We start from the raw sequence: 57,671 nt of genomic DNA on the forward strand, positions 1-57,671 counted from the left end.
TCATAGCTGAGCGTGCTGGTGTCTGCGGCAACAGAGGCGGCAACAGTCGAGGGCAGGGAGGAGGGTTGTGATGTCGATTGCATGGTGCGGATTATCGGCGAACTGCCACCCTCAAGGCCGATGTGACGTGGTGAACAGGCTTGGGAAGGCACGTTGTTCTTGTTATTGATCTGTCAAAAAGGTTTTTATATCGTTATTAAAAAAACCAAGGATCCACAAGGCAAGAAAGCCAATCAAATAAACGATGATCCATAAAGACTCCAAAATCATTCCATTCTTACCCCATGCGCCAATCAAAATAGCAACATATACAATTAACATAAATATCGGCGACAGCGTAACAAACAAAACTTCTCTCAAAACCCATCTGAGCATGGACATTGACTTCCATCCAGCGTCCATCGGAATCGGTTTGTATGCAATGACTTCATGAATGGCTCGTCGATGGGTCATCCATGTCAGAATGAATCCGGCTCCGCCAAAAATGTACATGATTTTGATATTCTCAAAGATATCACTCCAGGTGGCCGGAGTTTTAGGCATGAAGGCGTGGATCAATGGCGTTGGATGAGCGATGAAATCTTTATAGGTGATGGCATCGGCGTCAATATGTCTGGATTTTGAAAATAGCTCCATCGATTCGGCTGAAATCACCAAGTCGGTGTCTTGACTCAACGCGGCGAGCATTTCTCCACGAGTTTTGGCCTTCAATGCCATGCTGATGTTGCGTGAAACGCCAAAATCAGTGATCAATCCGGCATGAAAAACAGCAATCCCCATGTCTGCCGCCATGGCGTCTAGCGCCTGCAAATCGACCGGCCCCACCACGACCAGCGTTTTATCTTTGAAAATATCCAGACCATGGCCCTCAAGCATGGATTTTTCTAAATTTGTTGCGATATCGAGATTTGGGCCCGCTGCTTGAGCAATCGCACGCTGCAATCCCGTGTCCGTCGATGGATACATCGACACCACGCGTATATTTTCAGAGATCACTGGCGTATCAAGAGCCTTGATCATATCTTCAGTGATGACACCCGCTAAAGGCGTGACCATGCCGGGGCGTAACTCGCGGTAATAAACCTTTTGAGTGCCTTCCGTTCGAACGATCAAACGCATCGGTCCGGCAGCTTTATCAAGGATATAAACGGGACCCGATTGAGCCAAATGAGCTATTTTGTCGCCCAAGGCAAGAGCATGTTCTTGGCTGATGGTGTAGGGCGTCGATGTTTTAGCGGCCAACGGACCCAACCGAGCCACATCATCTGAGGCCGCCATCAAGGTTTCTGAGCTGCCGTGCAACATGCTCAGCATCACTTTGTTGCCATCGGCTTCCACGAACATCACACCCGCTGCCCCGACACCCGCACTCAAAGCGATGGCCTCTTGGCGGGTTATCTGCCGGAAACCAGCTCTGGCCGCAGCCGATGTCGATGTTTGTACGCTTTTGCCCAGCAAGCCCATCAGACCGCCCGCCTGGGCCACGGTGTGCAGACACAACAAGCACACGCCAAGAAGTCCGAGTCGTACCCACGCTAGAAAGTTTCTTGGGTCGCTCATGCGCTCCACCATAAAGAACCTCCTGTTCGGTTTGACGTTATCCAGAACCACGAATGTAGCGCGATGGCAGGGGGTTGATCCCTTAGGATGCCCCCCCATGAGTCACCACCGCCTGACCCCTCGGATGCGCACTTTGCTGGCCAGCGTGGCCCGCAGTCGCCAGCCGGCCATCCACACGTTGACGCCCGCGGAGGCCCGCTCGCGTTACGGTGCGATGGCGGAAGTGTTGGATCTGCCACGGGTACCGCTGGCGCGGGTCGAAACACTGGAGATTCCGACCCACCACCGCTGTGCGGCGCGCCTCTACGCCAGCCGTCCGGCTGAGATCAGCAAGCCGTTGCCGGTGCTGCTTTATCTGCACGGGGGGGGATTTGTGCTTGGCGGGCTCGAAACACACGACAGTTTGTGTCGGCAAATCGCCTTGCGCAGCGGGGTTGCGGTGCTGGCCTTGGATTACCGCCTCGCGCCGGAGCATCGCTTCCCGGCAGCCGTCGAAGATGTGTGGGCGGCGCTGCAATGGCTGATCAACGGCGGGGCAACGTCTTTGGGCTTGGACAGCACACGCGTGGCCCTCGGAGGTGACAGCGCCGGCGCGACCTTGGCGGCGGTGGCTGCGTTGATGGCGCGTGACGCTGATCTGCCCTTGGCCTTGCAACTGCTGATCACCCCCGGCACGGCGGCGGACTTGGACAGCGCCTCACACCAACGCTTTGGCGAAGGTTTTTTGATCGACCGGGCGTTGCTCGACTGGTTCTTTGACCACTACATCGATCCCGAGCAACGCCGTGACTGGCGCTACGCCCCACTGCACGCGGAGGATCTGGAGGGTGTTGCCCCCGCTTATCTGGTGCTGGCCGAATGCGATCCGCTGGTCGATGAAGGTTTGGCTTACGCCGACCGGCTGCGCATGGCCGCCGTGGCGGTGGAACTCGATTTGGTCAAAGGCGTGACGCACGATTTCATCAAGATGGGACGGGTGATCGAAGAAGCCATCCCCGCCTTGGACCGTTTGGCAGCCGCCTTGCAGCAAGCGCTGCGCACGTAAATCCAAACTCACACCACCGTCACGAATCGCTCGGTCACCCTTGGCCCCAAACGTTGCGCCGGCAGCGCAGCCATGGTGCTCAAGATCAGCGCGATCATGGCTTCGCTCAAACCCTGCGGATGGCTGAAGATTTCCATCCAAGTGATTTTGGACAGCACATCACCCGGTGCCCGTTGTAGCAAGCGCGTTTGCAAACCAGGCAGCAGGGCGCGCAGCTGCGCATGGGCAGCGCTGATGGCCCATATCACGTCGTGGGTTGAGCGCTTATCCGCGTGATCAGTGTGGTAATAGCCATACAACTCGGTGCTGGATCGTGGTGAATCGGGAACATCAACCACGGTGTTTGAGGCTTGACAAGACATGGATGTGAAATGCGTCACGAAGAGGTGTAAGGGGGACTTGCAAGCAAGGGTTGAGCGAAGTGCGACTTCTTGCCGACTTTGAAAATCTCGGCGCCGATCTGGTTACGTCCAGCGGATTCCTGCACAGTTTTTACCTCTTGTGGGCTCGCGCTTTGGCGGGATGGTGTCTACAGTCAACCCATCGGATCAAGAAACCTGACCCATTCAGTTCAAGGAGCACACCATGGAAGTTCAAGCAGTAAACCCGTTTGCGATGATGATCGACCCGCAGTCTGTGCTGCAAGCGGTTGAACGTTCAGAACGTTTGCAGCGCTTGCAGCGCCGGGTTTGCCGTCCGCTGGACGAGCCAGTGGATTACATGGATGGTCTTCTTGATATGAAAGATTTTGACCGCTTGGTGCACACCAAGCCCGTCACCGCCGGTCTGATGCCCTTGGGAGGCATTCACATCGACTGAAAGAACTCCTCTCCGGGGGACTCAGTTTTGCGTGGCAGTGCGCAAGATGTGAAGAGTCACCGGTTCCAACGGCTGACCATGGCAACATCGTCAGCCGTTTTTTTATGTCCCAAGGAATCTTGCTGCCATGGCCATTCGACCAATCTTGAAAATGGGCGATCCCCGCTTATTGCGTATTGCCCAGAAAGTCACCGTCTTTGACACCGCAGAGCTGTACGCGCTGATCGACGACATGGAAGAAACCATGCACGCCGCTGGGGGCGTGGGCTTGGCAGCGCCGCAGATCGGTGTGGATTTGGCGGTGGTGATCTTCGGTTTCGAGCAAAGCGAGCGCTACCCCGAGGCGCCTGCCGTGCCACGCACCCTCTTGATCAATCCGGTGATCACCCCCTTGACCGAAGACGGGCAGGCGCTGGGCTGGGAGGGGTGCTTGTCGGTGCCCGGTCTACGCGGTGAGGTGCCGCGCTGGAGCCACATCCGCTCAGCGGTTTTGACCCTCAAGGCCAGCCGCTGGAGCGTGAAGCAAGTGACTTTCATGCCCGGGTGGTGCAACACGAATGCGACCATTTGATCGGCCGGTTGTATCCCATGCGTATGACCGATCTGAGTCGCTTGGGTTTTACCGACCCCCGCCCGGCTTAGGGAGCCATCAAGGCGCTGACTTGGTTCAAGTCGGCAGGCGTGAGAGAGCCCGCCACTTGGCGCAACTTCAGATTGGCCACCAGCACATCGTTGCGGGCCTTGCTCAGGTCCCGTTGGGTGCTGTAGAGCTGGGTTTGAGCGTTGAGCACATCCAAGTTGACACGCACACCTACTTTGTAACCGAGCTGGGTCGCTTCCAAGGCCAACTTGCTGGAGGATTCAGCAGCTTCCAGCGCCTTGACTTGGGCCAATCCGGACTGCACGCCAAAGTAGGCTTGGCTGATGCCTTGGGTGATGGCACGGCGCGCCACCTCCAAGTCGTTGCGGGCCTTTTCTTCCAAGCCCACGGCCTCGCGAGCTTGGTTGGAGATGGCATTGCCGGCATAAAGCGGCACGTTGAGTGTCAAACCAATCTTGGCGCTGGTGCTGGTGCCATCACCGCCCGCAAACAGTGATCCGCCGTTGCTGCTGGTGTTGTGGGCTGAGGACGCTGAGGCATCCAGACTGAGTGTTGGTAGGTGACCAGCTTCAGTGCGGCGGGTTTCAAATTGAGCCACCTCATAGCCAGCCCGAGCCTTGCGTACCGTGGCCACTTCTTCCACGCGAGCCACCCAAGGCTCAACGGTGTCACCGGCCCATGCAGGCAAGACGACCGGCTGCGCCAAGGGCTTGGGTTGAACATTCTTTTTACCCACCAGTTGATCGAGCGCGAGCTTCTTGGTGCGCAGATCATTGTCGGCGGCAAGAACTTGGGCAGAAGCTAGATCGAAGCGTGCTTGGGCTTCACGGGTATCGGTGATGGTGGCACTACCGACTTCAAAATTACGCTTGGCCGAGGCCAGTTGCTCCGAAATGCCTTTCTGGCTGGCCTGAGCGGTGGTGAGCACATCTTGGGCCGTCAGCACATCGAAATAGGCTTGGGACAAACGCACGATCAGGTCCTGCTCTGCGCTTTCCAGATCGGCTTTGGCGATATCAAGCAGCTTGTAGGCCTTGTCCGAGGTCAGCGAATTGGCTCGGTTGAACAGCGGCTGTGATGCGTTGATCCCCACCGACTGCGTATTCAAACTGGTAACCCCGCGAGAGGGGATATCGCTTTGGGTGCGCGAAACACCAGCACTCAACCCCACACTGGGCCGTGATAGTGAGTCACTCTGAGCCACTTTGTACGATACCGAGTCGGCCTGCGCCTGTGCGCCCAAGTAGCTGGCGTCGTAAGTACGAGCAACCTCATACAGCTCTTTCAGACTTTGGGCCCCAGCTTGTGCGGAGCATGCCAAGACCAAACTAGCCGCCAAAAGATGCAAAGGCCTTGGGCCGACTTTGGCGATGGAACTGAAATGCATGGGAACTTCCTTTTTGCTCATCTGATACCTAGTGGGGTATTTTCACACAACCCATCAAATCCATCTTCCGTGCATGCCGACCCCAGGTCTTACGGGCTCAGAACTTGAAGCTTGATGGGCTCGGGGCACCTTCCAGCGGGGCGATCACCGTGTCAAACAACGCTTCAGTGCGCCACTCAGCTTGATTCACGCGGGTGATCCGGACGGCTTGCATGACGGGCTCAGAGCCCACCACCGCCACCAAACGGCCACCCACCTTGAGTTGCGCCAACAGGGCGGGCGGCACTTCGGGCACCGAGCCGGACAGAATCAACGCGTCCCACGGTGCCTCCGCTTGGGCTGGATCATTCAAGCCGTCACCGGTACGGACTTCAACATTCGACAGGCCTGCGCGATACAGGTTGTCGCGGGCGATCGATGCCAATTCGGGACGGATTTCGACGCTCACCACCTTTTGCGCACGGTGGCCCAGCAAGGCGGCCATGAATCCAGAGCCTGTGCCGATTTCGAGCACCTGCTCGTGCCGCTTCGGTGCCAGCTCTTGCAAAAGACGCGCTTCAACACGCGGGGCCAGCATGGTGCTGTCACCCGGCAAGGGGATCTCCACGTCCATGAAAGCCAGCTCTTTGCAAGCGCTGGGGACAAAGTCTTCACGCTTGATGGCCAACAGCAAGGACAGGACCGAGGGCTCCAGCACGTTCCAGGGGCGAATTTGCTGTTCGATCATGTTGAAGCGGGCTTGTTCGACATTCATGGCGGATTCGAGTCAGTTTGGTGGAAGGAAGACGCCATTTTAGTGACGCGCCGAACGACGACGCCGCGCCCACATCACCAGATCGTCGAGGTAGCAGTAGATCACCGGCACCACCACCAGGGTAAGGACCGAGGACGTGATGACCCCGCCGATCACCGCTTGGCCCATCGGCGCACGCTGCTCAGACCCTTCGGTGAGCGCAAAGGCCAGCGGCACCATGCCAAACACCATGGCCAGCGTCGTCATCAAGATCGGGCGCAGCCGCACTTTGGCCGCCAACAGCAGGGCTTGCTCACGCGGCAAAGGCTCGCCGGGTGTGAGGCTGTGGTCGTCCTCCAGGTGCACCTCACCCTTGCGCGCCCGAATGGCGAAGTCGAGCAAAAGAATGGCGTTTTTGGTCACCAACCCCATCAGCATGACGATGCCGATGATGGAGAACATGTTGAGCGTCGAGCGAAACATCAGCAACGCGCTGACCACACCGATCAAGGTCAGGGGCAGGGCACTCATCAAGGCGATGGGTTGCAAGAAGCTGCGGAACTGTGAGGCCAAGATCATGTAAATGAAGATGATGGCCATGACCAGCGAGGAGATGGCGTAGCCAAAGCTTTCCGCCATGTCCTTGGTGGAGCCGCCAAAGCGCCAGCGCACCCCGGGCGGGAAGCCGTGCTGTTCCAGCACCTTGCGGATATCGGCCGAAACTTCACCCATCGAACGGCCATAGACATTGGCGTTGATTTCAACTTCGCGCGTCATGTCACGCCGGTTGATCTGCGGTGGGGTGCCGTCTTCACGCAACTCAGCCACTTGGTCAAGCCGCACGATGCGGGCGCTGCCATCGGCATTTTGGCCTGCCACCAGGCCCAAGCGGCGCAGATCGGCGGCGTCATCGCGCGATTCAGGGGCCAAGAGCACCTTCACATCGACGTTCAGATCGTCACTGGCACGCCAGTTACCGATGGTCTTGCCAGCGATCATGGCGCCCAACGTGTTGGTGATGCTGCCCACCGACAAGCCCAGATCCGCCGCTGCGTCACGCTTCACATCGATGGCAAGGGTGGGTTGATTGGGTTTGGCACTGGTATCGAGATCGACCAGACCCGGGATGAGGCGCAACTTGGCACTCAAGGCTTCGGACTGGCGCTTTAGATCAGCCAAGTCGCTGCCTTGGATCGACAAGATGATCGGCTTTTGCCCGCCCATCGAATCCATCGCACCGACGTGTGTCACGGTGATGCCGGGAATGTGCGACAAGCGCTCGCGCAAAGGGCCGGTGAGCTGATCTTGGTTGAGCTTGCGGTCCTTGCGATCCACCAGACGGATGTAGATCTGGGCGTAGATCTTGCCCTGCGCCTGGCCGGTGTTGATGGTGCTCAGGGTGTAACGCACCTCGGGCATCTCGCGGATGATGGCTTCGACTTGCTTGGCCCGGGCCTCGGTCACCTCAATCGATGAACCCACGGGGGTATTGAAGCTGACGTAGGTTTCTGAAAAATCAGCCTTGGGCACAAATTCGCTGCCCAACACCGGGATCAGGACAAAACTGCCGATCAAGGTCGCTGAAGCTATGCCCAAGGTGGCCAGTTTGTGGTTCAGCGACCAACCAAGAGCGCGTTGATAAAACCGGCCGGTGGCGTGCGAGAGCTGATCGACGGCATGGGTGACGCGGCCGATGGTGCGGTCATACCAGCTTGCCGGTTTGAACTCGGCACCATCAGCATGGATGCTTGGGTCGTGCCACACCGAGCTCAGCATCGGGTCCAGCGTGAAGCTGACAAACATCGAGATCGATACCGCCGCCACGATGGTCACGCCAAATTCGTGGAAGAACTTGCCGATGATGCCGCCCATGAAGCCGATCGGCAGGAACACCGCCACGATGGAGAGGGTGGTCGCGAGCACGGCCAAGCCGATTTCGGCCGTACCGTCCAGCGCAGCGCGATGCGCATCCTTGCCCATCTGCACATGGCGCACGATGTTTTCACGCACCACGATGGCGTCGTCGATCAACAAGCCCACGCACAAGCTCAAAGCCATGAGCGTGATCATGTTGATCGAGAAACCGAACCAGTACATGAACAAGAACGTGCCGATCAAAGCAATCGGCAAGGTCAGGCCGGTGATGACGGTCGAGCGCCATGAGTTGAGGAACAAGAAGACGATGCCGATGGTCAGCAGCGCGCCTTCAATCAGGGTGCGACGCACGTTGTTGACCGAAACCCGGATCGGGCGCGAGTTATCCCGCACCACATCGACGCTGATACCGGCCGGAATTTCTCCGGTCTTTTTGAGCTCCGCCACCGCGTTGTTCAGGCCATCCACCACCTCGATGGTGTTTTCACCTTGGGACTTGAGCGCGTCCATCACCAGCGAGCGCTGACCGTTGTAGAGCGCGAGCGATTCAATTTCTGCGGGACCGTCAACGATGCGCGCAACGTCACCCAGTCGCACCAAGGTTTGACCTTGGTGGGCCACCACGATCTTGGCGAAATCTTCGGGTCGCTCGATCCGACCCTTGATTTGCACCACGCGTTCGCGTTCCTTGGCACGCAAGGCACCCGCAGGCAAGTCTTGATTTTCCGTACGGACAGCGGCCGCGATTTGCTCCACGCTGACACCGGCGGCTTCCATCGCATCGGGCCGCAGATAGAGATTCACCTCTCGTTTGACACCGCCCACCAAGGCCACCGAGCCCACGCCGCGCACGTTTTCCAAGCGCTCACGCAGGGTCAGATCGGCCCACGTCGAAAGCTGCATGGTGTTGTGGCTTTGATCGGGCGAGCTGATGGCCAGGGTCCAAATCGGGCGGCTGGCTGGATCAAAACGCATCACCTTGGGCTCTTTGACCTCCTCGCGCAGCAGCGGCTTGAGGATGGCGAGCTTCTCACGCACATCGTCAGCGGCGCGGCGGCTTTCCATCGACAGATTGAACTGAATGATGACCACCGAGGTGCCCGCGTAGCTGCGTGAGTTGAGCTGGTTGATGCCAGCGATCGAATTGACGGCCTCCTCGACCTTGCGCGTCACTTCGGTTTCAACCACCTCGGCGGACGCGCCAGGGTAATCGACCGCAACCACCACCGTGGGGAAGTCCACGTCCGGGAATTGATCAACCTTGAGCCGCTGGAGCGAAAACAGACCCAGCACCACCAAGGCCAACATGACCATGGTGGCCATCACCGGATTACCGATGGAAATACGCGTAAACCACATCGAAGAGCCCCTGTTCAGTTCGACGAAACAGCGGCAGAGGACGCGGCTGTCGCGGCGCCCGTGATGCGTGCCGGTGTGGCATCTCGCACCGTGCCCAACGTGCCCTTCAGAACCGATTCACCGGCCTTCAAGCCCGTCAGAATTTCGACCGACTCTTCACTGCCAACCCAACCACGGCCCCCGATCGTCACATCGCGATGCATCAGCCGGGTGCGGCCTTCCGTGCTTTGATCAAGCACGATCACATACGGCTTGGGATCATCCAATCGCACCGCCGAACGCGGCACGGTCAAGGCTTGAGCGCGTGAAAGTTCAATCGTGCCTTTGGCAAACAGCCCAGCACGCAAGCCCACGGTATGCGGCAAGGACAAGTAAACCAACACGGAGCGGGTGCCGACTTGGGTGGCTGGATTGATGCGCACCACCTTGGCCGTCACGGGCGTACTCAACCCCTCGACTTGCAACTGCGCCGGGGTGTTGACCTTGACGGAGCCGGCGTCTTCTGGACTGAGCGCAGCCTCAAGTTCAAGGCTCGACAAATCGACGATTTCGAGCAACTTGGCATCGGTGGCCACCCGCTCGCCCGGCTGAGCCAAACGCTGCGACACCTGACCGCCGATGGGGGCGCGCAACACGGCGTCGCTTTGGGCTTTGCGGGCTAAATCGACGTTGGTTTGGGCGGCCTGCAAGTTGGCTTGAGCCGCCTGATCGTTGGCAAGGGACGTATCCAAAGCGGTGGACGAGATGAACCCTTGCGCCACCATCGCTCGGTTGTTTTCCAGCTGCCGCCGCGCAATATCGGCCTGCGCACGGGAAGCCAACGCCGTTTGTTCAGCTTGGCGTAGACGCAAATCCAGTTCAGCCGAATCAAGCCGACCCACGATTTGACCGGCGTTCACGCTATCGCCTTCACGCGGACCCAAGGTCAGCAATTCACCGGCTGAGCGGGCCTTCACCACGGCGGAACGGACCGCACGCAGGCTGCCGGAAACCGCCACGGTCCGTGCCAACTCGTGCTGATCCACCAAAAGCATGTCCGTGGTCACCAGTTCAAGCGCAGCCGGTGCTGTGCTTGCTGGCACCGCTGCCGCAGCAGCTCCAGAAGCGGCAGCGCCACCTTTGACCATCATCAGACGACCACCCACACCGGCCACCACCAAAACAGCGGCGACGATCAAACCGAGACGCAACGAGCGATTCATCAGGAGTTTTCCAGACTTGAAGGAAGGGGCAGGGCAGTGGCTGTGCTGCAACCTGCAAGAAGATGGAAGGACAAGCCGGCAAGCACCAAATCAATGTGGGCTTGGACGAACCGATCCGGATCAAAAGGCAGCTGATGCTGGGTGCCACAGCATCCCAGCGAATGTTTATGGATGCAAAGCATCGCTAACGGCAACGTGATGGAGCGCACCGTCATGCTGACATCCACCGGGCGGAATTCGCCTTGATCGATACCGCGTTGCAACAAGTCAGCGACGATTTTTTCACCCGGACCAACAATCTCTTGCTGATAAAAGTCGGCCAGCTCCGGGATGTGATGCACCTCGGTCATGATCAGCTTGAAGACCCCAGAAGCCGCGCTGTTGAGGAGTCGCAACCAGCTTGGCGGCAAAAGGGTCCGCATGGCCTCGGTACAAGAGCCGTGGAACTGCTCGACCTCCAGGCCACCCGCCGTGATCTCGGTGCCAATAAATTGTCGGATCACCGCCTTGAGCAGCTCTTCTTTGCTGGGGTAATACAGGTACAAGGTGCCCTTGGAAACACCCGCCCGATGGGCAACTTCCTCGGCCCGCGTGGCGGCATAGCCTTTTTCGACAAACAGCGACAGCGCCGCTTCCAACAGCTCTTGCGGGCGCTCGGCCTTGCGCCGCTGATGCGGCGCCACCGTGGTGACAGGAGAAGAGGGGACGACTTGGGGTGTGATCACCGCATGATTCTAAATGACTAATAAGTCAGTAATCTTTCAAAGATGTTGCGGCATGATGCAAACTTTCTTCTTGGATCCAAGATCATGAGCCTCTCAAAATCATCTTCTGGCCCCACCCGGCGCGACGTGTTACGTCTTTTTGGTGCAGGCGGTGGCATGGCCGTAGCGGGGGTTTTTACCTTCAGTGTGACCGGTTGTGCAGGCGGACTTGATCGTCTCAAGGGCTACGAAATGAGCGTAGACAGCTTGCGTGAATCGATGTCCGGTTTTTTCCCGCTCAATCGACGGATGTTGGAGTTCTTTGACGTGGGTCTGGGGTTGCCCAAGCTTGCGTTGCAACCCACCAACAACCGGATCGGTACCGAATTGGATATGTCGGTCGGCACCGATGTTTTGTTTGCTCGAAAGACGCTCACGGGGAATTTTGGCATCAGCAGCGGCTTGCGCTATGAGCCTACCGACCACAGCCTGCGCTTGGCTTCTGTGCGATCCGACAAGCTCAGCCTAAGTGCTGTGCCGCAGGCTATCGCCCCGCAAGTGCAACGTCTGGGCGGCTTGCTGGTCGAACAGGTTTTGGAGGGGTTCACCGTCCACAAATTGCCCGACAAGCTGGTTCAAGGGCTCGATACTTTGGGAGTTCAACTCGGTGCCATGAAGGTTTCGAACACCGGGGTCGGCTTCAATTTTGTGCCGAAAGCCTGACGCCTCAACGGCACCCCCGACCCATCCTCAAGAGGACATCCGGCCCAAGACCTCTGGATTCAGGATGTGCGTGGGTGTGCCATGGATGAAGTTCAGCACGTTCTCAAAGGCTGCGTCGAAGTAATGCTCGAAGTTATCGAGTTCGACGTAGCCGATGTGAGGTGTGCAGACGGCATTTTCGAGGCGTAACAGCGGATGCCCTTGAAGGATCGGCTCGCTCTCAAACACATCCACAGCAGCCATACCGGGGTGGCCGCGATTGAGTGCCGCGACCAAGGCGCTGTCCTGAACCAACTCGGCGTGCGACGTGTTCACGAACAAGGCAGTGGGCTTCATCCGGGCGAAATCTTCCGAGGTGATCAAGCCTTGCGTGCTGGGTGTCAAACGCAGGTGCACGCTCAGCACGTCGCTGCTTTCGAAAAGCGATTCGCGACTGTCGGCCACTGAAAAGCCATCATCAACCGCTTCTTGGCGCGAAGCTTCGCTGCCCCAGATTTGCACATCCATCCCAAAAGCACGGCCATAGCCCGCCACAAGTCGGCCAATCCGACCGTAGCCCCAAATGCCCAAAGTTTTGCCTTTGAGCGTGGTCCCCAAACAGAAATTGGGGGGCATGGAGCCTGCTTTGAGGCCGGATTGTTGCCAAGCACCATGCTTCAGATTGCCGATGTATTGCGGCAGGCGACGCATGGACGCCATGATCAAGGACCACGTCAATTCAGCAGGCGCAACCGGTCCCCCCAAGCTTTCTGCCACAGCGATGCCAAGACGGGTGCACGACTCAAGATCAATGTGCGATCCCACGCGGCCTGTTTGGGCAATCAGCCGTAACTTCGGCAGCTTTTCAAGCAAAAGACGTGGAAAAGAGGTTCGATCCCGCACGGCGACAATCACTTCAGCCTCTTTGAGGCGTACAGAAAGCTGCCCAATGCCTTTGACGGTGTTGGTGTAAACCTTGGGGTTGAAGGCTTCCAGACGCTTGGCACAGTGCAGTTTGCGCACCGCGTCTTGGTAATCGTCCAAGATGATGATATTCATGGCACTCTGAAGTAAGCCTCGATTGTGCCTGTGATTTCCGCATCCTTAAGCAAGACCAAGGCCCATAGATCGGGGTGTTGATCACCGATGTTAATGCATGACGATGTATATTATGTCAAATTTATGCTGCATTTCGGCGTAATTTACGCACTTTGAAGCGCGCCGAACCGGCCCTTTCGATGCTTGATGAGCCTTGGGCGCGCTGGCTGGCTTGAGCCTCGTGCAGTTGGCTCAGCAGTTGATGCAACTTGGCTTGGGCTGCGTGCTCACGCTCTTCAAAACGCTGCTGTATCGCGACGGCTTCTTTTTGCTGGGCCATGCGCTCTTGATTCACACGCTCCACCTGCTGCTGAGCTTGATGTATCTGTTGTTTGTGCGCCTCACGGGTGCGCTCCAACTCAAGTTGCCAATGGCGTTCTTGCGCCAAGCTGCGCTGCGCCAGTTGTTGGCGTTCTTCGATCAAGGCGGCGCGCTCTTTCTCGCGCTGCTGCTGAAGCAAGTTCAGTTGCACATCTAGAGAAGCCGCGCGCTGAGCCGCTTCAGCCCTTTGTTGCTCAGCACCATGCAGCGCGCGCTCCAAGCCTTCTTGGCGCGCCGCCATGTGCTGAGCTTTCAGCTCCAACTTGTCCTGTGCTTGCTTTAAATCCTCAGCTTGTTGAGCCAAAGCCGCGCGGATCTCGCTCAAGCTGGCTTCCACGGCGTGGCGTGCCGACGTCAACGCCAACTGCCAAAACGTCGATGAGGCCAGCGTAAAGGCCTCGTCCGGGTTGGTCGTGCCCACCGCATCACAACTCTCAGCCAAGCGCCCTACCCCTGACTTGCTTTGCCCGGTGCTGCCCGCTGGTTCAAGTCGCGCGCCCAAGCTGGCAAACCAGCCGTCCAGATGTGGGCTCACGGTGTTGGGCGATCCCCGGCCCATTTTGAGGCGTACCCGCTCAATGGTCGGCCGTTCGCCAGCTTGGAGCAGTTCGTCGGCAGCTTGCCAGACATCGTTGGCGGTGATTCCTCGGCTCATGGCGATTCCTTGTTGGGCAAAACTAACTTTACTCACGATAATGAATGCTTATCGTGATCTAGATTCCATCGTGCAATTGTACACATAATAAATCATACGTAATACATATGAAATCAAACAAAACATCGGTATTGATCCCTTCACCAACCCTGGTCACCTTGGATCTGAGCTTGTTGATGACAGGTTCTGAGCAGGCTTTGCGTGCCTTGATGCGTGAAGGCGAATCACCGCACACCCGGCGCAGCTACCAATCGGCCTTGCGCTACTGGATGGCGTGGCATGCGCTGCGTTACGGCCAACCCTTGGCGGTGCCGGTCGATGCGACGGTGGTGGTGCAGTTCGTGCTCGATCACGCCGGGCACCGCAGCAGCGATGGCAGCGTGCGGCGGGAGTTGCCGCCTGAACTGGGTGAAACGCTCAAAAGCCAAGGTTTTGTCGGGGCGACAGCCATGCCCACGCTCAACACGGTCATGCACCGCGTGCGGGTGTTGTCGGCCTTGCACCGCGTGCAGGCTCTGCCCAACCCATGCGCTCATGAAAGCGTCAAAGCGCTGTTGTTGCGCACGCGCCGTGCTTTTGCCCGGCGTGGGGATACCGCTGAGCGCAAACCGGCACTGACCCGCGAACCGCTCGAAGCGCTGCTGGCCACCTGTGATGACTCACTGCGTGGCTTGCGTGATCGCGCCTTGCTGCTGTTTGCTTGGTCAAGCGGCGGGCGACGTCGCTCAGAGGTTTGCTCGGCCTGCGTCGAAGATCTGCAATGGCTCAGCCCGGAGGAATGTCTCTACGTGCTGCGCCACTCCAAAACCAACCCCGACGGCGCGCAGCGGCCAGAAAACCTCAAGCCCATTGCTGGCCGCGCTGCACAAGCGCTCAGCGCTTGGCTAGCGGCCAGCGGTATCCAACAAGGCGCCCTCTTTCGGCGCATTCGACGCGGTGATGTGATTGCTGAGCCTTTGGCTGACGCCGCTGTGCGCGACATCGTCAAGGCCCGCAGCCTGCAAGCCGGTTTGAGCGGCGAAGGCTATTCAGCGCACTCGCTGCGCAGCGGCTTCGTCACCGAGGCGGCTCGTCAGCAGATTCCCTTGGCTGAAACCATGGCCCTCACCGGCCACCGTTCGGTGGCTTCAGTGGTGGGTTACTTCCGGGCTGGCGAAGCGTTCAGCCGTGCCAGCCGCTTGCTGGATAAGGATGACGACGATCAAGAAAGTCCTCAGGCTTGAACGCGCATCGAGAGGTCGAGCGCACGGACATGCTTGGTGAGGGAGCCGACCGAAATGCGATCCACGCCACAAGCGGCGATCGGCCCAATGGTGTCGAGGCTGGCACCACCGGAATATTCGAGCACGGTGCGCCCACCGCCCGCACGGTGCGCCCGTGTCAAGGCCACAGCGGTGCGGATCTGTTCGATGGAAAAATCGTCGATCAAGAGCAGATCGACGTCTTCTTCAAGCGCGATGCGGGCCTCATTCAAATCTTCAGCTTCTGTCATCAAAGGCACATGGGCTTGGAGCGCTCGGGCCGCTTGAATCGCTTGGCGGATGCCCCCCGCAGCAGCGATGTGGTTTTCTTTGATCAAGATGCCGTCGTACAAGCCGATACGGTGATTCACGCCGCCGCCGCACAGCACGGCGTATTTTTGGGCGTTGCGCAGACCGGGGATGGTCTTGCGGGTGTCAGCAATGCGGCAACCCGTGCTGGCCACCACTTCGACATAACGCCTCACCACCGTGGCGGTGCCCGAAAGGGTTTGCAGGAAGTTCATCGCTGTGCGCTCACCCGTCAAGATGGCCCGAGCCGGTCCTTCGAGCGTACACAACGTTTGATTGGCTTGAATAGCGGCCCCTTCACGCACCTGCCAATGGATACGCACGTGCGGGTCGAGCGTCTTGAACACCGCGTCAAACCACGGCTGACCACAAAGCACGGCCGGTTCCCGGCTGATCAGTCGAGCTTGGGCCTGCTTATCGGCCGGCACCAGCCGGGCGGTCACATCGCCAGCACCGATGTCTTCGGCCAAAGCCAGATCGACGTTGTTTTGCAAGTCATGCGGAAGGGAGAAGGAAACCATGCTTTGAAGACGCGTTGAAACGAGAGGTGGGCCTTATCATCCGAGCCCATTCAGAGGCCCATCGAGGCTCATTGTCGCCACAGTAGCATGACCCACAAGCTTTTCATTCACCGTCACGTCACACCTGCAAACTGCCTCCATAGGCTGCTGTTTGCCGTGCTGATGGGATCAGGTTCGGCCCAAGCGTTCAGTAACGCCGATCTGCTACGACTCAAGCCACCGCTCGAACCGGGAGCGGCGTGGTCCCCCACCGAAGTGACGGTCAACCGTGAGACCTTGCAACCTTCGGCACAGCCGCCAACCACCACCCCTGAAACCACAACAGCAGCAAGTGGAAAAACAATCCACGTTGCAGGTTTTCGGGTGCACGGCAACGTGCGTTTTACGGAAAACGACCTGGTTGCTTTGCTTGATGACAGTGTTGGGCGTGACCTCAACTTCCACCAACTCCAAGCCTTGGCCGCTCGACTCAGTGAGTTTTATCACCGTCAAGGGTATGACGCCGCTCAAGCCTATCTACCCATCCAACAGGTTCGCGGCGGCATCATCGAATTTGCCGTCAGCGAAGGCCAGGTTGGCAACATCAGTGTGGTCACACCCCAACCGGAGGATGTCGCCACCCTGCGCTCATACCTTCATATGCAAACGGGTGATCCGCTGCGGCTTGACGTCCTAGAACAGCACCGACTCACCTTGTCCGAATTACCCGGGGTACGCAGTCAAATCGTTTTGGCCCCTAGCCAAGAACCCGGCAGAACCGATCTGAGCCTGCATGCGCAGCGCGAACCCAGCCTTGCGGGTCGCGTGGAGCTCAACAATGTGCCCCTGTTACCCGGCACATCCGGCCAAGCCGATGCCACGCTGAATTGGCGTCACGTCGGAGCACTCGGGACCGGCTTGACCACCAGACTCACGGCCTTAGGACAGGGTCATTTCCGGAGTCAAGCCACCTTGACGCATCAGACGCAAGGGTGGCAAGCGGGCTTGGATCTGGCGTATCTCGAATACAGCCTAAGCCCGCATTCCTCCATGCTCAACGTTGACTTCCCGAACTCGGTTGAGCATGGACATGCAGCGATGGGTGCTGCGGAGATCGCCACCACGCTGATTCGACAACCGGGGCGATTTGGCAAGATCTCCGCTCGGCTGGAACATCGCAACTATCACAATCAACTCGAATTCATCGTGGATGATCGAGAGATAAATAGCCTCACCCTGGGTTGGAGTGAGCGGCGCCAAAGTCTGGGGCAGCAGCAAAATTTCGAAGGCGAGGCCACGGCCGGTCGGGTCAGCGATATGGGGCCATTCATGCTTGTGTCAACTCGCTGGGCCTTGGCTGCTCGCATGGATGCTCATTGGCAGGTCAGCAGCCGAGCAAATGCGCAATGGTCGGATAAAGCGCTACCACCTTCGGAACAATTGCAGCTCGGCGGTCCACAAGCTGTGCGCGCCTATGACAGCACCGATGTCCGGGTGGATACCGGCTTGGTGGCCGGTGCTGAACTACGACGCACGGGACCCCTCCTCGACGGGTTTATCGTTGGGGACATCGGTTGGGGTGTGCTGAATCAAGCCCCTGGTTACACCGACCACTGGTTTAACCGAGAAAGCCTGGGCTTGGGTTTTGAGTTGCACCCGCTGCCAAACACAAAACTGACCGCCCAAGTGTCTTGGCAAACCATCGACACCCGACCGCGCCTCTGGCTGAACCTGAAGCAAGCGTTCTGACAACGCCCCCTACCAAGCAAGCCCCCGCTGCATGATGCATTCCTCGTTTCACCTCCGCGCCTTGTTGCTTGGCGTCTGGTTTGGTTTGGCAACAACGGCCAGCCAAGCCCAGCATGACGCCCAGAATCTCCCATGGGGCATCGATGGCCCGTCTCTAAGTCATGCACAGACACTGCGGCAGGCCGTGAGCCCGCCAAGCGTTCCCGCTGCGCAGGGACTTGATGATCTTCAGGTCGTTGAGGCCAAGGAACTTCCCGCCGCTTCGGCACCCACCGTCACGCCGCCACCTGTGATCCCAGCCAGCGCACCCCTTGACGCAACGCCGCCAGGGGGGGGCGCGCGATTGGCAGCTGAAGCGGTCAAGCAACAACCGCCCCTTCCCAAGATTCAAGTGCGGACACCCGTACCCGCCGAGGTGCAGCAACCTCAACCAGCTTCGGCTCCAGTGATGGAGGCACCCGCTTCCACGGCATCCACGCCAGCCGCACCCCCCTCCGTTGCACCAGCAGCATCGGAACCCTCCGGGCTGATGGACAGCATCAAAAACATCACGCCAACCACTGCGGCGACCGCTGCTGCTGTGGTGACCGTCGCCGTGGTGGGTGTGGGGATGGTGATGGCGGGCGTCACCACCGTCGGGAGCGTAGCGATTGCTGCCACAGGCACAGCGGCTGCGACAGCGGGCGCGGTGGGCGGCACCGCCGGATCTTTCCTGCAAGTCGTCTTATCGATGATTCAAAAGTTCATCGCCAAGATCATTGCCAACCCGCTTCAGTGGTTGATCAAAGAAATCGCCAAACGCAAACTGATCAAGTACTTCAAGTTAGAACACATTTTGACCCCAGCGGGCCTATGGCGAAACCTGCGCGCACGTTGGGCGGCGCGCAAGGCCCAAAAGGCTGAAGCAGCCCCCTCCCCGGTGGAACCACCCGCCCCTTAAGCGAGCGCTTCGTTGGACTTGGCGCGCTCGCGCAGCTGGAACTTTTGAATCTTGCCGGTCGAAGTTTTCGGGATCGACTCGAAGCGAATCTCGCGCGGCACCTTGTAGCCGGCAAGGAGCGACTTGCAGTGCGCGATCAGCTCTTGGGCGCTGACGCTGGCTCCAAGAGCCAATTCGACATACGCCAACGGTGTCTCGCCCCACTTCGGATCGGGCTTGGCCACCACAGCGCAGGCAGTCACAGCGGGGTGACGATAAAGCGCATCTTCCACCTCAATGGACGAGATGTTCTCGCCCCCTGAAATGATGATGTCCTTGCTGCGATCCTTGATCTTGACGTAGCGATCCGGCTCGATGACCGCCAAATCGCCGGTATGAAACCATCCACCTTGAAAAGAAACCGCCGTCGCCCCCGGGTTCTTCAGGTAACCCTTCATGACGATGTTGCCCCGGAACATGATTTCACCCATGTTGAGGCCATCCGCCCGAACCTCCGCCATCGATTCGGGATCCATCACCGTCATGCCTTCTTGAAGGGCATAACGCACCCCTTGACGACCATTGAGACGCGTCTGCTCTGAAAGAGTTTCACGCGCCCAACTGGGCCGCTGTACTGCCACCGCAGCCGGGCCGTAGACCTCGGTCAACCCGTAGACGTGGGTCAGATCAAAGCCAATGCGCGCCATGCCCTCGATCATCGCGGCCGGTGGTGCAGCACCGGCCACCAAACCACGGACCTTGCCAAGACCGACTCGCCAATCAGCTGGCGCGTTGATCAACAAACTGTGAACGATGGGTGCCGCGCAGTAGTGATCCACCTTGTGGTCAGCCATCGCCTCCAAAATGAGCTTGGCATCGACCTTGCGCAAGCACACATGGGTGCCGCCAAGCATGGCGATGGTCCACGGGAAGCACCAGCCATTGCAGTGAAACATCGGCAGCGTCCACAGATAGACCGGGAAATGGGGCATGGTCCACGTGGCAGCGTTGCTCACCGCGTTCAAGTACGCCCCCCGGTGGTGGGTGACGACACCTTTAGGATCGCCGGTGGTGCCGCTGGTGTAACTCACGGCAATGGCATCCCACTCGTCAGCTGGGCCTTCGAGTCGGACCAACGGCGCGTATTCGGCCAACAGCTCTTCGTATTCATGCTCGCCCAAGCAGGCATGCTCACCCGCCAATTCGCTGTCGCAGACGTCGATGACGATCACGTCACGGCCATGCACGCTCTTGAGCAAGGCCAAGGTCTTGTCCATCAGCGGGGCGAATTCGCTGTCGGTGATCAGCACTTGAGCTTCGCAGTGGTTCAACTGCCAAGCCAGCAAGGCCGCATCCAGCCGTGTATTAAGGGTATTGAGCACCGCGCCAAGAGCGGGCACGGCGTAGTGCGCCTCGATCATCTCGGGCGTGTTGGGCAGCATGACGCTGACGGTGCTGCCACGTGTGACACCCATGGCGCGCAGGGCCGCTGCCAGCCGCGCGCTGCGGTCCCGGGTTTGTGCCCATGTATAGCGACGAGAGCCATGGACCACTGCGGGTAGGTCACCAAAAACTTCGGCGCTGCGCTCGACAAAGCTCACTGGCGACAAAGCCACAAAATTGGCCGCAGTCTTGGGCAAACCGCTGTCGTAAATGGTGCTCATGAAAACTCACTCCTTTTGTACCCGGCCGCTGACCCCATCGACGCCACAAGCCCATAAGGCTCCCAAATCAGCCGGATCGGTTGCGCCTTCGGCAATCACTTGCAACTTCAAACCGTGCAACAACGTGCAAGCACTGCGTACCAACACAGCCTGCTCGGCGTCTGTCGCAACGCCAGCTGTGAAATCGGCTGACAACTTGACGTAATCCAAGCCGCACTCTTGCAGCACCCCGATCGCTTGCAGCCGTTCGCCAGCATGTTCTAAGCCAACACGCACTTTGTAAGCCCGCAAGACGCGGCACAACTCTGCCGTGACCATCGGATAGCTTGCCAAAGCGTCTTCATCCACTTCGACCCAAAGACTGGCTGCTGCTTTGGGTGCAAGCTTGATGCCTTGCACCAAGCGCAAAACAAATTCCGGGCTGCGCAGAGATAGCAAAGCAATGCTGATCGCCCGCGGTTGTCCATCGCGACTGATGTCTTGCAGGGCCAAGGTCAACGCCATCTCATCAAGGCGAGCCGTCAGACGTGTCCGCATCGCCATGGGCAACCAGATATTGGCGGTTGTGAATGGCCCTCCATCGACGAGTTGCAAACGCAAGCGCGCTTCCGCATGTAACGTCTGACCGGTTCGATCAATCACCGGAAATTCTTCAAGCCGGGCATGACTAGGATGCGTGAGCGCCCCAATCAACTGACGTCGCCAAGCGGCTTCCCCACCAGCTTGAGACGTGGCTGATTGCCCCGACTCAATTTCAGCAGCTTTGCTGCCCCGTGCTTCCGCTTGGGCAAGGGCCAAATCAGCAGCAAGCATCAATTGCATCAACCCCATCCCAGGCTGCATGGCAGCCCCTGAGACAGTCACTGTTGCGGCTGGAAAGGCCGCAACCAATTGTCGAACGCGCTCCAGCCAAGCATTTGCGAGGCCGCGCAAATCATCTGACGCTGCCACCAATAAACCAAAATCCGTCCCATTCAACCGCCCCACATGGAGCACTGAGTCCGGATATCCGGCCAAGGGATGACTGAGTGCGATGGCAATATCCCTGAGCAAGGCATCGGTGCGTGCACGCCCGACGAGCACATTCAAATCTGAAAGCTTGTTGAGTCGAATCAGAAGCAACCCGCCAACAGGGTTACCGTCTTGCTGATCCAGCGTGGCACCGGCCTCAGCCAGAAAATGTTGCCGATGTGCGACGCCCGTCAATGGATCGCAAGTGGTTGCCCGTCGAAGCGCCTCAATCTGGGTGCTCTGCTCCGCAAATAACGCCCGAATTTGCATCACCATCTGATTGACGGCTTCAACCACACGCTTTAATTCTGGCGTTTTAGGCATTGGAATGGGTTTTGGAAGCGCGGCAAAACGGTTTTCAACCAGTTTGTCGGCTTGCTTTGCCAGCAGATCCAAAGGTTGGCGAAGTCGTTGAACCGCACGATGACCAATCGTCACGCCGCCGATGGCGATCACAAACATCCAACCCACGAGACGCAACGTGCCTGTCCAAAGATCAGCATAGGCAAATCCTGTGTGACTGATGACCTCGATCGTTCCCAGTTGCTTCCAGCCCGACATCACTTGGGCATGCCCTGCTGGAGAGTCGATCGTGATCAACTCAGAAAACCATACCGGTGCACCAAAGTCTTTCAAATCCATCGATCTTTCAATGATCACCAAACCACCAGAGGATCGAAGCAGTATTGATTTGTAATGCCCCGTGTCAAATTGTGTGGATATGCCTCTCTCAAGCATCGTGCGGTTGCTGTCGCGCTGTGAAAGCGTCAACGCAAGGGATGCTGCTGTATCGTGATTTTTGATCGCCAGTTGATTCTCAAGATAATTTCTGGCCGAAAGAACCGAAAAAACAACGCATCCCAAACAGGCAAAAATTAGGATTCCTATAACCAATGACCAAACTTGTTTAATCAAGGACATATAAAACTCTCCTTTGAGGGTCATTCACACACATGGGTGAATATCAGTTCATAAAACCTTGATTTTTTGCTTTGGAGACGACTCTTCGCCAAGGAGATAAGCTCGCCAAAGGATTGCCTGCCTCATTGCCTAGGGTGCCCCACCATAAGCCGTCACCATTGAAGCTAAATATAGGCTCCAAATCGGGCCGATACGATGCCAAACGAACATCATCAATCAGATTATCCAGAATGTATGGTTCCACATCCGGAAACTGATAGTAAGCAAGAACCATGTGAGCTTGCTGAAGTTCATTGGGCGCTGCACTGAACATCACATAAATAAGTCTGAGTCGCTCTTGAGGGACTCCTAGAGCCAGCAAGGTATAGTATTTTGCAATGGCAAAATCTTCACAATCGCCACGCTCCTTTGAAAAAAACTCCATCGGACTGGCCCAATAATCTTCTATGCCCCAAACATTTCTATCTAAATCTTGGGTCAGTCGAGCATTGATAAAAATATTAGTATTCCCAACTTGGTCTGCTTCGCTAAGCCCAGCGTTGGATGCCAACAGGGTCTGAATATCCACAGTGACTCGCGTCGCAGTTGGGCCGTAGAGTGCGGCACTGCGACGCATCAAATCTGGATTCCAGGCACGAACAACACCAGCCATCACCGTCAAGATCAGGAAAGCTGCGCCCAATTGCTTGAAGTCAAAGGACCAGCCATTGGTGATGCTTGACACTTTTTCTTGCAAGCCTGTCGTCACCTTTCGAAACTTCGTGACGGGCCCGACATTGTTCGTAGGTAGCGTATTCATGGAGCGAAGTATCAACCAAGTCTTCCTACTTTTGATCATTCATGGTGACTTGGTGGAATGAGGCGGTCGATCATGCGGGTGAAGGCTCGAAGTTGTGGAATACTCTCTTCAGGGAAAATCAGCCTGACGCCCCAGTCGAATGTCACCGAGTTCACACCCTGAGTGCAAAGTTGACTCCATTGCAGAGTCCGGGGGTGTGGCCGTCATGAGGATGCAATGCCGATGAATAAAATCTCTACTCTTTTGCTCAGCGCGACAGCGCTGGCTTGCCAGTTGGTCTGCGTTCAGCAGGCCTTGGCTCAGGGGGCTCCATCGCAGTCGCCATCAGCCGTGCCTGCGACCGCTGGCTGTGGCGGCGGTACGGCCCAAGATTCTCCCGCAAGAAGCGGTGGTCCCTTGAAGCTTGCGGCGAGCTGCGCCATCGATACTAACCCTGATGTTGCGGCTAAATATCAGGCCTTCCAAGCCTCTCGTGAGGAGGTGGATGTTGCTCGCGGTGGCTTGATGCCTCGTGTTGATCTGAACTCTGAGGCCGCCCGCAAGTGGGACAAAGTCACCACACGCCAACCTGAGGCGCAATCCGTCGTTGTCACGGGCTTGTCCGTGACTGCCACACAGTTGCTGTGGGATGGGATGGCGACGCAATCCCAAGTTGATCGGCTCAATCACACCAGCAAAACACGCTATTACGAGTTCCTTGATGTCACCGAGCAAGTGGCGCTTGAGGCCGTTCGTGCACATGCCGATGTCGCGCGTGCCTTGGCGTTGGTCCGACTGGCTGAAGAAAACCTCCAGCAGCATCAAACCTTGAATGAGCGCCAAGCTGCGGGAACGCTCGGAGGCGTGGACAGTCAGGGTAGTGCCAAGCAGACCGAAGCACGAAAGATTCTGGCCCAATCGAACTTGTTCACAGAGCGGTCCAATCTTCACGATGTGATGGAGCGTTATCGCCGCATTGTTGGCATGGTGCCAACAACATCGCTCTCTTTGCAGGACTCAGAGTCTGCCCGCGCGCTTCAAGACAGTACGAGGGCGGTGAATGCGGGAGCGCTGATTGATCAAGCGATCCACAAAAGTGCTCAAGTTCGTGCAGCCATCGCCAATCTCCAATCTGCTCGCGCTCAAGCCCAAGAGGGTGAATCCGCGTATCAGCCCAAAGTTGAAGCGCGGGTTCGCAGTGGTGTTGGCCAAAACATGGATGGCATTGCTGACAAAACCAGCGAAACCAAGGCCGGAGTCGCCTTGAACTGGAATTTGTACAACGGTGGCTCCGATCAAGCAAAGACGCGCCAGCAGGCCAAGCTGATCGAACAGGCCATGAGTCAGCGAGATCGCGCTTGTCGTGATGCCCGCCAAGTCGCTGCTATTGCGGCCAATGATGTTGTCCAGTTGACGAAACAAGTTGAGTTTCATACCAGCAACATAGAAGCCTCTGAACTGGCCCGACGGGCGGTCAATGCGGGTTCTGGCACAGGTTCAGCCCCTAACCAAGCCAAAACACGGGTCATTGACCTTTTGAATGCTGAGAACGAGGTTTACGCGGCCAAGCGCGCGCGAATCAATGCTGAGCACGATCTTTTCATTGCCAAAGCGCGGGTGCGTGCTGCTACTGGAGAGCTTCTCAACACGTTGGAGCTCAAACGTAGCAACTCTGCTGATGCAGAGGCGGCGCCTGATAATGGTGGCGCCGAAGAACCCACCCAATGTCCTGTGATGACGGATTCACCCGTGTTGCCTGCAACGTTGCAGAGCTCTTCGGGTTTATCGGCATCACTGTCAAACGTTGTTGGCGATGATTCCTCGTTGTCCTCTCCAACGCTCAGAGGGGGTGCACTTGGATCGTCTGCGGCTCAGACCGCTGTGGTGGCTCAGTCGGTCAAAGAGCGCCTGTCGGCATGGGTCGGCGCGTGGCAAGCCAAGGATGTGGCCGGTTATATCGCGTTCTATGACCAAAGCTTCAGCCCAGTGGGCGTGACACGCGAGAAGTGGCTTGACAATCGGTCACGACTGTTGAGCAAGGATGGTCCGATTCAAATCAAGCTCACCAATGAAAAAGTGCGTGTGATCAATGCTGAAACCGTTGAGATCACGTTCAATCAGTCTTATTCGTCCAACAATTTCAGTGATACGACGCAGAAAACATTGCTGTGGAAGCGCATCAAGGGTAAGTGGGTCATCACGCAAGAAAAATCCAAGCGTTGACGTCCAAGGTTCATCACACGCCCTTCTTGGGGTGTGATGGGTCGGTCACAACAAAATAGCAAAGGGGCCGTGTTTTTCAACACGGCCCCTTTGCTTGGCTTATGGAGCTAGTTGCTCATCAGCCCATGTGCAGGCCGCCGTTGCAGCTGAAGTCAGCACCGGTGGTGAAACCGGAGTCTTCGCTGGCCAACCAAGCGCAGATGGAACCGATTTCTTCCGGTGCCCCCAGACGCTTCACGGGGATCGTGGCGACGATCTTTTCCAGCACTTCTGGCTTGATGGCGCGGACCATGTCGGTACCGATGTAGCCTGGGCTCACGGTGTTGACGGTCACGCCCTTGTTGGCCATTTCTTGAGCCAAAGCCATGGTGAAACCGTGCATACCGGCCTTGGCAGCCGAGTAGTTGGTTTGACCGGCTTGACCCTTTTCGCCGTTGACCGACGAGATCTGGATGATCCGGCCCCAGCCCTTTTCAACCATGTCAGCCACCACTTGCTTGGTGACGTTGAACATAGATGTCAGGTTGGTGCTGATCACAGCGTCCCAGTCATCACGGGTCATCTTCAAGAACATACGGTCCTTGGTGATGCCGGCGTTGTTGACCAACACGTCGATCGGGCCGTGCTCGGCCTTGGCCTTGGCAAAAGCTTCGACGGTCGAATCCCAGTCGGCCACGTTACCGACCGAAGCGTAGAAGGTGAAACCCTCAGCCTTTTGCTCGGCCAGCCACTTGTCGAAATCACGGGTCGGGCCGCAACCGGCGATGACCTTGAAGCCGTCCTTGTGCAAGCGACGGCAGATGGCGGTTCCGATGCCACCCATACCACCGGTGACGTAAGCGATTTTTTGCGACATGTCTATCTCCTCAATGGATTTAATAATGAACTTGGATCAGCGTTCGATGGTCAGGGCCACGCCCATGCCGCCACCGATACACAGCGAAGCGATGCCCTTCTTGGCATCACGACGCTGCATTTCGTGCAGCAAGGTCACCAGAATGCGGCAGCCAGAAGCACCGATCGGGTGGCCGATGGCGATGGCACCACCATTGACGTTGATCTTGCTGGTGTCCCAGCCCATTTCTTGGTTGACGGCGCAGGCTTGAGCGGCGAAGGCTTCGTTGATTTCGAGCAAGTCGAGATCAGCAGGCTTCCAGCCAGCGCGAGCCAAAGCCTTTTGCGCCGCAGGCACAGGGCCCATGCCCATATAAGCCGGGTCCAGACCGGCACTGGCGTAAGAAGCGATCCGGCCCAGGGGCTTCAAGCCCAAGGCTTCGGCCTTCTTGGCGCTCATGACCACCACGCCAGCCGAGCCGTCGTTGATGCCGGACGCATTGCCAGCGGTGACCGAGCCAGCCTTGTCGAAAGCGGGGCGCAGACCGGCCAACACCTCAGCGGTGGTTTTGCGATTGACGAATTCGTCGGTGTCAAACACCACCGGATCGCCCTTGCGCTGCGGGATCGACACGCCAACGATTTCGTCCTTGAAGCGACCAGCGTCTTGAGCGGCCACTGCCTTTTGCTGTGAAGCCAGCGCCAAAGCGTCTTGCATCTCGCGGGTGATGCCGTACTTCTTGGCGACGTTTTCAGCGGTGATGCCCATGTGGTACTGGTTGTACACGTCCCACAGACCGTCCACGATCATCGAGTCGATCAGCTTGGCATCACCCATGCGGGTGCCGTCGCGCGAACCGAGCATCACGTGCGGGCTGGCGCTCATGTTTTCTTGGCCGCCAGCGATGACGATGTCGCTGTCGCCGTCACGGATGGCTTGGGCCGCCAACATCACGGCCTTCAGGCCGGAGCCGCAGACCTTGTTGATGGTCATGGCCGGCACGCCTTGCGAAAAACCGGCCTTGATCACGGTTTGACGGGCTGGGTTTTGACCCGAACCCGCTTGCAGCACTTGGCCGAAGATCACTTCGCCAATTTGTTCGCTGCTCAGCTGGCTGCGCTTGAGCAGCTCGCGCAACACCACGGCGCCCAAATCAGGCGCGGCCACCTTGGCCAAGGAACCACCGAAACGACCCACGGCTGTGCGGGTTGCGGCAACGATCACGATATCTGTCATGGAAAGTCTCCTCTTGATGGGTCATCAAACTTTGTGTTTGACATACCGACCCGGCGCTGGTTCGATCGGCCGATATTGGGCCGTGCCGGGTGTCTTGGGTGCCGGCTCCAGAGGGCCGGCGTGCTTGGCAAGCCAGTCAGACCAATCGGTCCACCAGCTGCCGGGATGCTCGGTGGCGCTGTCCAGCCAGTCCTGCGCAGTGGCAGTGAGCTTGGGCGCCGTCCAGTAATTACGTTTTTTCTTGGCGGGCGGATTGATCACGCCGGCAATGTGGCCCGAGGCGCCGAGCACAAAGCGCTTCGGCCCCTTGAGCAACTTGGTGCCCATGAAGGCCGAGTCCCACGGCACGATGTGATCTTCGCGCGAGGCGTAGAAATACACCGGGGCCTTGATGGCGCCGAAATCAACCGCCTCACCGCAAACCGTGGCCTTGCCCGGTTCTTTGAGGTTGTTCTCAAGATAGGTGTTGCGCAGGTACCAGCAATACATCGGGCCGGGCAGATTGGTGCTGTCCGAGTTCCAGTAGAGCAAGTCGAACGGCGGCGGCGTTTCGCCCTTGAGGTAGTTGCCAACCACGTAGTTCCAGACCAGATCGTTCGGACGCAGGAAGCTGAAAGTCGAAGCCAGCTCCTTGCCCCTGAGCATGCCGGGTCCGTTCGGGGCATCCGCACCGAGGGTCATTTCACGCATCTTCACGGCGGTCTCATCGATGAAGATGTCAAGAATGCCGGTGTTGCTGAAGTCGAGCAAGGTGGTCAGCAAGGTGATGCTGGCGGCGGGTTGTTCACCGCGAGCTGCCAACACGGCCAGCGCGGTGGTCAGCAAGGTGCCGCCCACACAAAAACCCAAAGTATCGATGGTGTCTGTGCCGCCGATCTCTTGCACCACATGCACCGCCTTGATCACGGCTTGCTCAATGTAGTCGTCCCACGTGGCGCTGACCAAGCTCTCATCGGGATTGCGCCAACTCAAGACGAACACCCGATGACCTTGGGCCACGGTGTAGCGGATGAGCGAGTTGTCCGGCTGCAAGTCCATGATGTAGTACTTGTTGATGCACGGCGGCACAAACAACATCGGCTTGGCGTGGACCTGTTCGGTCAGGGGCTTGTACTCCAGCAACTGGAAGAAGTCGTTTTCAAACACCACGGTGCCTTCGGTGGTCGCCACATTGCGGCCCACTTCGAACAGGCTTTCATCGGTCTGCGACACATGACCTTGCTGGATGTCCTTCAGCAACTGCGTCACACCATGGGTGATGCTCTCGCCTTTGGTTTCGAGCGCTTTTTGCTGTGCTTCTGGATTCAGCGCCAGAAAATTTGACGGCGCGGCGGCATCGACCCATTGCTGGACGGCAAAACGCATGCGCTGACGGGTTTTCTCATCGCCTTGGACGGCGTCGGCCAAGTTCAACAAGGTGTTGGCGTTGAGCAAATAGGCCGAGGCTAGAAAGCTCGACGCCGGATTGCGTTGCCAAGCCTCGGCCGAAAAACGGCGGTCTTTGACCTTGGGCACCTCGGTCGGCGACGTCAGTGTGGTGTTCCACAAGTCCGTGAATTGACGCAGGTAATCCGTCTGAATACGCCCCAAGGCATCGGGAGCCATGCTGAGGTGGGCAAAGCCTTGAAGTGATTTGCCCAAGCTCTCACCCAACGACAAAACGGGCGTCACCAAGTCGGTCGGTGCGGCAGGTGTTGGCGCAGAGACCTTGGGCGCGGCAGCCTTCTTGGGGGCCTTAACCACGGGTTCAGCAGCGGGCGTGGTGGTGGCCGCCGATCGGGCCCGAGATGTTGTCTTGCGTGCAGTGCTCATGTCGCTCCTCCAGACACCGGCCTCAACAGATGGCAGTGTCGTGATTTCATGGATTCTTCAGGGCGACGATCGTGCACCTTGGAGCTTTCATGAATCTTGTTGTCCAGCCGTGAAAACCCTTCAGGGCTTGATCCAGATCGCGGCAGCCATGCGTCCCGTACGTCCTTCATCACGGCGATGTGAGAAGTAGCGCTCAGATTGAAGCGCGGTACACCACGTAGCATGGCTGTCATTGCCATGCACCGAAGCGAGGCCCAAGGCGTGCAACCGATCTCGCGCCAAGCCGGCCAGATCCGCAAACCACTTATCAGGGGTCGATGCGGGCACAAATCGCGCCTGTGCAGCGCCATGGCCCTTCAAGGATGCATAGACCTCGGCACCCACTTCAAAACGTGTGGGACCAATACAAGGACCGAGCCACGCCACGATGTGCTTGGGGGACGTCGCAGTTTCACAACACAGTGCTTGCACGGTGTTTTCGATGACGCCATGCGCCAAGCCGCGCCAACCGGCGTGGATGGCGGCCACACCTTGTTGCTGGGTGCGGCCCTCAGACCCCTCGTCGAGCACCGCCAACAAGATCGGCAGACAATCCGCCACCCCGACCACACAGGCCAATCCCGACTCGGTGGTGAGTGCCGCGTCGGCTTCGACGCCATGCAGATCGGCTTGACGAGCTTTTGTCAGGACTTGCGCATGGATGCCATGAACTTGACGCATCCAAACTGGATCAACGCCCAAACCAGCCGCCCAGCGCTTTCGGTTCACCGCCACGTCATCGGGGCGATCCCCCACATGATCACCGAGGTTCAATTGGTCAAAGGGTGGCTGACTGACACCACCAAGACGAGTACTGACACACGCGCCGATGCGCGCTGAAACCGGCCACACCGGGAACAAGGAAACAGGATCGTCAAGCATGTTGCCAAGGCGTGCAAAGAGCCAAGCATAGCCGGATTGAACGTTTACACTGCCGGCCATGCAGCCCATCCGCCGCATCAGGCATTGCCGCTGTTGCGGCTCCCCGGTCGAATACCGGACTCCTTCCGATGACAACCGTGAACGTGCGGTTTGTACAGCGTGTGGTGAGATCCATTATGAAAATCCGCTCAATGTGGTCGGCACCATCCCGACCTTGGCGGATCGTGTTTTGCTGTGCCGTCGTGCCATCGAACCTCGGCGAGGTTTGTGGACCTTGCCCGCTGGTTTCATGGAGCTGGGAGAAACCACGGCTGAAGGTGCACTGCGTGAAACCCACGAAGAGGCCGGAGCGCATATCGAGCTGCAAGGCTTGTTTGCCTTGATGAATCTGGCGTCCGTCGGACAAGTGCATCTTTTTTATCGCGCCCAGCTTCTCGACACGCATGTCGATCCAGGCCCAGAGACCCTGGAAGTCGCGCTGTATCGTGAAGATGAAATTCCCTGGGATACCTTGGCGTTTCGGACCGTTCGCATGGCTCTGAAGCAGTATTTCAACGACTACCGACAAGGTCGATTCGATATCCATTGTCTCGATATCGATATCGACAGCCGCTGGGCCCAAGCTCAAGAAGGCTCTTGCCCCGACCCCATCGACCATGACGGACACGACGACTAATCAAGCGCCCCCACCACTTCAGCCCCACGCGGTACCACCCAACCGCCTGCGCGAAGATCTGATCCATCCCGACCCCTTGCTGGACTGCTTGCTGGAGGTCTGTCGCCTGCACGGCGTGCATGCCTCACGTGCTTCGTTGTCCGCAGGCTTACCCATGAAAGATGGGCGACTGCCCTTGGCCATGGTCGAACGTGCAGCGGCACGGGTGGGCATGGTGGCCAAACTTCAGCGACAAAAGGACGCCATCTTTGAGGTGGCCGTGCTGCCCGTCATCATGTTGATGCACGGTGACGAAGCGTGTGTGTTTTTGGGATTCACCCCCGAGGGCGATGCGCAAGTCTTGTTGCCAGAATCCGGGCAAGGCACGGTGCTGATGCCTTGGGATGACTTGATGGCCCGCTACACCGGCCTGACGCTGTTTGTGCGGCCGCAGTTAAACACGCAAGAGCACCGAACACATCGCCGCCCCCGCTTCCAAGGGCACTGGTTTTGGAGCGCCATTTTCAGCCAACGCGGGGTCTATCAAGACATCTTGTGGGCAGCGTTGCTGATCAATCTGTTCGGGCTGGCCTTTCCCATCTTCACCATGAATGTCTACGACCGCGTGGTGCCTAACCACGGCATTGAGACGCTCTGGGCCCTGTCGATCGGGTTGTTCATCACCTTGCTGGCCGACTTGTACATGCGCAAACTGCGCAGTCGTTTCATCGATGAGGCCAGTGCGCGTATCGATGTGCGGCTCTCCGCTGTGCTGATGGAGCGGGTCTTGGGGATGCGCATGGCCGATCGGCCGGCCTCGGTGGGCTCGTTTGCCTCAAACCTGCGCGGCTTTGAGCAAGTACGCGACTTCATCGCCACCTCCACCGTCACTGCGCTGGTCGATCTCCCCTTCGGCTTGCTCTTTTTGCTGGTGTTGGCGTGGATCTCGCCTTGGCTGCTGCTGCCGGTGATCGTGGCCTTTGTCTTGATTGTCGGCTCAGGCTACGTCTTGCAATACCGGCTGCATGAACTCTCGCAGGGCACGTATGCGGCCAGTGCGCAGCGCAACGCCACCTTGGTCGAAGCCTTGGGTGGTATTGAAAGCATCAAAACTCAGCGTGCTGAAGGGGTGATCCAAGCGCGCTGGGAACGCATCAACACCCATTTGGCCTTGATGACGGTGCGGATGCGCTCGCTCTCCAGTCAAGCCAATTACGGCACCCAGTGGTTGATGCAAATGGTGTCACTGGTGGTGATCATCATCGGGGTTTACTTGATCAGTAAGCACGACTTGACCTTGGGGGCGCTGATTGCCGGTTCAACGTTGGCTTCACGCGCCCTCACCCCGGCCGGTCAGATCGTGAGCTTGCTGCTGCAATACCAAACCGCTCGCACGGCGCTCGAATCGCTCAATGAAATGATGGAACGCCCCACAGAACGCGAAACAGGTCAAACGTTCTTGCATCGCCAGCAATTGCGCGGCGAGATTGAATTTCGCGACGTGCATTTCAGCTACCCGAACCGGGATGACAGCGCCGTGAGCGGTGTGAGTTTTCGGATTCAACCGGGAGAGAAAGTCGCCTTGATCGGGCGCATCGGTTCGGGTAAATCGACCTTGCAAAAACTCATGCTGGGTCTCTACACCCCGCAGCAAGGTGCGGTGCTGATCGATGGCATCGACTTGCGACAACTGGATCCAGCCGATATCCGCGCCAACATCGGTTACGTGGGCCAAGACGTCACCTTGTTTCTCGGCAACCTGCGCGACAACATCACCTTTGGCATGCCTCACGCCGATGATCGGGCCATCCTTGCGGCGGCCGAGACGGCCGGGGTCAGCGACTGGGTGCATCAGCATCCGCGTGGTTACGACATGCCCGTGGGCGAGCGCGGTGAGTTGCTCTCGGGAGGTCAGCGCCAAGGTGTGGGCATTGCCCGCGCCGTGCTGCACAACGCACCCATGCTGCTGCTCGATGAACCAACCAGCGCGATGGATTTCTCCACGGAGGCCCAAGTGACCCAGCGCTTGGGCCACTTTGCCGAAGGCAAAACGGTGGTGTTGGTGACGCATCGCACCTCCATGCTGTCCATGGTCAACCGACTCATCGTGGTCGATGGCGGGCGCATCTTGGCCGATGGTCCGCGTGACAAGGTGATTGAGGCCCTGCAAGCAGGCCGGATTGCGAGGTCGGCATGAAGATGCGAACTGTTTTTTCTCGGTGGCTGCCCCAAAGAGCGTTGAACCGGCAGCTTGGCTCGGGGCAAGAACCCTTGGCCGACACCACAGGGGTGCGCGGCTTTGAGATCGAGGCGGAGGAGTTGTTGTCACGCCAGCGGAGTGCACGGGCGCAAAAGATTGTCCGTACGTCGGTGGTGGTGGTGGTGGTCCTGATCGCTTGGGCCGCTTGGGCTTCGATCGACGAAGTCACCCGGGGGGATGGCAAGGTCATTCCCTCGCACCAACTCCAAGTGGTGCAGTCCTTGGACGGTGGGGTGGTGTCAGAGATTTTGGTGCGCGAGGGCATGCAGGTTGAAGCCGGTCAACTGTTGCTGCGCATCGATGAAACCCGGGCAACCTCCGGTGTGCGCGAAAGTGCTGCTCAAGTTTTTGCCTTGCATATCCGCGAACTGCGCCTGAAAGCTTTGGCTGAAGGCACCGCTTTCCAGCCCCCCGCACCAGCCCCGGGGAACGCGGAAGAGGCCCAAATCATTGCTGAAGAGCGCAATCTCTATCAGTCCCGCGTTCACGAATTGCAAGCCTTGCTTTCGATCAACCACCAGCAAGTGGCGCAGAAGGAGCAGGAATTGATCGAAGTCCGCTCACGACGAAGCACGGCTCAAAGCTCACTGGCTCTGACACAGAAAGAACTTCAAACCATGCGCCCTTTGTTGCGTAGCGGTTCGGTGTCCGAGCTCGACATCTTGCGCCTCGAACGCGAAGTGGTTCGGCAAAAGGGCGACTTTGAACAAAGCACGGCCACCATCGCTCGTGTGCAGTCGGCCATTTCAGAGGCTCAAAGGAAGACCCAAGAAACGGAGTTGTCGTTTAGAAACGACGCTCGCAAAGAGCTTTCTGACGTGCTTGGTCGCTTGAATGCCCTCAATCAGGGGGCGGTGGCGTTGGCAGACAAGGTGGACAAAGCGCAAGTCAAGTCGCCGGTGCGTGGTCGTGTTCAACGACTGCTGGCCAATACCGTGGGTGGCGTGGTCCAACCCGGCAAAGATTTGGTGGAGATCGTGCCGCTGGATGATGCGTTGGTCTTGGAGACCAAAGTTCAACCCAAAGACATTGCTTTTATCCATCCAGGTCAGATCGCCACGGTCAAGTTCTCGTCGTATGACTTCTCGATTTATGGTGGACTGGAAGCCAAAGTTGAGAACATCAGCCCGGATACCCAAGTGGATGAGCGTGGCAATGCGTTCTACGTGATCCGTGTGCGGACCGAGCATCCCAATTTGAGCGAAAGCATGCCCATCATTGCGGGTATGACCGCCGAAGTGGACATCCTGACCGGCAAGAAATCCGTGTTGGGTTATTTGCTGAAACCGGTCTTGAAAGCACACGCTTACGCATTGCGCGAACGTTGACATTGCAAGATTGAGAGCCCCCATCAATCCGGGTATCCTTGCGCCAAGGATGGAATCGTTGCGGGTAAAGCGCTGACTTTTGACCTGCGCTGCACACCAAAGAGAGGTACGAGATGACGACCAAACACATCAGACACACCACCGCTCGCCCCCACGTTCAGCCCAAGGGCGTGAATGCTGGCGCCATTGATCCAGGGTGGGCGCAGGTCTATCTCGATCAAAACTACGTGCCAGCTCGCTTGCCGGAAGGGCCGGTGCTGTTCATCGCTGGCTCGGCCATCATCCGCAAGGCCGATGGCACGATCAGTTTGCTCAAGGTCGATGACATCGTGAGCAAGGGCGATGTTGTCATGACGTCCCCGGATGGGATCGTACAAATCCAAGGGACGTTGCCACTTGAAACTGGGGCCATCACCAATAATCCACCCTCCAACGTTTTGGGTGACGGCGGCGAGCTCGCCTATGCGGGTTTGGCGGTTGATCGCATCAATGAGACGGTCAGCCCGCAGACTTTTAGCCACGCCATGGCTGCGCGGGCCCTGCCCTTGGCCACACCGATTGCACTCACACAAGTGCCCGGGGCCCTTAACCACGCACCGATCTACAGTGACACAGGCAACCCAAACTTTGATCCGGCCACCGGCAACTACAACCTGACCATCCCTGAAGACACCACCGTCAACGGACGGGTGGTGGCCACGGATCCGGATGGTGATGCGGTCAGCTACTTTACCGGGTCCAACCCAGGTCACGGTGCCGTGAGCGTCAATCCGGACGGTACGTGGACGTACACGCCCGCTGCCAATTTCAACGGCACCGACAGCTTCACCGTTGTGGCTTCTGACGGTCGTGGTGGACAAAGCACGTCGACAATCACCATTGGCGTCACGCCGGTCAATGATCCACCCGACACACAGAACATCACGGCCAACGGCATTGAAGATCCGGTGGCACCGGTGGCTGTGCAGTTCTCTGGCACCGATGTGGACAATGCCGTCATTGGCTTCCATGTCCTCACCCTGCCGCTGGCCACGGAAGGTGTGCTGTACAAAGATGTGGCCATGACTCAGCCCGTGGTGGCGGGTGACGTGCTCAGTGGCCCGGCGTACTTCATGCCGGCACCCAATTGGAACGGCACCACAACACTCAGTTACGCCGCCATCGATGCGGCCAATGCCGAAGATCCGACACCTGCCACGGCCACCATCGTCATCAGTCCGGTGAACGATCCTCCGGTCGTGACCCTCCCGACTGTGCCCTCCAACAATGGTCAAGTCACCACGCCGGAAGACACGCCTTACACCTTCAGTGGTTCGGGCAACACGATCTCCGTGAGTGATCCGGATAACACCACCGCGTCGGTCAGTCTGAATGTTGGCAATGGGGTGCTGAATGTCGGCACGTTGCCCACGTTGACAGTCTCGAACAATGGCACCCCGATCGTCACCATCAGCGGACCTATTGCCGATATCAATACGGTGCTGAGTGGGTTGAAGTACACCCCCAAACCCGACTGGAACGGCAGTGATCTGCTGACGGTCACCAGCACGGACCCTTTGGGTGCTGTCGCGACCGGGACCAAGCCGATCACCGTCACACCAATCACGGACAGCAAGCCCGACTTCAGCGTGACCTTTGAGGACATTCCGCTGGTCAATGTGAATCTGATCCAAAACGACGGATTCTCGACAACACCGCTCAGCAAGGTGGTGATCTGGACGTTGCAAGATACCAGTCCAACCCACTCGGCATCGCACTTCATTGACTACGGAACGGTCACGCAGGATCCAACCACCGGGGCGATTTTGTCGTACACCGGCGGTATCCCGGTCTACGATTCGGCAGACCACTATGCCGGTCAGATCATTTCCGTCAGCCGTGTTCCTCAGGGTCTCAATGAGGTGCTGACCTTCATCCCGGCACCGAACTACAACAATGCCGACCCCAATGGCAACCCGCTGATTGATCCGGCCACAGGCCACCCGATTTCCTTGGTTGTGAACTATCAGGTCGCGCCAGACTATGGCAGCGGCGTAATGACGGCCGGTGCGGAAACAAACACTTGGTCGATCATCGTGAAGATGGTCAACGATATACCGGTCTATCAACAGACGCAGCTTTCACCGAACTTCTCTGCGATACCGAGTGCGACACTTGGCGGACAGGCTGCCTACGAGTACAACCAACAGGTCATGGAGGACAGTAATCCGACAGCTAATGCTTCCAACACCGGTCAAGTGCACGCGGTGGACGTCGAGGATGGTTCGCTGACGTCTGGGTATCGGTTGCTGCTGCCCGACGGCAGTCTCGCGACCAGTGGCACCACCACCCACGGCGGCGCCATCGTTGTCAACAATGACGGGACGTGGCAATACACGCCAAGCGCCAATTTCAACGGCCTCGATTCGTTCCAAGTGCAGGTCTCTGACAGCAATGGCGCAGCCGTGAACACCACAGTCAAGCTCGGGGTGACGGCCGTCAATGATGCACCGGTGTTCAATAATATTACCTACACCGCAGCAACACCCGAAGATACGCAAACCACCGGCGTGGTTCAGGCCACAGACGTCGATATCGCCCTTGGAGACAAAAGCCAGTGGCTGGTTTACAGCTTGGGTTCGACCGCTGGTATGCAGCTCGGTAGCGTGGTCGGTGTGACCCAAGATGGCCACTGGACGTATCAGCCTGCGCCCAACTTCTTTGGCACCGAAAGCTTCCAGATCGTCGTCAATGACAACTCGGGCGCCGGTAACGCCACAGCGATCACCACCGTGACGGTCAACGTCTCACCGGTCAATGATCCGCCCGTCTTCATCACGACACCGACAGATCCGTTGACGCCTGGGTTTAATACGGGCACGTTGAACTACAACTACAGTGTTCCGGGCAACACGGCCGTCATCACGGACAAGGTCAGCGCCTTCGACGTGGATGGTGATCCGGTCACTTTCAGCCTTGTGATGGCACCCAATGTGCCGGGAGCACTGACGCAGCCGGTGGTGAATGTCAACCCCGACGGCACGTGGTCTTACACCCCGGCGGTCATGCCAGCCGGCAATCCCACCCCGTTCTATGTGGGTGGGGACTCCTTCGCGATCCGGGCCAATGATGGGCATGGGGGCACCGCAACGACGACGATTCAGCTTGATCTGACCAATCCTGCGGCCATCCCGACGCCGGTGGCTGCTGCCGGTGTTGCACCAGCTGTTCTGATTCATCCGGCCGGTCATGTCTCCGCACTGAGTCTGGGTGATGTGCTTGGCCCCGCTCAGGATAGTGCTTGGTCGCTTGATCACCTGCTCAGCAATTTGGGGCCCTCCCCTGCAAGCACGCCTCTTGCCACGACCACCAGTGCTCCCATCGGCGCGCCAACCAGTTCACCGGGGGTCACGCATGCGACAGATGCGCTCTCCGCCATGAGCTTCGTCGGCCCGACCGATCCCTTGGGCGCCACGCTCCACATCTTGAACCAGACCCAGCAGCAAAACCATCATGGTGGCGGGGCCTAAGGCCCCGGCTCCGATCTGGCTGGGTTAACGCCGTCCTTGCAGCTTGGCAAAGGCGGCGGCCATCGCGCTCCCCGGGTTCGTCGCCTGCGGAGCGCTTCTTTTTGCGCTGGGTGATGGTGATCGTGATGGCGATGAACGCTCATGAGCGGCCTGTGCACCACGCGGGGCCGCAGTGTCGAGCTTCATGGTGAGCGAGATGCGTTTGCGCGCCAGATCGACCTCCATCACCTTGACTTTGACGATGTCGCCGGTCTTGACCACGTCGCGGGCGTCGTTGACGAACTTGTTCGACAGCTGACTGACATGCACCAAGCCATCTTGGTGGACGCCCAAGTCGATAAAAGCGCCGAACTGCGCCACGTTGCTCACGGTGCCTTCCAGCACCATGCCGACGCTCAAATCCTTCAGATCTTGCACACCGTCGGTCAAACGGGCCACCTTGAAGTCAGGGCGCGGATCGCGGCCCGGCTTTTCGAGCTCGGCCAAGACGTCCTTGACGGTGATGGCCCCAAAGCGTTCATCGACAAACATCTCGGGACGCAAAGTTTTGAGCACCTCGCTGCGGCCCAGCAACTCGGGCAAGGGCTTGCCCGCTTGGGTGAGTATTTTTTCAACCAGCGGGTAGGTTTCGGGGTGAACACCCGAGTTATCGAGCGGGTTCTCGCCGCCGGGAATGCGCAAAAAGCCGGCGGATTGCTCAAAGGTTTTCGGCCCCAAGCCGTTCACATCCAGCAGCTGTTTGCGGTTGCGAAACGCGCCGTGTGCGTCGCGCCAGCGCACGATGTTGCCGGCAACAGTGCTTGAAAGACCTGAAACACGCGCCAACAAGGTGCTAGAGGCGGTGTTCAGATCGACACCAACCGCGTTCACGCAGTCTTCAACCACCGCGTCCAAGCTGCGCGCCAAGCCGCTTTGATGCACGTCGTGCTGATACTGGCCCACACCGATGCTCTTCGGATCGATCTTGACCAGCTCAGCCAGCGGATCTTGCAAGCGCCGGGCAATCGAGACCGCACCGCGCAAACTGACATCCAAATCAGGCAGCTCTTTCGAGGCAAATTCGCTGGCGGAGTAGACCGAGGCGCCCGCCTCGCTCACCACGACTTTTTGAAGACCGACCGCTGACCCTTCGACAGGCTCAGGGCGAACGGGTGAAGACTTGAGGCGCTGGATCAGATCAGCAGCAAGCTTGTCGGTCTCGCGGCTGGCGGTGCCGTTGCCGATGGCCATCAAGTTGACACCGTGGGTGGCACAGAGCCTGGCCAAGGTCTGTAAGGAGCCCTCCCAATCGCGCCGGGGCTCGTGGGGGTAGACCGTGGCGGTATCGAGCACCTTGCCGGTGTCACTCACCACGGCGACCTTCACGCCGGTGCGGATGCCGGGGTCCAGCCCCATCACCACCCGCTTGCCCGCCGGAGCCGCCAAGAGCAGATCGCGCAGGTTCTCGGCAAACACCTTGATCGCCACGCCTTCAGCGGCTTCGCGCAGTCGGGTGAAGAGATCGCGCTCCAAGCTCAAAGAGAGTTTGACCTTCCATGTCCAAGCGATGGTCTTGCGGATCAAATCGTCGCTGGGTCGCTTGGCGTGGCTCCAGCCCAAATGAATGGCAATCCGGCCTTCGGCCATCGAGATTTGGCCGGGCACCAGCACTTCATCCAAGACCAATTTAGCGTCCAACATTTCCAAGGTGCGGCCCCGGAACACCGCCAAAGCGCGGTGTGACGGCACACGGTGGATGGGCTCGCTGTAGTCGAAATAGTCGCGGAACTTGGCCACATCGGCGTTGTTTTCGTCCTTGCCGCTGGCCCGCTTGGACTGCAAAAGCCCATCGCTCCAGAGCCACTCCCGCAAGCTGCCCACCAAAGCAGCGTCTTCGGCCCAACGCTCTGAGAGCAAATCGCGCACCCCGTCGAGCACCGCTGCGACATCGGCAAAACCTGCCTCTGGTTGGATGAAGGCTGCGGCCTCAGCCTGCGGGTCCAGCGTGGGGTTGACAAACAACTTGTCAGCCAGCGGCTCCAACCCAGCTTCGCGGGCGATCATGCCCTTGGTGCGCCGCTTGGTTTTATAGGGCAGATAAAGGTCTTCCAGCTCCTGCTTGGTCGGGGCCGCTTCGATGGCGGCGCGCAGCTCCGGGCTGAGCTTGCCTTGCTCGTCGATCAGTTTCAGCACCGCTGCACGGCGTTCTTCGAGTTCACGCAAGTAGCCCAAGCGCGCTTCAAGGTCGCGCAATTGGCTGTCATCCAAGCCGTCGGTGGCTTCTTTGCGATAGCGGGCGATGAAGGGCACGGTGGCTCCGCCATCGAGCAGCTGCACCGCAGCGTTGACTTGCGCTGGGCGAACCGAGAGTTCGGCGGCAATCTGAAGCAGGATCTTGTCCAAGGTGCAAAGCAGGAGTTAGAGAGGCGCCGCAGTTTGCCACGCCTCAACGCGGGCCGCCGGGCTCCTCGACCCCCCGGTTGGCCAGTTCGTCGGCCTTTTCATTGCCAGGGTCCCCCGCGTGGCCCTTGACCCAGCGCCAGTCGATGCTGTGCAGGGTTGAGAGCGCTTCAAGGCGTTGCCACAGATCCATGTTCTTCACCGGCTTGCCGTCGGCCGTCTTCCAGCCGCGTTTTTTCCAGCCGTGGATCCACGTCATGATGCCGTTGCGCACGTACTCGCTATCCGTGTGGATCGTGATGTTGCAGTTGCGCTTCAAACTGGCCAAGGCTTCGATCACGGCGGTGAGTTCCATGCGGTTGTTGGTGGTGAGTGCTTCACCGCCAAACAGCTCTTTCTCATGGGTGCCGTTTTTAAGCCAAGCGCCCCAGCCGCCTCGGCCAGGGTTGCCCTTGCAAGCGCCGTCGGTGTAGATCACCACCTCGGGGCGAGCGATTTTTGGGGGAGACGGTGACATCGGGGCAGCAGGGGACGTGGTCATATAGCAAGGACAAGGGTTCGTTTTTCAAGGGGTGGATTGTCGCGGTGTTGTAGCCGCTGCCGCAGGCATCGGCCGTAAGGGCGTGGCGCGACGCGGCTGGATCAGATGCACGCCGTGGACGCGCTTGACCGCCTCCATGGCATAGACCGCACCCAGCACCGGCCAAGCATGCGCGCCGACCCGGTCCAGCCAAGCACAACGATCCAACCAGGTTTGGCTCATGAGCGGCGGCCGGTAGCAGCCAAAGCGCTCTTGCTCAATCTCGAACCCGAGCAAATGCAACCAATCACGAACACGCCGATGACCGATCCAAGCCGAGCGTGTCACGGCGGACACCCCATCCGTGCGCTGGCGCTGCCAAGCCCAAAGGCCCACCGGATTGAAACCGATCAAGATGAGTCGCCCGTCAGCCACCAACACGCGTTCGGCCTCGCGCAGGGTATGGTGCGGGTCGCGCGCCAACTCTAGGGTGTGCGGCATCAGCATCAGATCCAAGCTGGCCGAGGGGAACGGCAGGGTATCGAAGTTGGCACGCAGCGCTGCATGGCGACTGATCGGACTGTCCTCGTCATCCACCCGCCAGCGGTGGGGCATGCGGTTGGTCCGCAGGCCTTCAAGCGCCGGCCAGCCAAGCTGCACAGCATGAAAACCAAACAGATCGCCGACCCAACCGTCCATCAACGCTTGCTCCCACGCCAGGAGGTAGCGCCCCGGCGGGGTTTGGCATCCGAGGGGCAGTAAAGGGTCAATCTCTATAATCGGCGTGACTTTAGTCATGATTCCTGCATGAAACTGCTTGCCTTACCTGCGTTTGACGACAACTACATCTGGCTGCTGCACGACGGCCAGGACGCCGTTGTGGTCGATCCGGGTGAGGCGGAACCCGTGTTGGCCGTGCTGCGACAGCATGCATTGCGACTTGCGGCGATTTTAGTGACGCACCACCACACCGATCACATCGGTGGGCTGGACGCGTTGCAAACGGCCCTTGGAACGATACCGATCTACGGCCCCTCACGTGAAGGCTTGGTGGGCATGGCCACCACCCCGGCCGATGGGCAGCGCTTCGACTGGCTGGGGCTCGATTGGCAAGTGCTGGAGGTGCCGGGGCATACCCTCGATCACTTGGCCTATATCGTCCACATGCCTGATGAGTCGCCTGTTCTTTTCTGCGGTGACACCCTGTTTTCAGCGGGTTGTGGCCGCCTGTTTGAAGGCTCACCTGGGCAGATGTTTGCATCCTTGCAGCGCCTTGCTGCCTTACCTTTGGATACAAGGATCTGTTGTGCCCATGAGTACACCCTCGCCAATTTAAGGTTTGCGCAGCTTATCGAGCCCGATAATGTGCACCTTGTCACGTACGTCGCACTGTGTCAGCGGCGGCGGGCAGCACGGGAAAGCACCCTGCCTGCCCGGCTCGATACCGAGCTCAAGATCAATCCGTTCCTGCGTTGTCACCAACCCGCCGTGGTTGCTGCCGCTCAGGCTCATGGTGCGAACAGCCCTGATCCCTCGTCAGTGTTCGCAGCTCTACGCCAATGGAAGAACCATTTCCGATGACGTCCTGCTTTCGTCTTAAACCGCTGGCCCTGTTGATGGGCACCGTTCTTACCCTGCTGAGCAGTCTCGGCACCGCCCACGCCGCCGTCCATCCCGATGGCACGCTCATACCGTCTCCGATTCGGCCCTTGTTGCCGCCCACGCTTGGCCAAGGTTTGCCCGTCATTCCGGCGTTGCTGCTGCGGCCAGGCGAGGACCCGATCCTCACATCGATCGAATCGCTCGATCCCCCACCTTTGCTGCGGGATCCTTTGTTGACCGTGATCCCCCCCCTGCTGGCCGCACCCATGGGCTTGATGGCGGAATCTGAACCCGCGCCCTCCCCCATCACGGCCCCCCAAGTGGTCGTCAGCAGCGAAGCCATGGACGGCTTTTTCTCGCCGGTGGACCCCATCGATCCGAAACGCATCCCCCGTCTTGGCGACACAAGCATCCACACCGATTTGTGGTCGCGCGTGCGTTCGGGGTTTGGTATGGGCACGATGAGCAGTGGCGCCTTGTCGAACTTGGTGCAGCAACACGAGCAGCGCTTCACCGCCCAAGCTGATTTGCTGAACAAGGCGCTGGAGCGCGGCTCACGCTATCTGTTCCATATCGTGGACGAAGTGCAAAAGCGTGGCATGCCCACCGAACTGGCTTTGCTGCCCTTCATCGAAAGTGCCTTCAACCCCCAAGCCACCTCATCGGCACGGGCGACCGGCATGTGGCAATTCATGGCGCAGACCGGCCGCCATCTGGACTTGAAGCAAAGCATGTTCCGCGATGATCGCCGCGACGTGTTGGCCTCAACGCGGGCCGCGCTCGATTACTTGACGCAACTCAAGCAAAGGTTCGGCACTTGGCCGCTGGCTTTGGCCGCCTACAACTGGGGCGAAGGCAACCTGCACCGCGCCATCCAGCGCAGCAGCCGTGGGGGGCACACGCCTGATTTGGCCAACTTGATCATGCCCAAGGAAACCCGCAACTACGTGCCCAAGTTGCTGGCCATTCGCAACGTGATCAACCGACCGCAAGATTTCGCCCTGACCCTGCCCAAGCTGGAAAACCATCCCTACTTCCTGAGCGTGCCGGTCAAATGGGACATGGATGTCGAGTTGGTGGTGCACTTGGCCGAAATGAGCATGGAGGAGTTCAAGAGCTTGAACCCCTCCCTCAACCGCCCGGTCATCTTGGCTGCGGGCACCCCGCAAGTGCTCTTGCCCTTTGACAACACCGACCGATTCCTCAGCAATTTGGTGCTTTACCAAGGTGAGTTGTCGCATTGGACGGCATGGACGGCACCGCACACCATGGGTGCGGCTGAAGCGGCGCGTCAAACCGGCATGACCGAAGCCCAATTGTGCGAAGTCAATGTCATCCCGCCACGGATGTTGATCAAAGCCGGTTCAACCTTGCTGGTGGCGCGTGACGCCCAGCGCAGCGATGACAACGTCTCCGAGCATCTGGCCGACAACGCCTTCATGCATTTGATGCCCGAGGCCGGTGGTGGACGTCGCCATGCCGCGCACAAGACCTCCGGTCGGACCCGCAGCGCCCATCTACGCGACAAGCGTCAAACCGCATCGGCGGCGCGTAGTGCCAAGAATGCCCGGGCTCACGCCAGCACCCCTGTGACCCGCCAACTCGCGACCAAGAACTAAGCGGCTGCGGCAGATCAAAGCATGTTGACGTCCATCCTTGCCATCAGCGTTGGCGCCGCTTTGGGGGCGGTGTCCCGCTGGTTGTTAGGCACGACGCTCAACGCCTTGTTCCCCACCATCCCCCCGGGAACCCTGGCAGCAAACTTGATCGGTGGCTATCTGATCGGCGTGGCGGTGGCGGTCTTCGCCAACCAACCCAATTTGCCGCCCGAGTGGCGTTTGTTCATCATCACCGGCTTTCTTGGCGGCCTGACCACCTTCTCGACCTTCTCCGCCGAAGTCGTCAGCCTGCTCCAACAAGGCCGCATCCTTTGGGCCGGCACCGCCATCAGCGTCCACCTCATTGGCTCGCTTGCCATGACCATGCTCGGCTTGGCCACGGTCGCACTGTTGAAACGCTGAATGTGTTGGTGAGCTTGCTGGTGAGGGCTGGGCTTAGCGCCGATCCCGCAGGGCATGCGCGATGGTGCTGATATCGACGTATTCGAGTTCGCTGCCGACGGGCACGCCTCGGGCGAGGCGGGTGATGCTGAGGGCGGGGATGTTTTTGAAGGCTTCGCTGATGATGTGGGCCGTGACTTCACCTTCGGCGGTGAAACTGGTGGCGACGATCAGTTCGCGGATTTCGCCTTCTTGGATGCGTTTGATCAAAGCCGGCAGGCCGATGTCACGCACGCTTTTGCCGTCGAGCGGACTCAAACGACCCATCAAGACAAAATAGCGGCCCCGGTAGCTGCCGGTGCGTTCAACAGCCGCTTGATCGGAAGGGGTTTCGACGACGCAGAGTTGCTGCGCATCACGGGCCGGATTCAGGCACGTTGGGCAGACCGGCTGCTCAGAAAAGGTGTGACAGCGTTCGCAGTGCTGCACGCTGTGCACCGCCTTTTCCAGCGCCTCGGCCAGACGGTGAGCGCCGTCGCGGTCGTGCTGCAAGAGGTGATAGGCCATGCGCTGCGCCGACTTGATGCCCACACCGGGCAGGCGACGCAAGCCCTCGATCAAGTTGTCGAGATCGTTCATGGCGCGGATGCTGACCTCAGAAAGGCAACTTCATGCCTGGCGGCAACGACATGCCAGCGCTGAGCTTGCCCATCTTTTCTTCACTCAGGGCTTCGGCGCGGCGCAGGCCGTCGTTGAAAGCCGCTGCCACCAAGTCTTCCAGCATGTCCTTGTCGTCGGCCAGCAAGCTGGGGTCGATGGTGATGCGCTTGACGTCATGCTTGCAGGTCATCACCACCTTGACCAAGCCTGCGCCCGATTGACCTTCGACCTCAATCTTGCCCAGCTCTTCTTGGGCCTTCTTGATGTTGTCTTGCATGGCTTGGGCTTGTTTCATCAGCCCAGCGATCTGTCCTTTGAACATGGATGTCCTCTTTCAGTGAATAAACGGGTCAAAAATCAGCTTGATCGGTTCAGAGCGCTCGGATCGAACCCGGCACGATGCGCGATTGCGGAAAGCGGGCCAGCAGGTTCTGCACCAAGGGATCGGCTTGAATGGTCTGCTCAGCCTCGACTTGCTTGCGGGCCCGATCAGCAGCGTCGCGCTTGGCGACACTGTCGCTGACGGCGCCCACTTGGATCTGTAAACCAAGCTCGCCCACCTCGGGACTGGCTTGCATGGCGCTCAACAGCCGGTCGCGGTAGCCGTTCTGGCGCAAGGTCTCGCGTTCCACTTGCAACACCCAGCACGGCGGGCTGGCTTGAGCGTCGATGCGCACGCACCCGGCTTGCATCACCAACTCACGGGTCATGGCCGTCACCGCCCCTCGGGTGATCAGGCTGCGCGCCACCGCGATCCAGCGCTCTTGATCCGCGCCGCTGGCCACCGCATCGGTGGATGCCAAGGCCGCCGGGACCACCGGCCCAGCCTGAACCACAGGCGCCATGCGCACAGGGGCCTCTTGGACCGGAGCAGCGGCGTATTCCTCGGGCAGTTCTTCCCACGGGGGGATGGAGCTGCCGCTGCTGGGCGCGGTGGTGGTGGTCGTGGCCGCAGCAGCGGGACTTGGCACCGCTATCCGTTCGCCCTGAGCTTGTCGAAGGGCCGGGGCTGATGAGGCCGGCGTTGCCGTTGCCGGGCGCGGGGCTTCGACAGGCTCAGCCCGAACGGGTGTGTTCACCACAGGACTAGGAACAGGTGTAGGCGTTGGAGCGGGCGCCGGCTTGGCCGCGCCACTCTCGGGCCGGAACGCCAGCAAGCGCAGCAGCACCATCACCAAGCCGCTGTATTCGTCCGGGGCCAAGTTGAGTTCGTTGCGACCGTGCAGGCTCACGCTGTAGAGCAGTTGAGTCTCATCGGCGGCCAGCTGGGCGGCCAAAGCGACGATGGCTTCGGTTTGCGGGTCGTTGGGGTCGAGTGCACCGGGCACCGCTTGTTGCACCGCCATGTGCTGAGCCAACAAGGCCAGTTCTTCCAAGGTGCCGGCTGCCGAGAGGCCCAGAGCGCGCAATTGATCGGCGATCTGCACCAAAGCTGCGCCATCACCACGCACCAAAGCTTCGACAATGCGCACCACGTGGCTGCGGTCCACCGCCCCGAGCATGTTGCGCACAACAGCCTCTTGCAGCGAGCCGCCTGCATAGGCGATGGCCTGATCGGTGAGCGAGAGCGCGTCGCGCATCGAACCGCGCGCCGCGCGCGCCATCAAACGCAATGCACCGACTTCAAAGGGCACGGCTTCTTGGGTCAGCACCGTGGCCAAGTGTTCTTGGATGGTCTGCGGTGCCATGGGCCGCAGGTTGAACTGCAAGCAGCGGCTCAGCACCGTGACCGGCACTTTTTGCGGGTCGGTGGTCGCTAAAACGAACTTGAGATATTCGGGCGGCTCTTCGAGCGTCTTGAGCATCGCGTTGAAGGCCGTCGTGGTCAGCATGTGGACTTCGTCGATCATGTAGACCTTGAAGCGCCCCACCACGGGTTTGTAAACCGCCTGATCCAGCAACTGGCTGATCTCGTCCACACCGCGATTGGAAGCCGCGTCGAGTTCGATGTAATCGACAAAGCGCCCGGCGTCGATCGCCCGACACGCTTCACACACCCCGCACGGTGATGCCGTGATGCCGCTCTGCCCGTCCACCCCGGTGCAGTTGAGGCTCTTGGCCAAAATGCGCGACACCGTCGTCTTGCCCACCCCGCGTGTGCCGGTGAACAAATAGGCGTGGTGCAGTCGCTGCTGGGTCAGCGCATTGCCCAGGGCCTGAACCACATGCTCCTGCCCCACCATCTCAGAAAAACTGCGCGGTCGGTATTTACGGGCAAGGACAATATAGGTCATGAATCAAGGGCTAAAGAATCAAGGACAAAAGCGGTGGGCGCTGCATTCTAAGGGTGGGGCGGCACCGTTCTGGCTGCTGGCGCTGATCACTTTCTCTGGCACCTTGGCGATGCACCTGTTTGTGCCCGCTTTGCCTGACGCTGCGCGTCATTTTGGGGTGAGCAACGCTGCCATGCAAATGACCATCACGGTCTACATCACCGGCTTGGCAGCTGGGCAGCTGATCTATGGCCCCTTGGCCGATGGTTTGGGGCGGCGCCCGCCACTGCTGGTGGGTTTGGCCCTGTATGCCAGCGCGGGGTTGATGGCTGCTTTGTCGCAGGACGTGCCCAGCTTGGTGGGGGCCCGTTTGATGCAATCGCTGGGCGGCTGTGCCGGGTTGGTGATGGGCCGGGTGGTCGTGCGCGATGCCTCACCGCCCGAGGATCTTGCGCGCAACATGGCCTCATTGAGCTTGATTTTGATGATGGGCTCCGGCGTGGCCCCCACCTTGGGCTCCGTGCTTGCCACCTTCTTGGGCTGGCGTGCCATCTTTGGCGTGTTGGCTTGCTTGGGCCTGATCACGTTCATCGCCACGTGGTTCTTGCTGCCAGAAACCGGCCAGCCCACCGGCCGCGTGCGCTTTGCCCCGATGGTGCGTGACTACAGCCGCTTGCTGCGTTCGCCCTCGTTCATGGGCTTTGCCATCAACGGCAGTTGCTCCACCTCGTCGATGTATGCCTTTGTGGTGGCCGCACCATTCATCTTCTCGACCCAATTGCACCGCCCAATGCACGAAGCGGGCTTATCGATGGGTGCTTTGATCGTCAGCATGTCGCTTGGAACGCTGTTGATGCGCAACTTTGGGCACCGCGTGCGGGTGGAGCATGTGTTGATGGGCGCCAACCTGATCAGTCTGGCCAGTGCCCTCACCTTGCTTGCCGTCACCTTGATGGGCACGCTGACGGTCTTCTCGCTGATGGCCCCGATGTTGATCCTGACCGTGGCCGCTGGCGCTGCCAGCCCCGCCAACATGACCGAATCGTTGGGGTCGGCCCCGACCCACTTGGTGGGTTCAGCCTCCGGGCTCTACGGCTTTTTGCAAATGGCGGTCGGCGCACTCAGCACCGTCGCCGTCGGCCTGATCGACCACCCCGCCACCGGCGTCGCCACCGTCTTGACGGCGGCCCTGCTCATCGGCCAAGGGGGGCTGTGGATCGGACGAAGCCGGGGGATGACATGCTGAAAACTTCGGTTCATCGGATATTCTGACAACCATTTAGGGAGGTTTTCGTGTCACTCAAACAGCTCATCCGGTCACATCGACGGCCTTTCGTGCTCTTCGCCATCTTGGTCTCGCTCACGGGGGGATACGTGGCCTATGGCATACGTGAGGCCAACAGCAACCCACCCATGGTGGTGTTCAACCCACCGATCCCGCCATCCGCTGAGCCGCCCTTGGCGGGCACCAACGCCATCAGCCATTTCAGCGTGCAGCGCAAGAACGGTTCTTGGACGGCTGAGTTCGATTACTTCTATACCGGCAGCCCTCCGGCCGCCCAGTGGCGTATCACCCAGTTCACCGAAGTAGGCGCTGATCCAAGCCAAGGTCGGATGGCTTTCATGCCCATGAAAGTGGAGCGCGGTGCGCACCACATAAGTATCGATATGCAGCACCCCGGCGAAAGCGCCATCGTCATTCAGCAAGTGACGGTGGAGATGGTGGGTGCCATGAATCAACTCAGCGCAAGCCAAACGATTCGTCAACCGATGGAGTGGCCCAGTTGGCAAGTGTGGTTTCGGGATCGCAACTTGGCCTCCAAGTCCAATGATGAGCTTCTCAAGCAGGCGGTTGTGCTGATCGATCAGAGCGATCAGCAAAGTCTCAGTGAGGCCAAAGTGATCCTTGAACGGCTGATCACCAAAGACCCACAAATGGACGCGGGCTATGTGGAATTGGCGCGGGTCGCCATGAAAACCCGTTGGGGGCCTGAGGGTTTTCATCAAGCAGAGAACCTGCTCGACTCAGCGTTGCAGATCCGCCCGGACAGCGTCAACGCCAAGATTCTTTTGGGGTATGTCTATGCCCACCAAAACCGTTATGCCCCAGCCGAGCGTCTTTTCTCAGAAGCCGCCACCTCGAATCCGCCCAACATTTGGCTCTGGGCCAATTGGGGCGAGTTGTACGTGATGCAAAACAGAATCGATCAGGCCATCCCGAAATACCGTGAGGCCATTGCCCGGCCCCGTACAGGGGGGACCTATGACCGCGCCCGTTTGGATGCGTATTTCAAGTTGCTGAACTTGCTCAAACAACGCAAGGACAAAGACGGTATGGAAACCATTCATCAACAACGGGTGGCTGAGTACGGCGCAGGCAGTTGCTACGCCGCCGAGTACGCCCAATTTTTATTGACCGAGCGTGGTGACGCTACCAAAGCGACCGACATGGCGACCCAGTCTTTGTCAGCCGATGACTGTACCGATGTTGATACGCGGCATGTGCTTGGCATGGCCCACTACGTCGTTTGGTCAAAAGCCACCGGCCCCAAACGTCAAAGTGCCTTGAATCAGGCACGGATTTATTTGCCCGCAGGCCCCATGCCCCTGTATTTGCTGGCGGGCAGTGACGTCACTTTGGTGGCGGCTCAACAGTTGATCTCAGCGGGGGAGCAGATTGACCAGCGTGACAACGACAAACTCACCGCCTTGGCCTATGCCATGGATCGGCGAGACCATGACACCGCCCGTCGATTGCTCAAACTCGGGGCTAAGCCCGAGGCCACGGTGAGCGAGAACGAAATTCCGGTGGCCTTCATTCCCGTCTTAGCGGGGGATGTGGATGGTGTTCGGCTGTTGCAGCAGTTTGGCATCAACTACACCACCCTGCGCTTCCAAGGCATGACAGCGGCGGACATCGCCAAACGCATGGGCAAGCTCCCGTTGCTGAAAGTCTTGGAACCCAGAACCAGCCTCTGATCGCTGATCCTGATCAGGCGCATGCCTTCTTCAGCATGCGCCCTCAGGTCTCACACTCAAACCACCATGATGCTGGCGGGCTCAGACCATAGCCCTGCCCCAGCGGTATTGATGCCGCGCACGCGCACCCAGAAGGTTTGTGCGGCGGGCAGATCGCGCAGCAGCATGTGCATGCTGCTTGTGGAAGTCAACGCGTGGTGCCAGTTGTCTTCCACATTGGGGTCGCCCTGAGCGATCTCCGCTTCGTAGCTGCCCGCCCCAAGCAAACGGTTGACGCGCACGTCCACCTGCCCGCCAAGCACGCCACGCTTGAGCTTCAAGCCCTCAGGAGCCACCAAGGTCTCGGCATGGTCACCGCGCACCGCATCACGACGCAGATCAAACCCAGTGGATTGCAGGGCCGATTCGTTGTCATTGGCCACAAATTCCAAATACTTCACCAACGTTTGCAGCAACCCCGATAAAGCTTCGCGGGCGCTGTTGCGCTCAGCGATCTTGATCGTGTCGTGCGTAAGGCTGGCGCGATACGCACTGCGATACACATCAAAGGCCGCATTGATCTGCGCCAAACTCGGCGCCGGTGCTGGCCACGGCTCGGGGAAACGTGCATTCCCCGTCAACGACGCCACGATCAGGGCCACTTTGGTCTGAAAGTCCGATTCGTTCAGCCGCACAAAATTCGTAATCACTTTCGCTTGCATGAAGAACTCCCGTTGTTTAAAGGGCGTCCCATTCTTTGCAGCGCAGCAACTTGATTGACATCCCCCGAAAGTTGGGTTGAGGGGGGAGCCCCCATCCAAACTTGAGCCGCCAACTTGGTCCCTGGTAGGATGCGCCCCTCTCTATCGGCAGTTTCAGACGATTGAGGCTGCCACTCGTATAAGACCAGATGCCTATTCCCGTCATTGATTTGTTTGCTGGCCCAGGTGGGTTGGGTGAGGGACTTTCCCGTTCTGGGATCGTTAAATTCCGGACCGTTGTATCCATTGAAAAAGATGGAATGGCAGCTTGTACGCTGGCCCTAAGGGCTGCACATCGTGCTCTTCAGCGTGCCTTGTTGGACTCCACAGAAACAGTTAGTCAAGCAGCTTGGGCAACTTGGGATCAAGTTGTGGCCAAGGAGCCATGGAATATTGTCTTTGACAAGCTTCATGAATGCGGTAACCCGCTGATCGTGGATGCCTGTAGAGAAGCCCGCAAAGAGGCATGGAACTTCGAGCTTGGGCCAGAACATCGCGCCGTAGCCTCGGCAGGTATCCGTAAGTGCTTGATCCCGTTCATGCAAGACGGGAAATTGCCAAACAACATAGTTTTGATAGGGGGGCCTCCGTGCCAAGCTTATTCATTGGTAGGGCGAGCCCGTAACCGGGGCAAGGAGGGTTATCGCCCTGAAGAGGACCACCGACACTTTCTCTACAAAGAGTATCTGCAAGTTATTGCTGAATACCGTCCTGCGGTATTCATCATGGAAAACGTCAAAGGTATCCTGACTTCGACAGTCGAGGGGGCTCAGATCTTTGAGTCAATCACGTCTGATTTGAAACATCCTGGTCGGATTTGTGGGGTCAACCAAGAACTTGAGTACGTCTTGGTGTCCTTGTCTCAAGGTGCAGATGGGAGCAATACCGATCCAGCACCCGCCGCGTCCGATTTCATCGTCTGTACTGAGTTCCTTGGTATCCCTCAGGCACGGCATAGAGTCATCATTTGCGGAATCAGGCGGGATGTGTTTGAGAGTGCAGGCAGAAAAGTTGGGCATCTCAAGGCCGCGCCTAAAGTCACTGTCGGCAATGTGATTCTTGATTTGCCAAAACTTCGATCTGGATTAAGTCGGCGTGGGGCTGGCGCGCATTGGTTGAGTAGCTTTGATTTATCCATGACAAAGACGGCCTTGGAAGAACTCAGAAATGCAGAAAATCCTGTGCGTCACCATGTTGCAGATCGAATGGAGCAAGCAATCTGCGAGATGCGTTCAGCAACTGATCCCGGATGTGGATTGGATCGCATCTTTGTCGAAGGATGGCCCGCAATCAAAGAGTTGCATGCTTGGTATCAAGACCGGCCGCTGACATTGCTTGCGAACCACGAGTCACGGACTCATATGCCTGAGGATCTTGTTCGTTACCTTTTTGCAGCAGCTTTCGGCGAAGTCTGCAATATCAGCCCACGTCTTGCAGACTTTCCAATCAGTTTATTGCCCAAACATAAAAACGTTGATCCGGCCAACATATCGAACGTGATATTCAACGACAGATTCCGTGTGCAGTTGGGTGGCAAACAAAGCACGACCGTGACAAGTCATATCAGCAAGGATGGTCACGCTTTCATTCATCCTGAGCCATCGCAATGTCGCAGCTTGTCTGTTCGTGAGGCAGCACGGCTTCAGACCTTCCCGGATAGCTACGTTTTCCTTGGCAACCGAACCTCGCAATACACCCAAGTTGGTAATGCTGTGCCGCCGTTACTGGCGTACCAGATAGGACTGATTGTTGGGGACATCGTCTATCGGTCAGGAATAGACATGACGTGCCAATCCTCTGTTCCATCACCGGATCACTCAAGCAAAACCACTGCGGCATGAAGTTAATTTGCAACATCATATCCAACAGAAACGACTCGCGTCCGCGCTTGCCATCGAGCAAGTAAGGCGAGATCAAGCTTATGACTGCCAGATTTATGCAGGCGTTGCCTAGCAAGTTGGCAGTTTTTCAACAGTGGCTGCAAGCTGGATGCGAATAGCTTGTACTTCGGCAAATACATCCACGTAACTTCAACTTTGGGAACATCTCCACCTGTAGAATTTGTAAGGACAAAACTCAACAGAGCCAATATGGCCATAGGGACAATGATGCCTTCCGTTGGCTACAGCCAGCACCTTAACTGGGAGGATGTGGAAACCCCTCCACCAAAACCAAAAATCGTCGCCTTAGAGACCCGTGGGGGGCCGGCGCGCTCATGAACGATTTCGTGAACCAGCCCAAAGCCACTTTGAACCGATTCCTACGAGTAGCCATTGTGGCGGGAGTCGCAAATGCAGTACGCCTCCACATCGAACGTGGCGATGATCTCAACGCCCGCGATGCAGATGGTCAGACACCCCTCATGCTCGCAGCCAAGCGAAACAAGCCCCACATTTGTAAGCTACTTCTGGATGCTGGCGCCGATCCGCTCCTGTGTAATTCTGACGGAAACAACGCACTTGCTATTGCAAATACAGCTGGCGCGCGCGATGTTGCGCTGTTGTTGGAGTCCGCATTCGCAACAGATCTCGAAAATGAATCCACGTACCCAACAAAGCATCTGCCCGTCAATGCTGATGCAATTTCTTCCATTCCTGTTGTTGAACTGATCGACTTTGACGAGGACTGTGCCTCTTTGGATCTCTCAGGCTGGGAGTCTGAGGCTGAACTATCCATGCCAGTCGGTAATCCGATTGTTTTGATCAATGCGTCGGAAGTCCAGAAAGCGATCTCAGAATATTCCCCCATTGATATCTCAGCTGGCTGGGAAGATTTTGAAGCCTTCTTGCCCGAGCAGGCATCCCCACCTCCAAAAGCGGCCGATGCTGAAACTCGTGAGCGCCTCCGATCATTGCTGCTTCGTGCGACCCGCGAGGGCAGCGTGCCGAATGCAGTCATTGAAGACATGACGCTCAATGATGACCAAACACCCAATGTTGACGCCGAGTCCCTACTACGCATGGTCATCAACGATCTTGGAGCTGAGGCTGATGAGCGCCATGAATATTCCACGCATCAAGAGAGCTTCGAGGTCTACGTAGATCCTCGCGAAACCTCTGACGAAGAGCACTCCGTAGACGAGGCGTTGACGTTCATCGACGCATTGGAATCGCGGAGCAACGACCCGTTGCGCCTCTACCAACGAGACTTTCAACACATCGTGCTTTTGACTGCCGATGAAGAAATCGCTCTTGGTAAGGCAATGGAACAAGGCATCGAAACCGCGTTGGACGTGCTGGCTGGCTCCATCACTGGAATCGAAGCAATCGTCGAAGACTCCCAGAGGGTGAAGTCCCGAACAAAGCCACTTCGCTGGATGTCGTCAGGGATACGCGAAGATATCCACGAGTCGGCTCAAGGCGACTCGCTTTCCACTAGTTCTGAAAGCACCGGCGACAAAGATTCGCAAGACGATTCCTACGAAAACTCACCTGAAGATGAACTTTCCGAATTCATCTCGAATGCGGAACGACTTTGGAATATCGCCCGATCACTGGAAACACTGACGACTGCCGACAACGCCACGCGCGAGGCACTTGGCTCGCTAGGATTATCAGCCTCCTACCTCTTGGGTCTGTCTGAATCAGGGCAGATCGCAGAGCATCAACCGGCGCTAGCGCTTAGAAGCGCGATGCAGACATACCGGGTCGCTCGGGATCGCATGTCCGTTGCCAACCTGAAGTTGGTTCAATCAATTGCCAAAAAATATCTTTACAGCGGGATGCCGTTGGACGATTTGCTTCAAGAGGGAAATCTCGGCCTTTTAAAAAGCGTCGAGCGTTTTGACTGGCGTAGGGGATACAGATTCTCAACATACGCTACTTGGTGGATCCGCCAGCAGGTGTCACGGTTCGTTGCCGACAAGGCCAAAACTATACGCGTCCCCGTCCATGTGTATGAAAAAGTCCAACGTATCGAACAAGTTGTACGCGCCTTCGAAATAGCCAACGATAGAGTCCCCACCACTGCCGAAGTTGCAGAACTCGTCGTCTTGTCTACCCGCAAAGTCGCATCCTATATGCAGATCTCAGGCGAGCCGCTGCCAATTCACGAAATCGATATCGACTCAATGATCGCCATTGGCTCACGCGACGAATACATTGCTCGGGACCCAATGGACATCGCGTCAGATCACGATTTGGTCACGGTGGTTCATAAAATTCTTAGGACCCTCAAATCCAAAGAACAAGATGTTCTACAAATGCGATTCGGCATCGACATGCCAGACGCCATGACTTTGGATGAGATAGGAACCCGAATAGGCGTGACACGCGAGCGCATCAGACAAATCGAGGCCAAGGCGATTCGCCATATGAAACACCCTACCCGTTATGCATTGTTGAATGCTCTCAAAGACACCAACTCACTTGAGCCAGCGGACGAAGCTGACGACGACAAAACGCAAGACCAGAAGTTGGACGCCTAATGGTGATGCCGCAAAAAACACGCAATGCGCCGCCGCGTGCAGCTGCGATGCTCGAATCCCTTCGGGGACTTGGTTACTCCACCGCAGCCGCATTGGCGGACATCGTCGATAACAGTATTTCGGCAGGAGCGACGGAAACTCGCATTCAGTTCGATTGGGATGGTCTGAATAGCCGAATTTCCGTCCTAGATGATGGCTGTGGAATGGATGACGCAGAGCTTGAAAGCGCTTTGCGACTTGGCGATAAAAATCCACTCGATGCCCGTAGTGCGCGCGATCTTGGGCGCTTCGGTATGGGGCTGAAAACTGCATCTTTCTCACAGTGCCGCAGACTTACAGTCGCATCATTCAAAAATGGTTCGCAAAGCTGCCTGCGGTGGGACTTGGAGGAACTAGCTTCCCGCCAAGACAGCGATTGGCTGCTTTACGAGGGGCCAGCTAAGGGGTCTAGGTCCTACCTTACCCCCTTGGAAGATAAACGCTGCGGTACGCTAGTTCTGTGGGAGTCGATGGACAGGATCGTCTCGGCTGGCTACACCGCTGACGACTTCAACGACTTGGTCGATGACGTCGAATCCCATCTGGCAATGGTCTTTCATCGTCTGATCCAAGGGCCGCGCGCCAAATTCAAATTGCTTTTGAATGGCAAGGCCGTCGCGCCATGGGACCCGTTCATGACCGGGCACCCCGCCAAGCCATGGTCGTCGCCGACAACCCGTCACCCCACCGATTACGGCTTCGTTGCCGTCCAGTGCCACGTCCTGCCGCACCGGGACAAGTTGACTCCTGCCGAATTCGACGAAAACGCCGGCCCGGCAGGCTGGACCGCGCAGCAAGGCTTCTACGTCTACCGCAACGAGCGGCTCCTTGTGGCAGGCGGCTGGCTTGGCCTCGGCAACGCCCGCGCATGGAATCGGGAAGAGGCCCATCGCTTGGCCCGCATCCGAATAGACATTCCCAACACGGCGGATGTCGATTGGAAAATCGACGTCCGGAAATCGACCGCCCGTCCTCCCGTTTCTCTTCGTCCCCGGCTCATGGCCTTGGCCGAAAACACCCGCGAGAAGGCCCGCCGCGTATTCGCCTATCGCGGAACCCCCGCGCCAGCGCAAGGCAATATCCCAATCGAACAAGCATGGCGAGCCGAACGGGTAAAGGCTGGTATTCGGTATCGGATCGAAGAGACGCACCCATCGGTCGCCGCAGTGCTGGTCAACGCCGGTGCGTTGGGGCCACTGGTCAAGTCCATGCTCCGCGTGATTGAGGAAACCGTTCCGGTGCAGCGTATTTGGCTCGACACTGCCGAAAACAAAGAAACGCCACGCACCTGCTTCGAAGGCGAGCCCAACGAGGCGATCGTCGAGGTGGCCCAAGTACTCTTCGACGACCTCATGGAGCGCAAGGGGCTAACCGCCGAAGAGGCACGCAAGTCGTTGTTGCGCACCGAACCCTTCCAAAAATATCCTGCGCTCGTCGCGAAACTGGGACTGTGCACATGATCGAACCTGAAGCTGCCGCCGCGCAGGTCGAACTGCTCGAAAACGTGGTCGCCACTGCGCAACGACTCATCAAGGCGGAAAAGGATAAATCCAAAATCACGCCATCCTTCATCGCCGAGAAGGTAAAGCGGGCAGCCGACATGTTTGCCGACGAGACCCATCTTCTCGTCGATCATCAGCAAGCAGTTTCTATCTTGATCCAACGGTTCAGCCATTGGATGGGCAAAGCCACCACGCTCAAAGATGAGGAAGGCCACTTGAATTGGCTCAACGCGTCGCGCAAACGCGACTGGTCGTATTGGCGAAGATACCGTGACTTCCAAGAGGACAAACTATCCGATGTGGTCGTCGAGGGCCTCGACGAGGATACCGACAACATTCTGGAACTCTTGGAAGACCCGATGCGCTTAGGCGCTTGGGATCGCAGAGGCTTAGTTGTCGGCCATGTGCAGTCTGGCAAGACCAGTAACTACTCAGGCCTCATCTGCAAGGCCGCTGACGCAGGCTACAAGATCATCATCGTCTTGGCTGGTATGCACAACAATCTGCGCTCGCAAACCCAAATGCGACTCGAAGAAGGCTTCTTGGGCTACGAGACCACCAACGACCGAGGCGCGGGAAAAGCCATTGGAGTTGCGCACTTTGGCGAAGACTTGAAGACCAATTCCGCCACGACTCGCGCCAACAATGGCGACTTCAGCAAAGTCGCAGCCAGACACTT

44 protein-coding genes and 1 pseudogene (1 of these 45 running past the window's edge) are annotated in these 57,671 nt (G+C 58.3%); 21 read left to right on the top strand and 24 right to left on the bottom strand.

Annotated features, from left to right (window positions below):
* Positions 1-162: 162 nt before the first annotated feature.
* The gene (locus tag AB3X39_RS04565; protein WP_369416179.1) at positions 163-1,572 is read right to left on the bottom strand and encodes a hypothetical protein; all 1,410 of its coding nucleotides are present in this window, start codon (positions 1,570-1,572) and stop codon (positions 163-165) included.
* Positions 1,573-1,657: 85 nt separating this feature from the next.
* Between AB3X39_RS04565 and AB3X39_RS04570 the strand changes: the two genes are divergently transcribed.
* Positions 1,658-2,605 carry an alpha/beta hydrolase gene (locus AB3X39_RS04570; RefSeq protein ID WP_369416180.1) on the top strand — a complete coding sequence of 316 codons (948 nt, stop codon included), beginning with the start codon at positions 1,658-1,660 and terminating at the stop codon, positions 2,603-2,605.
* 8 nt (positions 2,606-2,613) lie between these two features.
* Here AB3X39_RS04570 and AB3X39_RS04575 read toward each other — a convergent pair whose 3' ends face one another.
* Entirely contained in the window at positions 2,614-2,967 is a 354-nt protein-coding gene (locus AB3X39_RS04575) for a hypothetical protein (RefSeq protein WP_369416181.1), read from the bottom strand.
* Between the two features lie 223 nt (positions 2,968-3,190).
* Here AB3X39_RS04575 and AB3X39_RS04580 point away from each other — a divergent pair, with 223 nt between their 5' ends.
* Both AB3X39_RS04580 and def read left to right on the top strand, forming a co-directional pair.
* Positions 3,191-3,424: a hypothetical protein gene (locus AB3X39_RS04580; RefSeq protein WP_369416182.1), complete on the top strand. Its 234-nt coding sequence runs from the start codon at positions 3,191-3,193 to the stop codon at positions 3,422-3,424.
* Between the two features lie 127 nt (positions 3,425-3,551).
* Positions 3,552-4,066, top strand: a pseudogene (gene def, locus AB3X39_RS04585) (peptide deformylase).
* Here the strand turns inward: def and AB3X39_RS04590 are convergent.
* From AB3X39_RS04590 to AB3X39_RS04610, 5 genes are all read right to left on the bottom strand, one after another.
* Positions 4,063-5,412 (bottom strand): TolC family outer membrane protein, encoded by a 1,350-nt coding sequence (locus AB3X39_RS04590; protein WP_369416183.1) that lies wholly within the window; start codon positions 5,410-5,412, stop codon positions 4,063-4,065. The pseudogene def and the gene AB3X39_RS04590 sit on opposite strands and share 4 nt — an antisense overlap.
* A gap of 97 nt (positions 5,413-5,509) precedes the next feature.
* A complete protein-coding gene (locus tag AB3X39_RS04595) occupies positions 5,510-6,166 on the bottom strand; it encodes a protein-L-isoaspartate O-methyltransferase family protein (RefSeq protein WP_369416184.1) in 657 nt (218 codons plus the stop codon).
* 39 nt (positions 6,167-6,205) lie between these two features.
* Positions 6,206-9,379 carry an efflux RND transporter permease subunit gene (locus AB3X39_RS04600; RefSeq protein ID WP_369416185.1) on the bottom strand — a complete coding sequence of 1,058 codons (3,174 nt, stop codon included), beginning with the start codon at positions 9,377-9,379 and terminating at the stop codon, positions 6,206-6,208.
* 14 nt (positions 9,380-9,393) lie between these two features.
* The gene (locus AB3X39_RS04605; RefSeq protein ID WP_369416186.1) at positions 9,394-10,581 is read right to left on the bottom strand and encodes an efflux RND transporter periplasmic adaptor subunit; all 1,188 of its coding nucleotides are present in this window, start codon (positions 10,579-10,581) and stop codon (positions 9,394-9,396) included.
* The gene (locus AB3X39_RS04610) at positions 10,581-11,306 is read right to left on the bottom strand and encodes a TetR/AcrR family transcriptional regulator (protein WP_369416187.1); all 726 of its coding nucleotides are present in this window, start codon (positions 11,304-11,306) and stop codon (positions 10,581-10,583) included. The genes AB3X39_RS04605 and AB3X39_RS04610 overlap by 1 nt, the downstream gene beginning before the upstream one ends.
* Before the next feature lie 84 nt (positions 11,307-11,390).
* Here AB3X39_RS04610 and AB3X39_RS04615 point away from each other — a divergent pair, with 84 nt between their 5' ends.
* Positions 11,391-12,008, top strand: coding sequence for a hypothetical protein (locus AB3X39_RS04615; protein ID WP_369416188.1), 618 nt, complete (start codon positions 11,391-11,393; stop codon positions 12,006-12,008).
* 27 nt (positions 12,009-12,035) lie between these two features.
* On the opposite strand, the gene AB3X39_RS04620 is transcribed toward AB3X39_RS04615, so the two are convergent.
* On the bottom strand, positions 12,036-13,046 hold the full coding sequence (locus tag AB3X39_RS04620) for a D-2-hydroxyacid dehydrogenase family protein (protein ID WP_369416189.1): 1,011 nt from the start codon (positions 13,044-13,046) through the stop codon (positions 12,036-12,038).
* Positions 13,047-13,167: 121 nt separating this feature from the next.
* Positions 13,168-14,061 (bottom strand): DNA-binding protein, encoded by an 894-nt coding sequence (locus AB3X39_RS04625; RefSeq protein WP_369416190.1) that lies wholly within the window; start codon positions 14,059-14,061, stop codon positions 13,168-13,170.
* A gap of 107 nt (positions 14,062-14,168) precedes the next feature.
* On the opposite strand from AB3X39_RS04625, the gene AB3X39_RS04630 reads away from it, so the two are divergent.
* Positions 14,169-15,284, top strand: coding sequence for a site-specific integrase (locus AB3X39_RS04630; protein ID WP_369423034.1), 1,116 nt, complete (start codon positions 14,169-14,171; stop codon positions 15,282-15,284).
* On the opposite strand, the gene nadC is transcribed toward AB3X39_RS04630, so the two are convergent.
* Positions 15,275-16,132 (bottom strand): carboxylating nicotinate-nucleotide diphosphorylase, encoded by an 858-nt coding sequence (gene nadC / locus AB3X39_RS04635; protein ID WP_369416192.1) that lies wholly within the window; start codon positions 16,130-16,132, stop codon positions 15,275-15,277. The two genes, AB3X39_RS04630 and nadC, sit on opposite strands and share 10 nt — an antisense overlap.
* An 87-nt stretch (positions 16,133-16,219) precedes the next feature.
* Between nadC and AB3X39_RS04640 the strand changes: the two genes are divergently transcribed.
* Entirely contained in the window at positions 16,220-17,860 is a 1,641-nt protein-coding gene (locus AB3X39_RS04640; protein ID WP_369416193.1) for a ShlB/FhaC/HecB family hemolysin secretion/activation protein, read from the top strand.
* A 31-nt stretch (positions 17,861-17,891) separates the two neighbouring features.
* Positions 17,892-18,800, top strand: a complete 909-nt coding sequence (locus tag AB3X39_RS04645) for a hypothetical protein (protein WP_369416194.1) — start codon at positions 17,892-17,894, stop codon at positions 18,798-18,800.
* Here AB3X39_RS04645 and AB3X39_RS04650 read toward each other — a convergent pair.
* The 3 genes from AB3X39_RS04650 to AB3X39_RS04660 are packed head-to-tail and all read right to left on the bottom strand — an operon-like array spanning position 18,797 to position 23,174.
* Complete coding sequence (locus AB3X39_RS04650) at positions 18,797-20,443, bottom strand: acyl-CoA synthetase (protein ID WP_369416195.1); 1,647 nt, start codon at positions 20,441-20,443, stop codon at positions 18,797-18,799. The genes AB3X39_RS04645 and AB3X39_RS04650 overlap by 4 nt on opposite strands.
* Before the next feature lie 6 nt (positions 20,444-20,449).
* Complete coding sequence (locus AB3X39_RS04655) at positions 20,450-22,375, bottom strand: bifunctional diguanylate cyclase/phosphodiesterase (RefSeq protein ID WP_369416196.1); 1,926 nt, start codon at positions 22,373-22,375, stop codon at positions 20,450-20,452.
* Positions 22,376-22,418: 43 nt separating this feature from the next.
* Complete coding sequence (locus AB3X39_RS04660) at positions 22,419-23,174, bottom strand: transglutaminase-like cysteine peptidase (RefSeq protein WP_369416197.1); 756 nt, start codon at positions 23,172-23,174, stop codon at positions 22,419-22,421.
* Between the two features lie 396 nt (positions 23,175-23,570).
* On the opposite strand from AB3X39_RS04660, the gene AB3X39_RS04665 reads away from it, so the two are divergent.
* Entirely contained in the window at positions 23,571-25,376 is a 1,806-nt protein-coding gene (locus tag AB3X39_RS04665) for a TolC family protein (protein ID WP_369416198.1), read from the top strand.
* A gap of 118 nt (positions 25,377-25,494) precedes the next feature.
* On the opposite strand, the gene phbB is transcribed toward AB3X39_RS04665, so the two are convergent.
* The 4 genes from phbB to pgeF form a co-directional block, all read right to left on the bottom strand.
* Positions 25,495-26,232 (bottom strand): acetoacetyl-CoA reductase, encoded by a 738-nt coding sequence (gene phbB, locus AB3X39_RS04670; RefSeq protein ID WP_369416200.1) that lies wholly within the window; start codon positions 26,230-26,232, stop codon positions 25,495-25,497.
* A gap of 36 nt (positions 26,233-26,268) precedes the next feature.
* Complete coding sequence (locus tag AB3X39_RS04675; RefSeq protein ID WP_369416201.1) at positions 26,269-27,447, bottom strand: acetyl-CoA C-acetyltransferase; 1,179 nt, start codon at positions 27,445-27,447, stop codon at positions 26,269-26,271.
* A gap of 24 nt (positions 27,448-27,471) precedes the next feature.
* Entirely contained in the window at positions 27,472-29,259 is a 1,788-nt protein-coding gene (phaC, locus tag AB3X39_RS04680) for a class I poly(R)-hydroxyalkanoic acid synthase (protein ID WP_369416203.1), read from the bottom strand.
* Positions 29,260-29,379: 120 nt separating this feature from the next.
* Positions 29,380-30,180, bottom strand: coding sequence for a peptidoglycan editing factor PgeF (pgeF, locus tag AB3X39_RS04685; protein WP_369416204.1), 801 nt, complete (start codon positions 30,178-30,180; stop codon positions 29,380-29,382).
* Positions 30,181-30,238: 58 nt separating this feature from the next.
* Here pgeF and AB3X39_RS04690 point away from each other — a divergent pair, with 58 nt between their 5' ends.
* The 4 genes from AB3X39_RS04690 to AB3X39_RS04705 all read left to right on the top strand — a co-directional run bounded on the left by AB3X39_RS04690 (position 30,239) and on the right by AB3X39_RS04705 (position 37,932).
* The gene (locus tag AB3X39_RS04690) at positions 30,239-30,856 is read left to right on the top strand and encodes an NUDIX hydrolase (protein WP_369416205.1); all 618 of its coding nucleotides are present in this window, start codon (positions 30,239-30,241) and stop codon (positions 30,854-30,856) included.
* The gene (locus AB3X39_RS04695) at positions 30,837-33,032 is read left to right on the top strand and encodes a type I secretion system permease/ATPase (RefSeq protein ID WP_369416206.1); all 2,196 of its coding nucleotides are present in this window, start codon (positions 30,837-30,839) and stop codon (positions 33,030-33,032) included. The genes AB3X39_RS04690 and AB3X39_RS04695 overlap by 20 nt, the downstream gene beginning before the upstream one ends.
* The gene (locus AB3X39_RS04700; protein ID WP_369420913.1) at positions 33,029-34,423 is read left to right on the top strand and encodes an HlyD family type I secretion periplasmic adaptor subunit; all 1,395 of its coding nucleotides are present in this window, start codon (positions 33,029-33,031) and stop codon (positions 34,421-34,423) included. Before AB3X39_RS04695 ends, AB3X39_RS04700 begins: the two co-directional genes overlap by 4 nt.
* Before the next feature lie 113 nt (positions 34,424-34,536).
* Positions 34,537-37,932 carry a tandem-95 repeat protein gene (locus AB3X39_RS04705; RefSeq protein WP_369416208.1) on the top strand — a complete coding sequence of 1,132 codons (3,396 nt, stop codon included), beginning with the start codon at positions 34,537-34,539 and terminating at the stop codon, positions 37,930-37,932.
* 24 nt (positions 37,933-37,956) lie between these two features.
* On the opposite strand, the gene AB3X39_RS04710 is transcribed toward AB3X39_RS04705, so the two are convergent.
* Genes AB3X39_RS04710 through AB3X39_RS04720 form a run of 3 tightly spaced genes read right to left on the bottom strand, consistent with a single transcriptional unit; the run spans position 37,957 to position 41,629 of the window.
* Entirely contained in the window at positions 37,957-40,314 is a 2,358-nt protein-coding gene (locus AB3X39_RS04710) for a Tex family protein (RefSeq protein ID WP_369416209.1), read from the bottom strand.
* Between the two features lie 43 nt (positions 40,315-40,357).
* The gene (gene rnhA, locus AB3X39_RS04715; RefSeq protein WP_369416210.1) at positions 40,358-40,852 is read right to left on the bottom strand and encodes a ribonuclease HI; all 495 of its coding nucleotides are present in this window, start codon (positions 40,850-40,852) and stop codon (positions 40,358-40,360) included.
* 24 nt (positions 40,853-40,876) lie between these two features.
* Entirely contained in the window at positions 40,877-41,629 is a 753-nt protein-coding gene (locus AB3X39_RS04720; protein WP_369416211.1) for a class I SAM-dependent methyltransferase, read from the bottom strand.
* A gap of 9 nt (positions 41,630-41,638) precedes the next feature.
* On the opposite strand from AB3X39_RS04720, the gene gloB reads away from it, so the two are divergent.
* From gloB to crcB, 3 genes are read left to right on the top strand one after another with little or no spacing between them, the layout of a single operon-like run.
* The gene (gloB, locus tag AB3X39_RS04725; protein ID WP_369416212.1) at positions 41,639-42,412 is read left to right on the top strand and encodes a hydroxyacylglutathione hydrolase; all 774 of its coding nucleotides are present in this window, start codon (positions 41,639-41,641) and stop codon (positions 42,410-42,412) included.
* Positions 42,409-44,052, top strand: a complete 1,644-nt coding sequence (locus AB3X39_RS04730) for a transglycosylase SLT domain-containing protein (protein ID WP_369416213.1) — start codon at positions 42,409-42,411, stop codon at positions 44,050-44,052. Before gloB ends, AB3X39_RS04730 begins: the two co-directional genes overlap by 4 nt.
* Before the next feature lie 21 nt (positions 44,053-44,073).
* Positions 44,074-44,454, top strand: coding sequence for a fluoride efflux transporter CrcB (gene crcB, locus AB3X39_RS04735; protein ID WP_369416214.1), 381 nt, complete (start codon positions 44,074-44,076; stop codon positions 44,452-44,454).
* A gap of 33 nt (positions 44,455-44,487) precedes the next feature.
* On the opposite strand, the gene recR is transcribed toward crcB, so the two are convergent.
* Genes recR through dnaX form a run of 3 tightly spaced genes read right to left on the bottom strand, consistent with a single transcriptional unit; the run spans position 44,488 to position 47,327 of the window.
* Positions 44,488-45,072, bottom strand: coding sequence for a recombination mediator RecR (gene recR, locus AB3X39_RS04740; protein ID WP_369416215.1), 585 nt, complete (start codon positions 45,070-45,072; stop codon positions 44,488-44,490).
* A gap of 16 nt (positions 45,073-45,088) precedes the next feature.
* Positions 45,089-45,415, bottom strand: coding sequence for a YbaB/EbfC family nucleoid-associated protein (locus AB3X39_RS04745; protein ID WP_369416216.1), 327 nt, complete (start codon positions 45,413-45,415; stop codon positions 45,089-45,091).
* A gap of 49 nt (positions 45,416-45,464) precedes the next feature.
* Positions 45,465-47,327 (bottom strand): DNA polymerase III subunit gamma/tau, encoded by a 1,863-nt coding sequence (dnaX, locus tag AB3X39_RS04750; RefSeq protein WP_369416217.1) that lies wholly within the window; start codon positions 47,325-47,327, stop codon positions 45,465-45,467.
* Between dnaX and AB3X39_RS04755 the strand changes: the two genes are divergently transcribed.
* A complete protein-coding gene (locus AB3X39_RS04755; RefSeq protein ID WP_369416218.1) occupies positions 47,326-48,552 on the top strand; it encodes a multidrug effflux MFS transporter in 1,227 nt (408 codons plus the stop codon). The genes dnaX and AB3X39_RS04755 overlap by 2 nt on opposite strands.
* Positions 48,553-48,599: 47 nt before the next feature.
* Positions 48,600-50,285, top strand: coding sequence for a tetratricopeptide repeat protein (locus tag AB3X39_RS04760; RefSeq protein ID WP_369416219.1), 1,686 nt, complete (start codon positions 48,600-48,602; stop codon positions 50,283-50,285).
* A gap of 56 nt (positions 50,286-50,341) precedes the next feature.
* On the opposite strand, the gene AB3X39_RS04765 is transcribed toward AB3X39_RS04760, so the two are convergent.
* Entirely contained in the window at positions 50,342-50,986 is a 645-nt protein-coding gene (locus AB3X39_RS04765) for a fibronectin type III domain-containing protein (protein ID WP_369416220.1), read from the bottom strand.
* A 188-nt stretch (positions 50,987-51,174) separates the two neighbouring features.
* Between AB3X39_RS04765 and AB3X39_RS04770 the strand changes: the two genes are divergently transcribed.
* The 4 genes from AB3X39_RS04770 to AB3X39_RS04790 all read left to right on the top strand — a co-directional run.
* The gene (locus AB3X39_RS04770; protein ID WP_369416221.1) at positions 51,175-52,866 is read left to right on the top strand and encodes a DNA cytosine methyltransferase; all 1,692 of its coding nucleotides are present in this window, start codon (positions 51,175-51,177) and stop codon (positions 52,864-52,866) included.
* Positions 52,867-53,240: 374 nt separating this feature from the next.
* Entirely contained in the window at positions 53,241-55,451 is a 2,211-nt protein-coding gene (locus AB3X39_RS04780) for a sigma-70 family RNA polymerase sigma factor (protein WP_369416222.1), read from the top strand.
* Positions 55,451-56,950 carry an ATP-binding protein gene (locus AB3X39_RS04785; protein WP_369416223.1) on the top strand — a complete coding sequence of 500 codons (1,500 nt, stop codon included), beginning with the start codon at positions 55,451-55,453 and terminating at the stop codon, positions 56,948-56,950. The genes AB3X39_RS04780 and AB3X39_RS04785 overlap by 1 nt, the downstream gene beginning before the upstream one ends.
* Positions 56,947-57,671: the 5' end (the start) of a Z1 domain-containing protein gene (locus AB3X39_RS04790; protein WP_369416224.1), read on the top strand. 2,191 nt of this gene lie beyond the right edge of the window; 725 of the gene's 2,916 nt are visible here — the first part of the coding sequence; the start codon lies at positions 56,947-56,949; the stop codon falls past the right edge of the window. Before AB3X39_RS04785 ends, AB3X39_RS04790 begins: the two co-directional genes overlap by 4 nt.

The sequence above is a fragment of the Leptothrix ochracea genome (assembly GCF_041083635.1).
GTDB lineage: Bacteria > Pseudomonadota > Gammaproteobacteria > Burkholderiales > Burkholderiaceae_C > Sphaerotilus > Sphaerotilus ochraceus.

Excerpts from the sequence above, each read along its gene's own strand:
- AB3X39_RS04570 (WP_369416180.1), top strand. The coding sequence starts at position 1,658 with ATGAGTCACCACCGCCTGACCCCTCGGATGCGCACTTTGCTGGCCAGC.
- AB3X39_RS04640 (WP_369416193.1), top strand. The coding sequence starts at position 16,220 with ATGACCCACAAGCTTTTCATTCACCGTCACGTCACACCTGCAAACTGC.
- AB3X39_RS04630 (WP_369423034.1), top strand. The coding sequence starts at position 14,169 with ATGAAATCAAACAAAACATCGGTATTGATCCCTTCACCAACCCTGGTC.
- pgeF (WP_369416204.1), bottom strand. The coding sequence starts at position 30,180 with ATGCTTGACGATCCTGTTTCCTTGTTCCCGGTGTGGCCGGTTTCAGCG.
- nadC (WP_369416192.1), bottom strand. The coding sequence starts at position 16,132 with ATGGTTTCCTTCTCCCTTCCGCATGACTTGCAAAACAACGTCGATCTG.
- AB3X39_RS04695 (WP_369416206.1), top strand. The coding sequence starts at position 30,837 with ATGACGGACACGACGACTAATCAAGCGCCCCCACCACTTCAGCCCCAC.
- AB3X39_RS04650 (WP_369416195.1), bottom strand. The coding sequence starts at position 20,443 with ATGAGCACCATTTACGACAGCGGTTTGCCCAAGACTGCGGCCAATTTT.
- AB3X39_RS04660 (WP_369416197.1), bottom strand. The coding sequence starts at position 23,174 with ATGAATACGCTACCTACGAACAATGTCGGGCCCGTCACGAAGTTTCGA.
- AB3X39_RS04780 (WP_369416222.1), top strand. The coding sequence starts at position 53,241 with ATGAACGATTTCGTGAACCAGCCCAAAGCCACTTTGAACCGATTCCTA.
- dnaX (WP_369416217.1), bottom strand. The coding sequence starts at position 47,327 with ATGACCTATATTGTCCTTGCCCGTAAATACCGACCGCGCAGTTTTTCT.
- AB3X39_RS04620 (WP_369416189.1), bottom strand. The coding sequence starts at position 13,046 with ATGAATATCATCATCTTGGACGATTACCAAGACGCGGTGCGCAAACTG.
- AB3X39_RS04755 (WP_369416218.1), top strand. The coding sequence starts at position 47,326 with ATGAATCAAGGGCTAAAGAATCAAGGACAAAAGCGGTGGGCGCTGCAT.
- AB3X39_RS04605 (WP_369416186.1), bottom strand. The coding sequence starts at position 10,581 with ATGAATCGCTCGTTGCGTCTCGGTTTGATCGTCGCCGCTGTTTTGGTG.
- AB3X39_RS04700 (WP_369420913.1), top strand. The coding sequence starts at position 33,029 with ATGAAGATGCGAACTGTTTTTTCTCGGTGGCTGCCCCAAAGAGCGTTG.
- AB3X39_RS04730 (WP_369416213.1), top strand. The coding sequence starts at position 42,409 with ATGACGTCCTGCTTTCGTCTTAAACCGCTGGCCCTGTTGATGGGCACC.
- AB3X39_RS04565 (WP_369416179.1), bottom strand. The coding sequence starts at position 1,572 with ATGGTGGAGCGCATGAGCGACCCAAGAAACTTTCTAGCGTGGGTACGA.
- AB3X39_RS04645 (WP_369416194.1), top strand. The coding sequence starts at position 17,892 with ATGATGCATTCCTCGTTTCACCTCCGCGCCTTGTTGCTTGGCGTCTGG.
- AB3X39_RS04615 (WP_369416188.1), top strand. The coding sequence starts at position 11,391 with ATGAGCCTCTCAAAATCATCTTCTGGCCCCACCCGGCGCGACGTGTTA.
- AB3X39_RS04600 (WP_369416185.1), bottom strand. The coding sequence starts at position 9,379 with ATGTGGTTTACGCGTATTTCCATCGGTAATCCGGTGATGGCCACCATG.
- AB3X39_RS04655 (WP_369416196.1), bottom strand. The coding sequence starts at position 22,375 with ATGTCCTTGATTAAACAAGTTTGGTCATTGGTTATAGGAATCCTAATT.
- recR (WP_369416215.1), bottom strand. The coding sequence starts at position 45,072 with ATGAACGATCTCGACAACTTGATCGAGGGCTTGCGTCGCCTGCCCGGT.
- AB3X39_RS04705 (WP_369416208.1), top strand. The coding sequence starts at position 34,537 with ATGACGACCAAACACATCAGACACACCACCGCTCGCCCCCACGTTCAG.
- phbB (WP_369416200.1), bottom strand. The coding sequence starts at position 26,232 with ATGTCGCAAAAAATCGCTTACGTCACCGGTGGTATGGGTGGCATCGGA.
- AB3X39_RS04765 (WP_369416220.1), bottom strand. The coding sequence starts at position 50,986 with ATGCAAGCGAAAGTGATTACGAATTTTGTGCGGCTGAACGAATCGGAC.
- AB3X39_RS04575 (WP_369416181.1), bottom strand. The coding sequence starts at position 2,967 with ATGTCTTGTCAAGCCTCAAACACCGTGGTTGATGTTCCCGATTCACCA.
- AB3X39_RS04770 (WP_369416221.1), top strand. The coding sequence starts at position 51,175 with ATGCCTATTCCCGTCATTGATTTGTTTGCTGGCCCAGGTGGGTTGGGT.
- AB3X39_RS04675 (WP_369416201.1), bottom strand. The coding sequence starts at position 27,447 with ATGACAGATATCGTGATCGTTGCCGCAACCCGCACAGCCGTGGGTCGT.
- AB3X39_RS04595 (WP_369416184.1), bottom strand. The coding sequence starts at position 6,166 with ATGAATGTCGAACAAGCCCGCTTCAACATGATCGAACAGCAAATTCGC.
- gloB (WP_369416212.1), top strand. The coding sequence starts at position 41,639 with ATGAAACTGCTTGCCTTACCTGCGTTTGACGACAACTACATCTGGCTG.
- AB3X39_RS04625 (WP_369416190.1), bottom strand. The coding sequence starts at position 14,061 with ATGAGCCGAGGAATCACCGCCAACGATGTCTGGCAAGCTGCCGACGAA.
- AB3X39_RS04720 (WP_369416211.1), bottom strand. The coding sequence starts at position 41,629 with ATGACTAAAGTCACGCCGATTATAGAGATTGACCCTTTACTGCCCCTC.
- crcB (WP_369416214.1), top strand. The coding sequence starts at position 44,074 with ATGTTGACGTCCATCCTTGCCATCAGCGTTGGCGCCGCTTTGGGGGCG.
- AB3X39_RS04745 (WP_369416216.1), bottom strand. The coding sequence starts at position 45,415 with ATGTTCAAAGGACAGATCGCTGGGCTGATGAAACAAGCCCAAGCCATG.
- phaC (WP_369416203.1), bottom strand. The coding sequence starts at position 29,259 with ATGAGCACTGCACGCAAGACAACATCTCGGGCCCGATCGGCGGCCACC.
- rnhA (WP_369416210.1), bottom strand. The coding sequence starts at position 40,852 with ATGACCACGTCCCCTGCTGCCCCGATGTCACCGTCTCCCCCAAAAATC.
- AB3X39_RS04690 (WP_369416205.1), top strand. The coding sequence starts at position 30,239 with ATGCAGCCCATCCGCCGCATCAGGCATTGCCGCTGTTGCGGCTCCCCG.
- AB3X39_RS04580 (WP_369416182.1), top strand. The coding sequence starts at position 3,191 with ATGGAAGTTCAAGCAGTAAACCCGTTTGCGATGATGATCGACCCGCAG.
- AB3X39_RS04785 (WP_369416223.1), top strand. The coding sequence starts at position 55,451 with ATGGTGATGCCGCAAAAAACACGCAATGCGCCGCCGCGTGCAGCTGCG.
- AB3X39_RS04590 (WP_369416183.1), bottom strand. The coding sequence starts at position 5,412 with ATGCATTTCAGTTCCATCGCCAAAGTCGGCCCAAGGCCTTTGCATCTT.